The organism is uncultured Pedobacter sp., assembly GCF_913776295.1.
Taxonomy (GTDB): domain Bacteria; phylum Bacteroidota; class Bacteroidia; order Sphingobacteriales; family Sphingobacteriaceae; genus Pedobacter.
Window position 1 is genome coordinate 1 of the sequence record NZ_CAJYOJ010000032.1, and the last position, 57671, is coordinate 57671.

Annotated in this window: 55 protein-coding genes (1 of these 55 running past the window's edge); 26 read left to right on the forward strand and 29 right to left on the reverse strand. The window is 38.7% G+C overall.

What is annotated here, in order from left to right:
- Positions 1–425: 425 nt before the first annotated feature.
- The 10 genes from QZ738_RS05535 to QZ738_RS05580 all read left to right on the forward strand — a co-directional run bounded on the left by QZ738_RS05535 (position 426) and on the right by QZ738_RS05580 (position 8070).
- Positions 426–1823 (forward strand): anthranilate synthase component I family protein, encoded by a 1398-nt coding sequence (locus QZ738_RS05535; protein WP_293785488.1) that lies wholly within the window; start codon positions 426–428, stop codon positions 1821–1823.
- A gap of 10 nt (positions 1824–1833) precedes the next feature.
- Entirely contained in the window at positions 1834–2145 is a 312-nt protein-coding gene (locus tag QZ738_RS05540; RefSeq protein WP_293785490.1) for an isochorismate lyase, read from the forward strand.
- Positions 2129–2713 (forward strand): aminodeoxychorismate/anthranilate synthase component II, encoded by a 585-nt coding sequence (locus tag QZ738_RS05545; RefSeq protein WP_293785492.1) that lies wholly within the window; start codon positions 2129–2131, stop codon positions 2711–2713. The genes QZ738_RS05540 and QZ738_RS05545 overlap by 17 nt, the downstream gene beginning before the upstream one ends.
- A 116-nt stretch (positions 2714–2829) precedes the next feature.
- A complete protein-coding gene (gene trpC, locus QZ738_RS05550) occupies positions 2830–3612 on the forward strand; it encodes an indole-3-glycerol phosphate synthase TrpC (RefSeq protein ID WP_293785494.1) in 783 nt (260 codons plus the stop codon).
- Positions 3613–3701: 89 nt separating this feature from the next.
- Positions 3702–4892, forward strand: coding sequence for a GTPase HflX (hflX, locus tag QZ738_RS05555; RefSeq protein ID WP_293785496.1), 1191 nt, complete (start codon positions 3702–3704; stop codon positions 4890–4892).
- An 88-nt stretch (positions 4893–4980) separates the two neighbouring features.
- Positions 4981–5358, forward strand: a complete 378-nt coding sequence (gene rbfA / locus QZ738_RS05560; protein WP_090984644.1) for a 30S ribosome-binding factor RbfA — start codon at positions 4981–4983, stop codon at positions 5356–5358.
- Positions 5359–5363: 5 nt separating this feature from the next.
- The gene (locus QZ738_RS05565) at positions 5364–5993 is read left to right on the forward strand and encodes a hemolysin III family protein (protein WP_293785498.1); all 630 of its coding nucleotides are present in this window, start codon (positions 5364–5366) and stop codon (positions 5991–5993) included.
- Between the two features lie 11 nt (positions 5994–6004).
- Entirely contained in the window at positions 6005–6691 is a 687-nt protein-coding gene (locus QZ738_RS05570; protein WP_293785500.1) for a peptidoglycan DD-metalloendopeptidase family protein, read from the forward strand.
- Positions 6692–7026: 335 nt separating this feature from the next.
- Entirely contained in the window at positions 7027–7680 is a 654-nt protein-coding gene (locus tag QZ738_RS05575; protein ID WP_293785502.1) for a TonB family protein, read from the forward strand.
- The gene (locus tag QZ738_RS05580; protein ID WP_293785504.1) at positions 7681–8070 is read left to right on the forward strand and encodes a hypothetical protein; all 390 of its coding nucleotides are present in this window, start codon (positions 7681–7683) and stop codon (positions 8068–8070) included. It begins immediately after the preceding gene.
- On the opposite strand, the gene QZ738_RS05585 is transcribed toward QZ738_RS05580, so the two are convergent.
- Positions 8059–8931 carry a diacylglycerol kinase family protein gene (locus tag QZ738_RS05585; RefSeq protein ID WP_293785505.1) on the reverse strand — a complete coding sequence of 291 codons (873 nt, stop codon included), beginning with the start codon at positions 8929–8931 and terminating at the stop codon, positions 8059–8061. The genes QZ738_RS05580 and QZ738_RS05585 overlap by 12 nt on opposite strands.
- 56 nt (positions 8932–8987) lie before the next feature.
- On the opposite strand from QZ738_RS05585, the gene QZ738_RS05590 reads away from it, so the two are divergent.
- Positions 8988–9962, forward strand: a complete 975-nt coding sequence (locus QZ738_RS05590) for an App1 family protein (protein WP_293785506.1) — start codon at positions 8988–8990, stop codon at positions 9960–9962.
- Between the two features lie 414 nt (positions 9963–10376).
- Here QZ738_RS05590 and QZ738_RS05595 read toward each other — a convergent pair whose 3' ends face one another.
- Positions 10377–10745: a YccF domain-containing protein gene (locus QZ738_RS05595; RefSeq protein WP_293785508.1), complete on the reverse strand. Its 369-nt coding sequence runs from the start codon at positions 10743–10745 to the stop codon at positions 10377–10379.
- A gap of 104 nt (positions 10746–10849) precedes the next feature.
- Here QZ738_RS05595 and QZ738_RS05600 point away from each other — a divergent pair, with 104 nt between their 5' ends.
- Positions 10850–11203 carry a hypothetical protein gene (locus tag QZ738_RS05600; protein ID WP_293785510.1) on the forward strand — a complete coding sequence of 118 codons (354 nt, stop codon included), beginning with the start codon at positions 10850–10852 and terminating at the stop codon, positions 11201–11203.
- A 60-nt stretch (positions 11204–11263) separates the two neighbouring features.
- Here the strand turns inward: QZ738_RS05600 and QZ738_RS05605 are convergent, their stop codons facing one another.
- Together QZ738_RS05605 and QZ738_RS05610 are read right to left on the reverse strand one after the other, a co-directional pair.
- A complete protein-coding gene (locus tag QZ738_RS05605) occupies positions 11264–12463 on the reverse strand; it encodes a DUF1501 domain-containing protein (RefSeq protein WP_293785512.1) in 1200 nt (399 codons plus the stop codon).
- 114 nt (positions 12464–12577) lie between these two features.
- Positions 12578–14020: a DUF1800 domain-containing protein gene (locus QZ738_RS05610; RefSeq protein WP_293785514.1), complete on the reverse strand. Its 1443-nt coding sequence runs from the start codon at positions 14018–14020 to the stop codon at positions 12578–12580.
- Positions 14021–14093: 73 nt separating this feature from the next.
- Between QZ738_RS05610 and aat the strand changes: the two genes are divergently transcribed.
- A complete protein-coding gene (aat, locus tag QZ738_RS05615; RefSeq protein ID WP_293785516.1) occupies positions 14094–14726 on the forward strand; it encodes a leucyl/phenylalanyl-tRNA--protein transferase in 633 nt (210 codons plus the stop codon).
- Positions 14727–14894: 168 nt separating this feature from the next.
- Here the strand turns inward: aat and QZ738_RS05620 are convergent, their stop codons facing one another.
- The 7 genes from QZ738_RS05620 to dapF all read right to left on the reverse strand — a co-directional run bounded on the left by QZ738_RS05620 (position 14895) and on the right by dapF (position 26784).
- The gene (locus QZ738_RS05620; RefSeq protein WP_293785518.1) at positions 14895–15677 is read right to left on the reverse strand and encodes a DUF1080 domain-containing protein; all 783 of its coding nucleotides are present in this window, start codon (positions 15675–15677) and stop codon (positions 14895–14897) included.
- 65 nt (positions 15678–15742) lie between these two features.
- Complete coding sequence (locus QZ738_RS05625) at positions 15743–16060, reverse strand: DUF2892 domain-containing protein (RefSeq protein ID WP_293785520.1); 318 nt, start codon at positions 16058–16060, stop codon at positions 15743–15745.
- 358 nt (positions 16061–16418) lie between these two features.
- A complete protein-coding gene (locus QZ738_RS05630; RefSeq protein WP_293785522.1) occupies positions 16419–19310 on the reverse strand; it encodes a DEAD/DEAH box helicase in 2892 nt (963 codons plus the stop codon).
- A gap of 466 nt (positions 19311–19776) precedes the next feature.
- Positions 19777–21177 carry an efflux transporter outer membrane subunit gene (locus QZ738_RS05635; protein WP_293785524.1) on the reverse strand — a complete coding sequence of 467 codons (1401 nt, stop codon included), beginning with the start codon at positions 21175–21177 and terminating at the stop codon, positions 19777–19779.
- Positions 21178–21187: 10 nt separating this feature from the next.
- Complete coding sequence (locus QZ738_RS05640; RefSeq protein ID WP_293785526.1) at positions 21188–24370, reverse strand: efflux RND transporter permease subunit; 3183 nt, start codon at positions 24368–24370, stop codon at positions 21188–21190.
- 48 nt (positions 24371–24418) lie between these two features.
- Positions 24419–25588 (reverse strand): efflux RND transporter periplasmic adaptor subunit, encoded by a 1170-nt coding sequence (locus tag QZ738_RS05645; RefSeq protein WP_293785528.1) that lies wholly within the window; start codon positions 25586–25588, stop codon positions 24419–24421.
- Between the two features lie 413 nt (positions 25589–26001).
- Positions 26002–26784 carry a diaminopimelate epimerase gene (gene dapF / locus QZ738_RS05650; protein ID WP_293785530.1) on the reverse strand — a complete coding sequence of 261 codons (783 nt, stop codon included), beginning with the start codon at positions 26782–26784 and terminating at the stop codon, positions 26002–26004.
- A 310-nt stretch (positions 26785–27094) separates the two neighbouring features.
- On the opposite strand from dapF, the gene QZ738_RS05655 reads away from it, so the two are divergent.
- Positions 27095–28645, forward strand: coding sequence for a trypsin-like peptidase domain-containing protein (locus tag QZ738_RS05655; protein ID WP_293785532.1), 1551 nt, complete (start codon positions 27095–27097; stop codon positions 28643–28645).
- A gap of 58 nt (positions 28646–28703) precedes the next feature.
- Here QZ738_RS05655 and QZ738_RS05660 read toward each other — a convergent pair whose 3' ends face one another.
- The gene (locus tag QZ738_RS05660; protein WP_293785534.1) at positions 28704–29048 is read right to left on the reverse strand and encodes a four-helix bundle copper-binding protein; all 345 of its coding nucleotides are present in this window, start codon (positions 29046–29048) and stop codon (positions 28704–28706) included.
- 342 nt (positions 29049–29390) lie between these two features.
- Here QZ738_RS05660 and QZ738_RS05665 point away from each other — a divergent pair, with 342 nt between their 5' ends.
- Complete coding sequence (locus QZ738_RS05665; RefSeq protein ID WP_293785536.1) at positions 29391–29894, forward strand: hypothetical protein; 504 nt, start codon at positions 29391–29393, stop codon at positions 29892–29894.
- A 265-nt stretch (positions 29895–30159) separates the two neighbouring features.
- Entirely contained in the window at positions 30160–30351 is a 192-nt protein-coding gene (locus QZ738_RS05670) for a cold-shock protein (protein WP_293785538.1), read from the forward strand.
- A gap of 73 nt (positions 30352–30424) precedes the next feature.
- Here the strand turns inward: QZ738_RS05670 and QZ738_RS05675 are convergent, their stop codons facing one another.
- Entirely contained in the window at positions 30425–31549 is a 1125-nt protein-coding gene (locus QZ738_RS05675) for a thioredoxin family protein (protein WP_293785540.1), read from the reverse strand.
- A 446-nt stretch (positions 31550–31995) separates the two neighbouring features.
- Here QZ738_RS05675 and QZ738_RS05680 point away from each other — a divergent pair, with 446 nt between their 5' ends.
- The 3 genes from QZ738_RS05680 (at position 31996) to QZ738_RS05690 (ending at position 35522) form a co-directional block, all read left to right on the forward strand.
- A complete protein-coding gene (locus tag QZ738_RS05680) occupies positions 31996–32676 on the forward strand; it encodes a succinate dehydrogenase cytochrome b subunit (RefSeq protein ID WP_293785542.1) in 681 nt (226 codons plus the stop codon).
- Between the two features lie 17 nt (positions 32677–32693).
- Entirely contained in the window at positions 32694–34673 is a 1980-nt protein-coding gene (locus tag QZ738_RS05685; RefSeq protein ID WP_293785544.1) for a fumarate reductase/succinate dehydrogenase flavoprotein subunit, read from the forward strand.
- Between the two features lie 78 nt (positions 34674–34751).
- On the forward strand, positions 34752–35522 hold the full coding sequence (locus QZ738_RS05690; protein ID WP_293785546.1) for a succinate dehydrogenase/fumarate reductase iron-sulfur subunit: 771 nt from the start codon (positions 34752–34754) through the stop codon (positions 35520–35522).
- Between the two features lie 423 nt (positions 35523–35945).
- Here QZ738_RS05690 and QZ738_RS05695 read toward each other — a convergent pair whose 3' ends face one another.
- The 7 genes from QZ738_RS05695 to QZ738_RS05725 form a co-directional block, all read right to left on the reverse strand.
- The gene (locus QZ738_RS05695; RefSeq protein WP_293785547.1) at positions 35946–36338 is read right to left on the reverse strand and encodes an energy transducer TonB; all 393 of its coding nucleotides are present in this window, start codon (positions 36336–36338) and stop codon (positions 35946–35948) included.
- Positions 36339–36362: 24 nt separating this feature from the next.
- Positions 36363–36980, reverse strand: coding sequence for a TonB-dependent receptor (locus QZ738_RS05700; protein WP_293785549.1), 618 nt, complete (start codon positions 36978–36980; stop codon positions 36363–36365).
- Positions 36981–36997: 17 nt separating this feature from the next.
- Positions 36998–38977, reverse strand: coding sequence for a M56 family metallopeptidase (locus tag QZ738_RS05705; protein WP_293785551.1), 1980 nt, complete (start codon positions 38975–38977; stop codon positions 36998–37000).
- Positions 38974–39351 carry a BlaI/MecI/CopY family transcriptional regulator gene (locus QZ738_RS05710; protein WP_293785553.1) on the reverse strand — a complete coding sequence of 126 codons (378 nt, stop codon included), beginning with the start codon at positions 39349–39351 and terminating at the stop codon, positions 38974–38976. Before QZ738_RS05710 ends, QZ738_RS05705 begins: the two co-directional genes overlap by 4 nt.
- Positions 39352–39556: 205 nt before the next feature.
- Entirely contained in the window at positions 39557–40198 is a 642-nt protein-coding gene (locus tag QZ738_RS05715; protein ID WP_293785555.1) for a response regulator transcription factor, read from the reverse strand.
- 2 nt (positions 40199–40200) lie between these two features.
- Entirely contained in the window at positions 40201–40992 is a 792-nt protein-coding gene (locus QZ738_RS05720; protein ID WP_293785557.1) for an ATP-binding protein, read from the reverse strand.
- Between the two features lie 616 nt (positions 40993–41608).
- Positions 41609–41986: a hypothetical protein gene (locus QZ738_RS05725; RefSeq protein WP_293785559.1), complete on the reverse strand. Its 378-nt coding sequence runs from the start codon at positions 41984–41986 to the stop codon at positions 41609–41611.
- A gap of 289 nt (positions 41987–42275) precedes the next feature.
- Here QZ738_RS05725 and QZ738_RS05730 point away from each other — a divergent pair, with 289 nt between their 5' ends.
- Entirely contained in the window at positions 42276–42506 is a 231-nt protein-coding gene (locus QZ738_RS05730) for a response regulator transcription factor (protein ID WP_293785561.1), read from the forward strand.
- 129 nt (positions 42507–42635) lie between these two features.
- On the opposite strand, the gene QZ738_RS05735 is transcribed toward QZ738_RS05730, so the two are convergent.
- From QZ738_RS05735 to QZ738_RS05745, 3 genes are read right to left on the reverse strand one after another with little or no spacing between them, the layout of a single operon-like run.
- Positions 42636–43433, reverse strand: a complete 798-nt coding sequence (locus QZ738_RS05735) for an ABC transporter permease (RefSeq protein WP_293785563.1) — start codon at positions 43431–43433, stop codon at positions 42636–42638.
- Between the two features lies 1 nt (position 43434).
- On the reverse strand, positions 43435–44343 hold the full coding sequence (locus tag QZ738_RS05740) for an ABC transporter ATP-binding protein (protein WP_293785565.1): 909 nt from the start codon (positions 44341–44343) through the stop codon (positions 43435–43437).
- 5 nt (positions 44344–44348) lie between these two features.
- Positions 44349–44606 (reverse strand): hypothetical protein, encoded by a 258-nt coding sequence (locus QZ738_RS05745; RefSeq protein WP_293785567.1) that lies wholly within the window; start codon positions 44604–44606, stop codon positions 44349–44351.
- Positions 44607–44869: 263 nt separating this feature from the next.
- Between QZ738_RS05745 and QZ738_RS05750 the strand changes: the two genes are divergently transcribed.
- Together QZ738_RS05750 and QZ738_RS05755 are read left to right on the forward strand one after the other, a co-directional pair.
- Complete coding sequence (locus tag QZ738_RS05750) at positions 44870–45895, forward strand: sensor histidine kinase (RefSeq protein WP_293785569.1); 1026 nt, start codon at positions 44870–44872, stop codon at positions 45893–45895.
- Between the two features lie 55 nt (positions 45896–45950).
- Entirely contained in the window at positions 45951–46700 is a 750-nt protein-coding gene (locus QZ738_RS05755; RefSeq protein WP_293785571.1) for a LytTR family DNA-binding domain-containing protein, read from the forward strand.
- Positions 46701–46766: 66 nt separating this feature from the next.
- Here the strand turns inward: QZ738_RS05755 and QZ738_RS05760 are convergent, their stop codons facing one another.
- From QZ738_RS05760 to QZ738_RS05775, 4 genes are all read right to left on the reverse strand, one after another.
- Positions 46767–47525, reverse strand: coding sequence for a 1-acyl-sn-glycerol-3-phosphate acyltransferase (locus QZ738_RS05760; RefSeq protein ID WP_293785573.1), 759 nt, complete (start codon positions 47523–47525; stop codon positions 46767–46769).
- A gap of 213 nt (positions 47526–47738) precedes the next feature.
- The gene (gene tnpA / locus QZ738_RS05765; protein WP_293785575.1) at positions 47739–48023 is read right to left on the reverse strand and encodes an IS200/IS605 family transposase; all 285 of its coding nucleotides are present in this window, start codon (positions 48021–48023) and stop codon (positions 47739–47741) included.
- A gap of 740 nt (positions 48024–48763) precedes the next feature.
- Positions 48764–49318: an NUDIX hydrolase gene (locus QZ738_RS05770; RefSeq protein WP_293785601.1), complete on the reverse strand. Its 555-nt coding sequence runs from the start codon at positions 49316–49318 to the stop codon at positions 48764–48766.
- Between the two features lie 93 nt (positions 49319–49411).
- On the reverse strand, positions 49412–51898 hold the full coding sequence (locus QZ738_RS05775; RefSeq protein WP_293785577.1) for an outer membrane beta-barrel family protein: 2487 nt from the start codon (positions 51896–51898) through the stop codon (positions 49412–49414).
- Between the two features lie 238 nt (positions 51899–52136).
- Between QZ738_RS05775 and QZ738_RS05780 the strand changes: the two genes are divergently transcribed.
- Both QZ738_RS05780 and QZ738_RS05785 read left to right on the forward strand, forming a co-directional pair.
- On the forward strand, positions 52137–53063 hold the full coding sequence (locus tag QZ738_RS05780; RefSeq protein WP_293785579.1) for an NAD(P)-dependent oxidoreductase: 927 nt from the start codon (positions 52137–52139) through the stop codon (positions 53061–53063).
- 281 nt (positions 53064–53344) lie between these two features.
- Positions 53345–53812: an OsmC family protein gene (locus tag QZ738_RS05785; RefSeq protein WP_293785581.1), complete on the forward strand. Its 468-nt coding sequence runs from the start codon at positions 53345–53347 to the stop codon at positions 53810–53812.
- Between the two features lie 58 nt (positions 53813–53870).
- Here the strand turns inward: QZ738_RS05785 and QZ738_RS05790 are convergent, their stop codons facing one another.
- Positions 53871–55751, reverse strand: a complete 1881-nt coding sequence (locus tag QZ738_RS05790) for a M1 family metallopeptidase (RefSeq protein ID WP_293785583.1) — start codon at positions 55749–55751, stop codon at positions 53871–53873.
- A gap of 275 nt (positions 55752–56026) precedes the next feature.
- Here QZ738_RS05790 and greA point away from each other — a divergent pair, with 275 nt between their 5' ends.
- Positions 56027–56500, forward strand: coding sequence for a transcription elongation factor GreA (gene greA / locus QZ738_RS05795; RefSeq protein ID WP_090984552.1), 474 nt, complete (start codon positions 56027–56029; stop codon positions 56498–56500).
- A gap of 83 nt (positions 56501–56583) precedes the next feature.
- On the forward strand, positions 56584–56982 hold the full coding sequence (locus QZ738_RS05800; protein ID WP_293742810.1) for an HIT family protein: 399 nt from the start codon (positions 56584–56586) through the stop codon (positions 56980–56982).
- A 55-nt stretch (positions 56983–57037) separates the two neighbouring features.
- On the opposite strand, the gene QZ738_RS05805 is transcribed toward QZ738_RS05800, so the two are convergent.
- On the reverse strand, positions 57038–57671 hold the 3' portion of the coding sequence (locus tag QZ738_RS05805) for a hypothetical protein (protein ID WP_293785585.1). Its footprint extends 236 nt past the window's final position; 634 of the gene's 870 nt are visible here — the last part of the coding sequence; its start codon lies off the right edge, out of view — the gene reads right to left on this strand; its stop codon occupies positions 57038–57040.

A 57671-nucleotide genomic window follows, 5' to 3' on the forward strand; every position in this document is an offset into this window, starting at 1 on the left:
TTTTGATGCCAAAAAGTAAGAGCCATTCGGCGGCGGTAAGCCGAGGCAAGACTGGGCTGTATGGCATAAGTAATTAGTTACGTCATCTATATTGATTTTTATAAAATAAATTATCCCTCAGGATGACAAGTGGATTAAGACTTATGACTTCTGAGTCTGGGCTAAACTTATTTTCATAAATATTTTGCTTTTTCAAAATTCTTTATATTTTTGTGGCTCATGATCAACAATATACATATCTGGCTTTGGCAAAGTAATTCGAAAACGGATTGCGCTGGCTGCGTATGAAAGAAATATAGTTTATCAACCTAAACCTTATTAAAGAACCATTAAAGCCCGGCGTAGAACCACACGCCGGGCTTTTTATTGTTAAGATAATTTAAAAGTTATTGCGATGCACGAAGCAATAGCAACATAATAAAATCATGTATAAAATAAATACAACTTACAAAAAACTACTTGCCGATACCACCACGCCGGTAAGCATTTACCTGCGCTTGCGCGATGTTTATCCAAACAGCATTCTGCTGGAAAGTTCCGATTACCACAGTCGTGAAAACTCCATGAGTTTTGTTTGCGCCGATCCCGTTGCAGGAATTATTTTAAAAGGTTCCAGACTGGAGACATATTTTCCCGATGGGACGGTCGAAATAACCGAGAGCAAAAACCTGATTGATGAAATTGCCGGTTTTAAGGATAAGTTCAAGGAAACTGAACTACCTGAAATTAAATTTATATCAAGTGGCCTTTTTGGCTATTTCACCTGGAATGCCGTGCAGCATTTTGAAGATATCAGGTTTACCTCCGAAACGCCCGAAGGTGAAGAAATCCCGGAGATGCAGTATCATTTGTATCGCTACATCATTGCCATCGATCACTTTAAAAACGAGATAACACTATTCAAAAATACTTTCGAAGGAGAAGAAGAGGGTGGATTGGAAAAAATGGAATACCTGATCCAGAATAAAAATTATCCTGAATATAAGTTCCAGCTTCGTGGCAAGGAAAGTTCAAACCTGACCGATCAGGGTTTTATGGATCTGGTAGAGAAACTGCAAAAGCATATTTATCGTGGTGATGTTTTTCAGATTGTACCTTCAAGAGCATTTAAACAAGCATTTACCGGAGATGAATTTAATGTATACCGTTGTCTGCGTTCGATAAACCCATCGCCTTATCTGTTTTATTTTGACTACGGGAATTTTAAACTGTTCGGTTCGTCGCCAGAGGCGCAGATTACGATCAAAAATAATTCAGCCAATATTTTTCCAATTGCCGGGACATTTAAGCGAAGTGGAAACGACATTGAAGATGCAGAACAGGCGAGAAAGTTAGAACAAGACCCTAAAGAAAGTGCCGAACATGTTATGCTGGTTGATCTGGCCAGAAATGACTTAAGCAGGCATTGTAACCGCGTTGAAGTAAAGTCTTTTAAAGAAGTACAGTATTATTCGCACCTCATCCACCTGGTGAGTAAAGTGAGTGGCCATTTGCAGGAAAATGTAAGTGCCTTTAAGGTGGTTGCCGATACCTATCCGGCCGGAACTTTGAGTGGTGCACCAAAATATAAAGCCATGCAGCTGATTGATGAAAATGAAAAACTGGGCAGAAATTTTTATGCGGGTGCCATCGGCTTTATGGGTTTCAATGAAGATTTTAATCATGCCATCATGATCAGGACTTTTATGAGCAAGAATAATGAATTGCATTACCGTGCAGGAGCGGGTATTGTAGCTGATTCGGTACCTGAAACCGAAATGCAGGAAGTAAATAATAAAATTGCCGCATTGCGTAAAGCGGTGCAAATGGCAGAAAACATTTAATCATGGTAAAATGATAGGTTCACCGGAAAGCTGCAAAAATATTGATGAGATCCGCTTAGCTATTGATACTATCGACCAGCAAGTTGTTCAATTAATTGGGGAAAGATTCAAATATGTAAAGGTAGCCTCCAGGTTTAAGGTAAATGAAGAGGCGGTTAAAGCACCCGAAAGGTTTAAAAATATGCTTTTACAAAGGCGGGTTTGGGCGGAAGTTGCCGGTTTAAACCCCGACATTATTGAAAAAGTATACAGAGATCTGGTAAACCATTTTATCAGTGAGGAAATAAAAAATTGGAATATTGAAAATGGAAACAAACAATAAAGTTCTGGTAATCGATAATTACGACAGTTTTACGTATAACCTGGTTCACTTAATTAATGAAGTTGGTTATGAAGCCGAAGTTTGGAGAAATGATAAATTCGATTTGGCTGATGTAGAGAAATACGATAAAATCTTGCTTTCACCAGGTCCTGGTATTCCGGAGGAAGCAGGTTTATTACTGGATGTAATTAAAACTTATGCACCAACAAAGAGCATTTTTGGGGTATGTTTAGGTCAGCAGGCCATTGCAGAAGCCTTTGGTGGTACACTATACAACCTGGGTAGGCCCATGCATGGAATTGCTACACCCGTTACGGTTGTAGATGGCGATGAACCTTTATTTTGGGAATGCCCGCAAACCATTAATGTTGGCCGTTATCATAGCTGGGTAGTGAGTAAAGATAATTTTCCTACCTGTTTAAAAATTACCGCCAGAGATCATAAGAATGAAATTATGGCGTTAAGACATGAAACATTAGATGTGCGCGGTGTGCAATTTCATCCTGAGAGCGTGCTTACTGAGCATGGCAAACAGATGATGGAGAACTGGTTAACGTCGACTCCTTAGCCCTTTATTCATCCGGTCGTCATCCTGAACCCGATTCAGGATCTTACTGGGATTAGTTAACTTTTAGATGCTAAACAAATCCGATAACTATCGGATCAGCATGACGAATTAGTAAAATGAACATTTTAGATAAAATCGTACTACGTAAGAAAGAAGAAATTGCTGATGCGAAAGCTTTGGTTTCCGTAACTGATTTAGAAAATTCGCTACACTTTAAGCGTACACCTTATTCTTTTAAAGAGTTTTTATTGGCTCATGATCGCACAGGGATTATTGCAGAATTTAAACGCCGGTCGCCATCGAAAGGTCTAATCAACGGCATTGCCGATGTTGCTGACGTGACGCAGGCCTACAATGCTGCGGGAGCATCTGCACTTTCGGTATTAACAGATATAGACTTTTTTGGGGGTAAAACCGATGATATTCTGGCTGCCCGGGCAGCAAACGATATTCCGGTTCTAAGAAAGGATTTTATGATCGATGAATACCAGATTTTGGAAGCAAAAGCCTGGGGTGCTGATATTATCCTGCTAATTGCCTCAATATTAACCCCGAAACAGATCAATGATTTCGGAAAGTTTGCGCATAATCTTGGTTTAAATGTGCTTTTAGAGGTGCATAACCTGGAAGAGCTGGAAAGAAGTATTTCACCGCATTTAGATGCGATTGGGGTAAACAACCGGAACCTGGCCGATTTTACGGTCGACATCCAGACTTCATTCGATTTGGTGAATAAAATTCCGGATGAATTTTTAAAGATTTCGGAAAGTGCCATTAGTGATCCGCAGACTATTAAAAACTTGAAAGCTGCAGGATTTAACGGATTTTTGATCGGTGAGAATTTTATGAAAACCGATAATCCCGGAGCTTCTATCAAGGAATTTGTAGCACAGATTTAGCCTTTATAAACCTCGGGGGGTTTTAAAATCTGTGAGGTTTAAACAAACAAAATACACGTTCGCAAATTTCGTATCTTTGTATTAATTACATGGGAAAACAAAAATTTTATGATACTGCCGTAGTGCAGGAAAGGGCAATTTTGGTCGGCGTGGTTACGCCCGGCGAAAAAGAAGCCCAAACAAAAGAATATTTAGACGAGCTGGCCTTTTTGGTAGATACAGCAGGAGGGAAGGTGGAGAAGGTTTTTACGCAAAAAATGCTCAAGCCAGAACGTGCAACCTTTGTGGGTACCGGTAAGCTGGAAGAAATTAAAGCTTATGTAAAATCGGAAGAAATTGATACCGTAGTATTTGATGATGAATTATCACCATCGCAACTGCGCAACATAGACCGTGAACTAGGGGTTAAGGTATTAGACCGGAGTAATTTGATTCTGGATATTTTTGCGAACAGGGCACAAACTGCACAGGCTAAAACACAGGTAGAACTGGCGCAATTGCAATATGTTCTGCCACGGCTAACCGGTATGTGGACTCACCTCGAACGCCAGAAAGGTGGTATCGGGATGCGCGGACCGGGTGAAACGCAGATTGAAAGTGATAGACGGATTATTTTAAATAAAATCTCTTTGTTAAAAGAGCGTTTAAGAAATATCGACAGACAGAACGAAACACAGCGTAAAAACCGTGGTCAGCTGATTCGTGTAGCATTGGTGGGTTATACCAACGTAGGTAAATCAACCATCATGAACATGTTGTCGAAATCGGAAGTATTCGCAGAAAATAAACTTTTTGCTACTTTAGATACCACTGTCCGTAAAGTAGTAATCGAGAATTTGCCATTTCTGCTTTCTGACACCGTTGGGTTTATCCGCAAACTGCCTCACCATTTGGTTGAGTGCTTTAAATCTACTCTGGATGAAGTTAGGGAGGCCGATTTGCTGATTCACGTAGTAGATGTTTCACATCCAAACTTTGAAGACCAGATCAATACCGTTAACGAAACCCTGAAAGATATCGGTGCAATTGATAAAGACATGATTTTGGTTTTCAATAAAATTGATGCCTATGTTTCGCCGGAGGCAGAGGGAGATGATGAGGACGGTAAATTAACATTGGAAGAATTTAAAAATAGCTGGATGAGTCATGGCAAAGTACCAGTCTTGTTTATTTCAGCCACTCAGAAAGAGAATATAGAAGAATTTAAAACGTTATTGTACGATAAAATCAGGGCTGCGCATGTAGCAAGGTATCCGTATGATAGCAATTTGCTTTATTAGATTAATTCCGTTATTGCGATGCGAAAAGTAACCTCGCAGGTTTTTAAAACCTACGAGGTCGATTGCAATTACGATAGATAGATACATTATGGAAAGTAAACGTCAGCAGAAATTTGCAGGAGTATTACAAGAGGAGTTGGCACAGGTTTTTCAGCGTGAAGGTGCTGCATTTTTGCCTAATACATTGGTAACCATTACCCGCGTAAGGGTTTCGCCTGATTTGGCAGTGGCTAAAGTTTATCTCAGCTTTTTAAATACCAATAATACTACACTTTCAATCAATACGGTGAATTCGCATGCCGGAGAGATCAGATATAAACTGGGCAGCAGAATCCGCCACCAGGTGAGGGTAGTTCCAGAACTTACTTTCTTTGTAGATGATACCAATGAGTATGTAGAACGTATGGATCATCTTTTTGATAAGATTGCCAAAGAGCCAAGGCAAAAAGACGAGGACAGCGAATAATTTTTGTGAGGAAGCTAAGGGAACCCGTTAATTTCTTCACACACTTTATACCGGCTTTGGTAGCAATCCCGGCCGGATACTTTTTGCTCCAAAAGTGCAATACACCAATTGAATATACCGCTGCATGGATTTATAGCGTAGCTACTTTTATTCTTTTTTCCGTAAGTGCCATGTATCATGGTTATCCGGCAACTGAATATGGCATACGTTTTTGGCAAAAGTTTGACCATTGCTGCATTTACCTCATGATTGCCGGCTCTTATAGTCCTACTGCTTTAATGGTTTTCGATGGTTGGCTACGCTGGAGTCTCTTTGCCGTTGTATGGATAATAGCCATTACAGGCTGTCTGCTCAAAATCTTCAATCGCTTAAAGAGTACAGCCATGTCGTTATCCATCTATATTTTAATGGGCTGCTTAATTGTGCCATTGCTCCAAAAAATGTTAGGCACCTTACCCGTCGGCGCCATATTCTGGCTATTGTTAGGAGGCATTTTTTATATCGGCGGCACTTATTATTATGCAAAAGACAAACAATTGTCCAGGTGGATGCATAGTCATGAACTCTGGCATTTATTTGTAATTGGCGGTGCATTATCGCACTATATTTATAATTATGTTTATATTTTTAAATAAACCTTCACTTAATGCATATTCTTGAGCAGGTAATTGAAAAGAACTATAGCTTAATCCATCATGTTGTGGATTTTAATCCAAAATATGACCGGCTTGTAGGCCTTGATTTTACCGCTACAAACACTGAGCTTACCAATGAAATTTTAGATAATATTGATCGATTTTCGACTTGGATTGATGAAAAGCTTAGCTCAAACCATGCTCTTTACGGCATTGGAGGCTATAATGAATACCGCACCATATATTCGCGCAGTACACATTTTGACACTGGTGAAGAACCGCGCAGGCTGCATTTAGGCGTCGATATATGGGGAGCAACCGGTACATCAATTTACAATTTTTACGATGCAACCGTTCATAGCTTCGCCAATAACAACAACTTTGGCGATTACGGCGCAACGATTATTCTGGCCTATGATATTGCCGGGTATAAATTCCATGCCCTTTACGGTCACCTGAATTTAGCTTCTTTAAGTAATCTAAGCGAAGGAATGCCAATAAAAGCGGGTGCAAAATTTGCAGAACTGGGTAATAAAGATGAAAACGGTTGCTGGCCACCACATCTTCACTTTCAGCTAATAGAAGATATGCAGGGATTAAAAGGCGATTACCCCGGCGTATGTAAGTTTAGCGAGCGGGAAAAATATCTAGCCAATTGCCCTGATCCGGATTTGATTTTGAAGTCTACTTTTTCTTAACCGCAAAGAAAAGAAGGAATGCGCAACGGGTGTTAAGTTTTTTCCGTGTCTTTCTTGCTTCTGTGGCTGAACGTAATTTTAAATTTAACCACAGAGAAAACCGAGGGAAGCCACAGAGATCAAAAAGTGGTTTGTTGCGATCATCATTGTGCAAAAACTTTTCTAGCTGATGAAACAAATCTTGCAGCTATTAGCGTGCGCTTTAAGATTGACTTTGATTAAGTTGTAGTTTCCACCTGCGTGTGAATGATTGAATTAATCTCTCATCTTCTCTGTGAAAAAACTCCGTGCCTCTCTGTGGTAATTACTTCGGCTTTTTTTAGTAAATTAGTACAATGAAAAAACTGTTCACTATCTGTTTAATTTTCTGCTGCTCGCTGGCCATGGCGCAGGTTCAGTTTAAATCTGGTAAAAATGGTTTTACTAACTTCTTAACGCAAAATACCATCTATCCACAGTTTTCTAAAGACAATTGTATCCAGGGTACGGTAAACATCAGTTTTAAGCTTAATGCACAAGGGAAGGTTTATTTCTCGAAAGTGAGTAAAGGTATATTGTCTGACCTGGACGAAGAAGCACTGCGTTTAATCAGAATGAGCAGCGGTAAATGGCAGGTTCCTGCAGGTTATGATACCACTGTTTCAATCGTTGCTCCGGTTAATTTCAAGCTTTCAGGTTATAATTGTGAAGGAAAATCGAGTGAAGCCATGCAGGAAGCCATTCGCAACTATCAGGCTGAAGAAGCACTCACTAATTCGGTGATTAATTTCTATAAAAACATTGATCAGGCCAAACCCGGACAGGAAGTTCAGATTATAGCAATCAAAAATCAGCTGGGTATAGATGATGATTACCTCGATGATCGCATTCAAATGGGTTTGAAAAAAATAAAACAAGGCGATAAGCAAGGCGCTTGCGAAGACTTTCTTTTTGTTAAGTATATGGGAAGCAATAAAGCAGATGATTATTTAGCCAGGTATTGTAAATAAATGAAGATTACAAGTCGATTTTTTGCCTTACTGGATCTTATTAGTATCGTTTTGTTAACCAAACAGTTTTGGCAGATTTTAACACATTTAAATGAAATTCCCGACCAGATCCTTTCACAGGCTAAAGTAGTTTTACTTTTACCCTTATTTGTTTCATTATTTGTTTCTGCAATCGGGTTAAGCTTATTTAAGAAGTTTGGTTTTATCGCCTATTATATCCAATTTCCATTTAGGTTGGTGGTATGGGTATTTTCCATCGGTTTTATCACTTTTTTACCTGAAATGTTAGACTTGAGCCAACAGTGGTTTGATATCTTATTCCGGATCTGTTTTATTGCTGAATTTTTCAGGTTGTATTTTACCATTAAAATTCATCGCTCAGTTTTCTAATACCTCAGGTAAAACCACTGTTATGGCAGCTGGAAGGATTTTTGCCTCAACCGTATTTACCTTTCCAATGTATTCTCCATCTACCTGGAAGTGCGCTTTGTGTTTGGAAGAAATCTTGACTTCAGCGGTTTGAAATACCTCTATCTTTTTCGGGTTGAAGGGTAATTTGGTGATCCATATCTTTATAATTTCCAGATAGGAGTAATCCTTTACCAAAACCACTTCAAAAAGATCATCATTTAATTTTCCGTCAGGATTAATCTTTAATCCGGTTCCATACATCGTAGCATTGGCAATGGCTACCATTGATGCTTTAGAAGTAACGGTTTTATCTTTAAGCTTCAATTCTACATCCATTCGCTTGTGGTTCCACAAGGCATGCCAGGTAGCTTTTGCATAACCCCACATCCCTCGCTGGGGCAGGGTATCAAATTTCTTTACCAGATAGGCATTAAAGCCTAAATCAGATAAATGAATGCTAATCTCGTCGTTAAGTTTAACTACATGAATTTTTTGCAGATGGCCTTCATCCAGAATGTCTAAAGCTTGTTCAATATCAGTGGGTATGCCCAATTCTTTTGCCATCCCATTAGCGGAACCGGCAGGAACTATGCCGATGGGCGTTTCAGTATGTAATAAACATTCTGCAACCAGTTTCAACGTTCCATCGCCACCAACCGCTACCACACGATCTGCTTTTGCACTTTTGATTTTCTCCTTAATTTTTTCCAAAGAGCAGTCTTCCGGTAATTCATAAAGATCAATTTCAGTAGTTTTTGAATTGAAATGGGTAGAAATTACTTCCTTTAGGTTAGTATCGTTGCTGCCTGAGCCCGGATTGATGACGAATAATAATTTCATGTATTACCTGATGGTTTAATCAACAAACAACTTTAAATAAACTCTGTTTTAACTAGATGAATAAATCTGTTAGTGTCAAAGTATATCACGGTTATGGGCATGCACACAATCTGGTTGTTTATGGTCATGTTTTTAAACGCAAGGCCAAAACAAGGCAGGTTTACAGTAACAATTTGTTTGTTAATATTATCCATCTATTAAAGCTCTTTATCCTAAAACCTTACGCTTTTGTTGAGGTACGTTTAAAATTCTTTGATCAGACCATTTATAATAAGACCGAAAGAGATGGTTTCTTTAAGTTTGAATGGAAGGCCGAACACGATGTTCCGGCAGGCTGGCATGAAGTGAAAGTGGAAGCTGTTGATCAGCACGGGTCTGTTTTGAATATTGGAGAGGGCAGGGTATTTGTACCACACATTACCCAATATGCCTTTATTTCTGATGTGGATGATACGGTGATGGTTTCTCATTCGGCAACTATTGGCAGAAGGTTGAGGGAGTTGTTTATTAAAAATCCGCATACGCGTAAAACCTTTTCAGATACTCCGAGCCACTATCAGCAGTTGGCATTTTCGCATACGGATGCAACTCAACCCAACCCTTTTTTTTATGTAAGCAGTAGTGAATGGAACCTTTATGATTACCTTGTTGAAACTTTTAGGTTTAATAAACTGCCTGAAGGTGCTTTTCTCCTAAACACAATTAAAAGATGGAAAGATCTGATTAAAACAGGTAAGACCGGACATGAAGGCAAATTACTGCGGGTGATGCGTATTCTAGATACCTTTCCCAATCAAAAATTTGTATTTTTTGGAGATAATTCACAGCAGGATCCCGAAATTTACAGTGCGATAGTTGAAAAATACCCACAGAATATTGAAGCTGTTTACATCCGTAATATCCGTCCTGAAAAGGAGTCAGAAGCAAAAGAATTACTTAGAAAAGTAAAAGCTAAAGGGGTAGAAGCCTGTTTATTTAAAGATAGTGCGGAAGCGATTGAACATTCTAAATCCATAGGGCTTATTCAGTAGTTTTTGGAGCGCAATTGTTGTGCTCTTCGGTTGCGGTAGTCCCGCTTTCCTTCCTGCCCCGATGAAATATCGTGGGCATCCATTCAATCGGGGCTAGGTACAAATTTTTTTGCAAATGGGGACAGGCCAAAATTCAATAAACCTGACAGGAGCGGGCACCGAGCGCAGCGAGGTAAAGCGGATGGCAGGACTTTCGGATCCGATAAACACAGAACCCTGCTTTTCAAAAATACAGGAGATATACGACGAAATGTCGTGATTGTAAGCCAGGGATTGGATGAGCCGAAGCAATCTGATACATTAACTGGCGATTGAGATTGCCAGCCTGTTGCCGACAGGCTTCGTCGGCTGAAAAGCCTTCTTGCAACGACGAATAAGTCATGGGAATGAAGGAGCTATATAGATTTATTCAAATCAGGAAATCGATTTTCCGAAAGGCGTAAAGGCCAGATTCATCAGTTTAAAATGCTGGCGGCCGAACGGAATGCCTATGATCGTAATGCAAAGCAATATTCCGAAAAATAAATGTGTTAAGGCAATCCAGAACCCTCCACAGAAAACCCAGATTAAATTCATAATGGTTGACAGGCAGCCGGTATTTGAGGAAGTATCAGTTATTTTAACACCAAAAGGTGCAAGGCCTACGATGGCAAATTTAAAACACTGTATGCCAAAGGGAATTCCCACGATGGTTAGGCAAAGAATTAATCCTCCGATTACATATTCAAGGAAAATAAAGATCCCTCCAAATATAATCCAGATAATATTGCCTATTAAGTTCATGTTGCTTTTAATGTTAAGACTTAATATCGGATATTTTGTTACAGTCTGATCATATATTCATTGATTTCTTTGTAATTTAGAATTACACACAAAAGAAACACAATATGAAAAAATTAACCCTGGCAGCGGCAATGACCACTTGCTTTTGGCTGTCTCATGCCAAAGCACAAAATGTAAACGGCAAGAAATTGGCCAATATCCATGTAGATTACATTCAAATTCGCGCGATAAGAAGCTTTTTAGCTGATAAACAATGGATTGCGCTCGAGTACGGACAAAAAATAGGTGATTATAGCGAACTATATATCAGAGATGATAATGATAAAAAAATTGAATTTAATTCAGCAATTGATGCGGTGAATAAAATGAAGTCCTACGGTTATGAATTATTTAGTGTCTACACAGAGCAGATAGACCAATCTTCAAACAGGCCGGTTTATGTTTTAAAAAAGAAGTAGATCATAAAGAAGTCAAGTTTCATAACACCCTTGCCATTAAACTTGACTTCTTTGTAAACCTTATATAAAATCCAGCGTATTAAACTTTTTATTCAGGATATCGGCATTATTTACATCCAGCCATTTATCTAAAATGGTACCGTAAACCTGCCTGAAATCCAGCTGGTATTTTAAATCTCCGGTGTCTAAATCGCTTAGGTTAGGCGCCGCATTGAAGATGCCCTGTTTCTTCAATCTCCCACCAAAAACGAACATGTTATTTGCCGTTCCGTGATCGGTTCCATTGCTGGCATTTTGCTCTACCCTGCGGCCAAATTCAGAGAAGGTAATCACTAAAGTATCTTCAAGCTTATTGTTCGATTTTAGGTCTTTCAGGAAGGCTGCCATGCCTTCGCTGTACTGTTTAAGCAGGTTGCCTTGCTGACCAGTCTGATTCACGTGGGTATCAAAACCGCTTAACGACACATAATAAACCCTCGTTTTTAATCCTGAAGAAATAAATTTTGAAACTGTTTTTAATTGATTGGCAAAACCCGAATTGGGGTAGGTGAATTTAGACTGATAAACTTTGGAAGTATTTTGTATATAATTTGCTGATGACGAGGTTTCGATCATGGTTTTATATAAATAACCTAAATTATCTTCATCTAAATGTTCCTTGTCATTCTGCAACATGGCTTTAAAAAACGGATCATTGGTATTGCGGAACAAAGCTGCAGGATCTTTTAATGCAATTCCTTTTTTGGTCTGACCTTTCATGGCCAACGAGAGTGAGTCGTCAACTTCTATCGCAGTATAGGGGAATTTGCAGGTTTGGCAGTTACTGTCTAAATAACGGCCAATCCATCCGGTTGATAAAAATTGGTTACTATCACTACCAGTTTGCCAGATATCCATCGATCGGAAGTGTGAACGGTCGGGATTTGGATAGCCCACGTCGTTGATAATGGTCATCCAGCCTTGGTCATAAATCTCTTGCAGGGCGGCCATATTCGGGTTTAACCCCTGCATATCATTCAGTTTAATTACTTCTTCGGGTTTAATGGCAATACTGTTTCGTTTTTGATAGTAAATATCGTTTCCAAAAGGAACCACCGTATTAAGGCCGTCATTTCCGCCAGATAGCTGTACAACAACCAGATTTTTATAGAGGCTTAATTCGTCGAGTGCCATGGCCTCAAGTGGTTTCATAAAGGCAGGAACAAATAGCGAACCTGCTGCAACAAACCCTGTATTTCTTAAAAAATTTCTTCTGTTCATCTTGTTAGTGTTTTCTGTTCACTTGTCAATGGTTCATATTTTATCACTGATAGCCTGAGTGTTTAGTGAAATGGTTATCAACCATGAGCCATCAAACGATCAACCAATATGCACCTAGCACAACTGATACTCAGGCATGCTGGTAATTTCTACTGCTGTACTCCTTAAACCTTTATTATCGCTCACCATTGTAGTTATTTTAGAATTTAATTTCGGTTGCAATAAATATTCGGTAAGTTCCAATGGCGTTAATCCTTTTGGTAAAGTGCTTAAAAATTTTGGCCAGTTCGCATTCGCATTGACGTACGATTTTGGTTTGGTATTGGCATTTGCATTACTCGTAGCCGTTCTGCTTAAAGCGATTACAGCTTCATCTTCAGGATCGGCTTTGCCACTAAAATCAATTTCCCCATCATTTAAAACGAGCGAAGGTATCCGCATTCTTAACATTAACGATGAGCTGTCAATCCAGCTTTGTCCGCCAGGCCAGCCTGCAACATTGGGGGGATTAAATAAATATTGCCCCAAACTGCTCTGTAACTGTATTAAAACCTGTGGCTTGTTATAGGTAACATAAAACTCCCGACTCAAACCGACTAAAAACTCGGCTGGCGATTTAATTTTGGTGCCTACATTTTCCGGGCTATAAAACCAATCGGACGTAAACATTTTTTTCATCATGGAAGCGATATCGTATTTCGAATTATAAAAATGTGTGGCCAGTTCTTTAACATGTGCCTCATTTGGATTATCGTTAACGAAGAATTTATAGACTTTCCAGGCTATAAATTGTGCGGTTTCAGGCTTTTCGAGAATAATATCAATAATATTCTCGCCTTCAAAATTCCCTATTTTACCGAAAAAGGTTTTTGTTCCGCTATCGTGCTGGTTTTTCCTGAAAATAAACGAACCGTCTTTGTCGTACATCCAGCCCGTAAACGAGCGGGCAGATTCTTTAATGTCCTGCTCGGTATAATTTCCCCTTCCTAAAGTGAAGAGCTCCATGAGTTCCCGGGCGAAGTTTTCATTTGGTTTACCTTTTTTATTCTGCTGGTTATTCAGGTATTGTAGCATTGCAGGCGATTTAGATACCTCGACCAATAAGGTTTTAAAGCTGCCTAAGGCATTTGCCCTTTGGATATTGTTTAGTTGTTGCGCAAAAAAAGGATTGTTGCTGCGACAGGCAAAATGACCATGCCAAAAGAGGGTCATCTTCTCCCTCAACGGTGCATCAGTATTGATCATTTTGGTAACGAAAGCAATATTTAGGTCGCGGCTCACCTCATTCTGCTCACGGATAATCTGCTGCCGCATTTTTTTTTCATCATCAGTCAGATCTTTTTTCGCATATAAGCCGGCCTGCACCAGAAGATGCCGTTTTGATTCAAAATCGTTTACCAAGTTAATTGGATCTTCTTTCTGTGAATCTTTAAGCAAATTATCTACTACTTTATCTAATTTTTTCCTGCTTAATTTTTGTAAGTCGGCATAAGAAATTCCGAAGCCCGCCCGGTTGTAAAGATGTTTTATTTTTAGAAAATTATCTTTCGTGTTCATAATGGACTGTTTTACAATATGACTTGTTTGAAACCCGAGGGTTTAATCTTTGTTTTCTTTCTTATTTTTGGTCATGTTTTTTCAGCTACTAGATGATCATCCTGGCTTTCCTGATCCGGCTTTGGCAGAGGAGGATGGTTTGTTAGCCGTTGGGGGCGATTTAAGTACGGAGCGATTACTGATTGCCTATTCAAATGGTATATTTCCATGGTTTAGCGAGGGTGAACCAATTCTATGGTATTCGCCACACGACCGCTGTGTGATTTACCCAGATAAAATCAAGGTCAGTAAAAGCATGAGGAAAATTTTAAAGCAGGAGGTTTTCAAGATTACTTTTAACCAGGCTTTTGCTGAGGTAATCCAAAATTGCGCTAATACAGTAAGAAAAGGGCAGGATGGAACCTGGATTACCCATGAAATGCAAGATGCTTATACCAAGCTCCATCACCAGGGCTATGCACATAGTGTAGAGGTTTGGCAGGAAGGGAAATTAGTTGGGGGCTTGTATGGTTTAGAGGTTAACCGTGTTTTTTGCGGCGAAAGTATGTTTAGCCATGTGAGTAATGCTTCAAAGGCAGCATTGATTTTTTTAAGCAAGATGAATATCGATTTGATCGATTGTCAATTGCCAAATGATCATTTGATGAGTTTGGGTGCCGTAATGATCAGCAGGGAATTGTACATGGAAATGCTTCAAACTTCTTAAAGCTACTACACTTAACTTTGCTGTTTCAAATGAATAATGATGAGCCAAACTATCTATAAAACAAAACCTGCAAACTTTTGGCCTGCAGGTCCTTTATTATTTTTTTGTTGAAATTATAAATCGCAATTCTTGTCGATCTTCATTATAAACGAGGACCATATAATATGATTATAATTCTCTTACCCAGATGTTTCTGAAACTGATCGCTGGACTAGGGTCACCATGATCTTGCAATTTTATAGAAGCCGGGCCATGTTTTTTATACTCGGGGGCGCCGATATACCTTGTTGGACCTTTTAATACAAATCCATTCTGTAAGAGTACACCATTTAGAAATAAAGTAACACTGGCTGGTTTTTGTACTGTTCCATCTTCATTAAAACGTGGTGCATTCCAAATGATATCGTAATATTGCCATTCACCAGGTTTTTTGTTAGCATTAGCTAAAGGAATTGCTTGCTTGTAAACGCTTCCTGTTTGTCCGTTCACATAGGTTTTATTGTTATAAACGTCTAAAATCTGGATTTCATAACCATCATCACCACCTCCTGTTGAAGCTAAAAATACCCCACTGTTCCCACGTGCCTGACCTTCACCAGAAATGTTTTCTGGTATCTTCCATTCCATATGTAGTTGGTAATCAGTAAACTTTTTATTGGTTTCGATGTTCCCTGTCCCTTTTTTTACAGTGAAAAAGCCATCATCAATCGTCCATTCAGCAGGCTTAGATGGATCTTTAACAGAATGCCATGCATCTAAATTTCTTCCGCCAAAAAGAATAATAGCATCAGATGGTGCATCCTGAGGCAATTTACCCGGTGTAACAATTTTAGGGACAGGTTGCCAAACTTCAGTTGTTTTAGGGTCATTGGCAGGATCCGGTTTCTTATCTTGCGCCATAGCTTTCCCGGCAAAAAGTGCGGGGATAAATAATAGTGTGTACTTGTTCATGATTGTGGTTTAACTTTTTAAAGTTAACCAGTTTATTAAGAAATGGAAATTTAGTATTTAAAATTTTACCCTAAATCGTCAACAACATAGGTTTCAGTAATCACTACTTCATCAGGAGCTACGTCTTCTTTGCGTTGCTCTGCCAGATCGCGCATTGGGCAATAGCCCGTAATACCGCGGTAAAGTAGCCCCGCACCAATTGCAGCACCAGTTAAGCCAATTACAGGATGCGAAAAAATGCTGGTGATACCCTTAAGAAATAAATAAGTACCTGCGGCACCAGATAACCAACGTTCTGATTTTGAGACATTTTCGAATAATTCCGGATATTTCCATGCCTCTTTAACATTGTTAACAGCAGTATTAAAATCTTGATTTGTCATAATAATAGAATTTATGTTCCATTATATAACAACCAGGGAGAGAATGAGTTTTGAAAAGAAATTTAAATTGTTTCCTCTATGAAATTTATCGTTATTTTGAATGTAGCTCAACGGAATGTCAAAATCTATAAAGTAATCTGTCATTCTGAACGTAGTGAAGAATCTTTAAAAGATGAAAACTTAAGCCCTCTGATGAAGATCCTTCATTGCATTCAGGATGACAACCAGACCTTAATTGATATCTCTGATATCATCTTTACTCGGCGATTTAAAGAAACTTCTTCGATAGTGATCAATGAATACGAAAATTGAAGCCCACTGATAAAGATCCTTCATTGCATTCAGGATGACATAGATATTAATTCAAGATATCCCTGATATCCTCTTTGCTCAGTGATTTGAAGAAGCTTTCTTCAGTAGTGATCAATGAACTGGCTAACGATTTTTTGCGGTTCTGCAGAGCCAGGATCTTTTCTTCAACAGTATCTTTTGCAATAAATTTATAGATAAAAACCTTTTTATCCTGGCCGATACGATGCGTTCTGTCAATAGCCTGTTGTTCTACCGCAGGGTTCCACCATGGATCGAGAATAAAAACATAATCGGCCTGGGTTAAATTTAACCCAACACCACCAGCTTTGATAGAGATTAAAAAAACTTTCAGCCCGGTATTCTGTTGAAATTCAGAAACGATCTCCCCACGGTTACGGGTTGAGCCGTCCAAATAAGCAAATGGTATCTGCTCTGCTTCGAAATGTTTTCTGAAGATATCCAGGTGTTTTACGAATTGTGAAAAAACCAAAACTTTATGTCCGCCCTTTAGCACGTTATCTAACGTATGGATTACATTTTCGAATTTACCTGAATCGGACATGTATTCACCATCAATCATTACAGGGTGGTTAGCCAGCTGACGTAAAGCCGTTAATCCCTGTAAAAGCTGAACCTGTTTCTGTGCAAAGGTTCCGTCATCCATACTTTGCAATAGATCGTTGCGGTAAGCTGATTTGGTTTTTTCGTAATAGGCCGCCTGGTCTTCGCTCATATCGCAATAAATGACCTGCTCAGTTTTAGGCGGTAATTCTGCCGCTACCTGTTCTTTTGTTCTCCGGAGTACAAAAGGTTTAATAATAGATTGTAGCTTACGCGCTTTTTCTTCGTCTTTTTTCTTTTCTATTGCCTGCACATACTCTTCATAAAAAAAAGCCTGCGTACCCAGTAAACCAGGATTTAAGAAAGTCAATTGAGACCATAAATCACTTACCGAATTTTCTACCGGTGTACCGCTCAAAATCAGTTTGTGTTTAGATTTTAGGCTTCTAACAGCTTTGAACGATTTTGATGTGGGGTTTTTAATGTTCTGACTTTCATCCAGAATGATATAATTGAAATAGAAGTTTTTCAATTCGTCTATATCTACCCGGGTTACACCATAGGTGGTAATGATAATATCATAATTGGCAAAATTGGCTACGTCTTTATTTCGGTTAGTGCCCGTATGTGCCAGTATTTTAAGCTTTGGTGTGAATTTTTTAGCCTCTGTTAACCAGTTATAAATCAAAGAAGTAGGCATGATGATGAGGGAGGTGATTTGCGTTTCACGCAATTGATCATCTTCCTTCACTTTTTGCAGCATGGCCAGTGTTTGGATGGTTTTACCCAAACCCATGTCGTCAGCTAAACAACCACCAAAATTATATTCGCGTAAAAAACTGAACCAGTTATAGCCGGCTTTCTGGTAATCGCGTAAACTGCCTTTAAAATGCACCGGCATTTGTGTATCGGCAATATTTTCAAAGTCTGATAGCCGTTGAAGCTTACGTTCAAGGGTAACGTTTGCCAAACTATCTTCAGCCAGATCGTTGATTAAACCGATATGGTGTTTTTTTAATTTGAGTGTTTGGCCGGCTTCTGCAAGACTAAACAGACTGCCATATTGGCTAAACCACTTGTCAGGAATAATGGCTACTTCTCCGTCAGGCAATAAAAATTCGCGCTTTTTATGTAAGATATGCTGTTTTAAAGATAGAAAAGGGATTTGATATTTACCAAACCAAACCACGGCGTGGATATCGAACCAATCATTTCCTTCTTTAACCTCCAGATCAATTTTACTCGCCCCGAACAGGAATTTTTTCTGCCCGGTAGCCTGTTCAAGTTCAAAACCAGATGCCTGTAGGATTTCGATATGCTCATTAACCCAATTTATAGCTCCATAACTTGGATTTTCTTCTTCAGAGGCTACTTCCAGGTTACTGAATAAAGAACTTGTTTTTTTTAGGCCTAATGAGAGAAGGAGATTGAATTGTTTTTTTTCCCAGTCTGCAGAACGTTTAATGCGGTGGAAAATATAGTTATCTGCTGTTTTTTCTAAACGTACGGTAACTTTATGTGCATTTTCTACCGGAAATGTATATTCTCCATATTTAAAATAGAGCTGAATCTGAGATAGACCGCCGTCAACATATAAAACTTTAATAACCGGTATAGCTTCAAACTGCTCGGTCCTGATCTCGAAGCCTTCAGCATACACGTGGTGTTTTTCTATTAAGGGTGCAACAAATTTTTCAAAATAAGTGGCTTCTGTTGTTTTAGGTATGGCAATAAAGCGTTTATTTAAAAAAGGTTGTAATTTTTTTCCCTCAATGTCCTGATCAAAAAAGTATAACACATCATTTAGCAACAACCAGGCAGGTTTGTTGCTAATAATCTGTGCTTCTTTAAACATAAATTCGATGCGCAGGTTTTGGTATTTAATGGTTGGAAAATAACGTGTTTCCGTTTCGTTTCTCCGGAAATGGAAAAGGATAGATGCAGCCTCATGAGCAAGTTCTATTTTTCGCTCTACAGGCCAGCCGTCTTTGTCCATTACATAAAGCTCATTTTTAACCTTTAAGATTTCTAAAGCTTCGGCAAGTTTCTTTTCAATTTTAGGACGAACATTTTCATAAAACTTATCGTCAAAAATTTTGGTAAAGAATTCAGTAGGCCTGATTAATTTTTTATAATATTTTTTAATCAGCGAATCCTGTTCGATATCATCCAGAATCTTGATCAGCTTATAATCAATATCACTTAAACATGCATTAAATTCTTCAGCGGTATGGGTGAAAATTCGTTGATAGGTAAAGGAGAAATCTCCCTGCGGATTAAGCTGAACGACATGTGGTTCAATTAAATAGCCCAGATACTCATGTTTGCACAATGAGTACACCACTTTACAGGCTTTAGCGCTATCGACACGTAACATTGATTGGTTTAAAATTTTTATAAGCTAAGCGCTTAAAAAACTCTAAACTTACAATATTTTGTGGTTACATCAAAAAAACTGGCCTTTTTTGGCAAAAAATATGGGTATTTTTCATCTGCATTGAAAAATGGGTTATGATGCCGCAGTTTAATGGGTTGTAAATCAACAAAAGAGTATATCTCATTTTAAAGATGCTTCGCTGCCATTGACACTCTCTGATAGAATGGTCGTCATCTCGACCGGAGCAACGCGAAGTGCCTGTATGGGCAGGCACTACGGTCAAGATGACGATATCGAAGGCGATCATATCGATTTTTATACCATAAATTACCCCTCGGGATAACAAAAAAGTCCTCTGTGCTTCTGTGGCAAAAGCATAACGCGATGGATTGTAGAGACATAGCCCACCAAATAAAAAGGCATCCTGAAAAATCAGAATGCCTTCATTTTGCTTGTTGATTATTAATTACTTCCAGCCACCGCCTAATGCACGGTACAGATTTACCACCGATTGAAGTTTTTGTAACCGATCATTAATTCCGCTTAACTGAGCTGTTAATAAACTTTGTTCTGAGGTTAACACATCAGTGTAGTTTGTTGCCGAACTATAGCGTAATAATTCTTTGGTAAAATCTACTGCTTTGGTTAATGAGGCAATTTGTTTTGCCCTTGTTTCCTCTTTCTCAGCAGCAGTTTGGTAAGCATACAAGGCATTTGATACTTCCTGTCCACCTGTTAAAAGTGTTTGTTGAAAATTGTAAAAAGCAATTTGTTGATTGGCTTCAGCAGTTTTCAGCCGGGCTTTGTTGGCACCTCTTGCAAAAATTGGTTGCGTTAAGCCCCCAACTAAGTTATAGAAGATGGATTTGCTAAAGAAATCCTGTAATTGTAAGCTTGATAATCCACCCGCTGCGGTAATGGTAAAAGCAGGATAAAAATAAGTTTTCGCTACGTTTGTATTTTCGAAAGCCGACCTGAAGCCAAATTCTGCGGCAATTACATCTGGACGGTTTTTTAACAGTTGTGCTGATATCCCTGTTTGTAAATTCGCATAAGGAGTCTGTTGATCTAAAGTGGTACGGTTAATCGCATCAGGTGCTTTTGCTACCAGTACACTTAATGCATTTTCAGCCTCTTTAATGCTTCTTTTTAAATCAGGCAAGGTTACCTGTGCAGCATATAAATTGGCTTCACTTTGCACAACTGCCGCACCATTTACCACAGCACCTTGTTTCAACTCTTTCATAGTTTCTACATCCTGTGCCCTCACCTTAATAGTTTGTTCGGTAATGGCCAGTTGTTTATCAAGAGCCAGTAAAGTGTAATAGTTATTGGCGATGGTAGCGATTAATTGGGTCTGTACGGCTCTTTTTGCAGCATCAGTTTGTAACAAAGCTGCATATGCGCTACGTTTTGCACTTGTTAACTTTCCCCATATATCGGCTTCCCAACTGGTGCTCAGCTGTGCCTTGTAAGTTTGGGTTTCTAAATTAATATTGATCCCGGGAGGAAAGTTTAAAGAAGCCTGCGATTGCTTATTGTCAGTTACATTCACATCAGCCTGTAAGCTCGGTAGTAATGCTCCACGACTCTGTATTAAGGTGGCCTCTGCAATTTTGATTCGTTCAATGGCCTGTTTCAGGTCCAAATTTTCATTTATCCCTTGTTGAATCAGCGACTGTAAAGTAGTATCCGAAAACAGCGTTTTCCACTGTAGATCGGCCATTGTAGTCGTATCTGTTGTATTATTACCCCGGTATAAACCCTGGCTTTTTACCTGAGGGCGTTCGTATTTTTTAGTTACGCAGGCACTCAGGGCAACAATGACTAAACCGATTAAAAGGGAATGTTTATATCTAAAATTCATTTTCTTAATATTAATGTTTGCTGTTCGCAGTAGCCAATTCGTATTCCTCTGGCGTTTGTTCATGGTCAATACCCTCATTAAAAGGCGATTTATTACTGATCCGCTCTTGCAAAGACTGAAATATGATAAACAGGGCAGGAATAACGAAAACTCCAAATATCGTTCCGATCAACATACCACCCACTGCACCTGTACCAATTGAAGTATTACCTGCTGCCCCAACACCTGATGAAAGCATCAACGGCAATAACCCAAGGATAAATGCAAAAGAGGTCATTAAGATCGGGCGTAAACGTGCTGTTGCACCATCAATTGCCGCATTGGCGATACTCATACCTTTTCTTCTCCTGTCTACCGCATATTCTACAATCAAAATTGCATTTTTGGCGAGTAATCCAACCAGCATGATCAGCGTAATCTGCGTATAAATGTTATTATCTACTCCGAAAATTTTATCAAAAACAAAAACACCTGCTAAACCAACTGGTAAAGAGAACAAAACGGCCAGTGGTAAAATATAACTCTCATACTGTGCGGCAAGCAAGAAATAAACAAAGATTACGCAAAGTAAAAAGATGAAAACAGTTTGACTTCCTCCTGCCATCTCCTCACGTGATAAACCCGAAAATTCATAGCCATATCCTGCAGGAAGATTTTTAGCGGCCTCTTCCTGAACAGCTTTTAATGCATCCCCAGAGCTATAACCAGCATTTGGGTTACCCGTTACCGAAATTGATGTAAACAAGTTGAAGCGCGAGATAGCCTGTGGTCCGTATACCTTGGTTAAAGTGATAAACTCTGATACCGGAGCCATCTGCCCTGAAGAGGTTCTCACAAAAATACGGGTTAACGTTTGCTCATTAGCGCGATACTGCGCATCGGCCTGGTACATTACCCTAAACTGTTTCCCAAATTTATTGAAATTAGAAGCATAAACGCCGCCGTAATATCCTTGCATTACACCCAATACATCACTCACATTCAGGCCAGCCTGTTTAACCTTTGCCACATTTACATCAATCTGGTATTGTGGGAAATTGGGGTTAAAAGAGGTGGAAGCATATTGAATTTCAGGACGTTTACTTAACGCTGCTAGGAATCCGTTTCCAATTTCGTTGAATTTTTTGATATCCCCACCGGTTTTATCCTGTAGCTGGAACTCAAAACCACCACTGGTACCAAAACCCTGAATAGTTGGCGGCGCAAAGAAAATAATTTTGGCCCCTTTAATGCCTGCAGTTTTTGCAAACAATTCGCCAATAATTGCCTTTACATCGCGGCCTTTGCGTTCATCCCATGGCGTTAAACGGGAAATTACCATACCATATGAACTGCCTGAACCACTAATCATGCTTCGGCCAACAATCCTTAGCGTATTTTTAATTTCAGGTATCTGGTGCGCAATACTATCAATCTTAGTGATAATCACACTGGTTTCTTCCTGCGATGTGCCTGCCGGTAAGGAGATATCGCTCATGATGGTTCCCAAATCCTCGTTCGGCACGAAACCTTTAGGTGTGGTATTCATTGTCCAGACCAATACCACTGCAAAAAAAGCAATAGCCAAACCTACGATCCATTTTTTTCTGGAAAGAAAGCTTACCGATTTTTTGTATTTTCCGGTTACCGCATCAAATGATGTATTAAAAGCATCGTAAAAACGCTGTAAAAAGTTTTTAGATTTTTGGTGCTCTTCTTTATGTGGTTTTAAAAATAAAGCACATAATGCCGGACTTAATGTTAAGGCATTAATGGCCGATAAAATGATCGAAATGGCCAGCGTTAAACCGAATTGTTTATAAAATACGCCAGATGATCCGGAGATAAAACTTACCGGGATAAATACGGCAGCCATTACTAAAGTGATGGATATAATCGCTCCGCTAATGTCGTCCATGGCATCAATAGTCGCTTTTTTGGCATCGGTATAACCTTCATCCAATTTGGCGTGTACAGCCTCCACTACCACAATGGCATCATCTACCACAATACCAATGGCGAGTACCAGGGCGAACAAGGTGAGCAGGTTGATGGTAAACCCAAATAAGCTCAGGAAGAAAAAAGTTCCGATAATGGCCACCGGTACGCTGATTGCCGGAATCAGGGTTGACCGGAAATCCTGCAAGAAGATAAATACCACCAGGAACACCAGAATAAATGCTTCAATTAAGGTATGGAGCACTTTTTCGATTGATGCATCCAAAAAGTCGTTGACGTTAACCAAAGTGGAATAGTGTACGCCTTTCGGGAAGGATTTTTGCGCTTCATCGAGAGTCTTGATAGAATTTTCGATTACCTCTTTCGCATTTGAACCTGCGGTTTGATTAATGGCGATACCCAAAGCCTGTTTTCCGTTAAATTTAACCGAACTGGCATAACTTTGTGCACCTAATTCTATTCTCGCAATATCTTTTAACCGAAGAATCTGGCCGTTATCCGTAGTGCGGATAATAATATCGCCAAACTGTGCCTCATCTTTTAACCTACCTGTATATTTTAGGGTATATTGAAAGGCCTGATTACCCAACTCTCCAAATTGACCGGGAGCGGCCTCTACGTTCTGATCGGCAAGGGCTACACTAACATCATTTGGCACGAGGCCGTAGGTAGCCATTACATCAGGTTTTAACCAGATCCGCATGGTATAATCCAGTGTTCCGAAGGCACTCGCATCACCAACACCATTGATCCGTTTAATCTGTGGAATAATATTGATGTTGGCATAATTTTGCAAAAACTTCTGATCGTAGGAAGGATCGTCGCTATATAAACCAAAGATCAGTACGTTACTCGCCTGTCTTTTTGCGGTGATTACACCCGATTTGGTTACCTCAGCAGGTAATAAACTGGTTGCACGGGCAACCCTATTCTGTACGTTAACTGCTGCCAGATCAGGATTAGTACCTAATTTAAAGTTTACGGTAATGGTTGCGGTACCATCGTTACTGGCACTTGAAGTCATGTAAGTCATGTCTTCCACACCATTGATCTGCTCTTCCAGCGGAACAACTACGCTGTTCATCACCACATCAGCATTGGCACCCTGGTATGAAGTAGAAACCTGCACCGTTGGCGGGGCAATTTCAGGGTATTGTGAAACCGGTAACGTAGCTAAACCTAAAACACCGAGTATAACGATGATGATGGATATAACCGTTGATAAAACCGGTCTTTCTATAAATTTCTTGAACATAATTGATATTGATTACACTATAAAAGTGTGATAAGCAACATGATATGGTTATTTCTTAATCTCAGCATAAACTGAATCAGCACTTTTTTCTTCAGGTTTGATTTTGGTCCCGTCTTTTAAGGATTGGAAACCCTCTAAAACAACTTTATCTCCACTTTTAAGGCCTTTGGTTACCACATAGAACTTGCCCTTGGCCAGATCCATAATCTCAATTTCAGTGTTGATTACCTTAGCAGAATCGCCTAAAACATAAACGAACTTTTTACCCTGTAAATCGATGGTTGATTTTTGTGGGATTAATATGGCATTATCAATGTGCTGTGGAACCCTAACGGAAGCACTGGCACCATTTTTTAATAAAGAAGTAGGGTTGGGGAAAGTAGCCCTTAAGCTTGCAGAGCCTGTACTGGTGTTAATCTGTCCGTTGATGGATTCAACCTTACCATTTTGTGCATAAACGGTTCCGTCTGCCAGTACCAAACTTACCGCCGGGATGTTTTTCATTTGCTGGGCCAAGGTATTTCCTTTATAGTTTCTGGAAAAATCAAGCAGTTGTTTCTCATTTAAAGAAAAGTAGGCATAAACTTTCGAGATATTAGAAACTGTTGTTAAAGGCTGTGTACTGGTACTGCTCACTAAACTTCCATTTCTGAAAGGAATGCTGCCAACCACACCATCAACTGGGCTTTTAACCGAAGTGTAGCCTAAGTTAACCTGTGCGTTTACCAATTCGGCCTTTGCCTGTGCCAATGCTGCTTTTCTGCTTTGCAGTGTTAACTGAGCGGCATCCAGATCATATTTGCTAATGATGTCTTTTTCAACCAGGGGCCTGGTTTTATTTACGGTTAACTGGGCGGCATTAACGTCTGCTTCTGCACTGCTAATAGCTGCTCTTGCGGTGCGTACCTGTTGTTCATACTGAGGCGCATTAATGGTGAAAAGTAACTGGCCTTTTTTAACCACTGCCCCCTCATCTACAAAAATCTTCTCAATAAACCCGTCAACTTTTGGGCGGATGTCGATATTTTGGATGCCTTCAATTGTTGCCGGATAATCAGAATCTAGAGTGGTATTTTGTGTGTTTACGGTAAAAACCGGATAGGCTTGCGGACCAGCTGCTGCCGCAGCTGCTGCTTTTTTAGCATCGTCATTGTTCCCGCAGGACGCCAGGAGCATACCTATGCTCACGCTAAAAAAGAGAGTTGTAACTTTTCTCATGGACTATTTCTGTGTGTATAAATTTGAATTTCCGGAATTAAGAGCGTCGCTAAAATTTAGGACTTCGATTCCGCTATAATTATCCAAAAATAGAGCCTAACCAAAAATAAATCTGTCCAAATTCTGTCATTTAATCAATCGATTGATTTATTTTAAATGTGGAGTAGTCGTTTTCTTCATTTAAAAGGTTATCATTTAGTGCTTTAAATGAAGTTTTTGCTAAAAAATGAGTGTGTAAATATCTTGAGACAGATGTTAATAGCTGTTAAAATTGCTTGGTATAAAGCACTTTTTTATAATTAATCCTGTTTATTTTAGTAAACAGAAAGTGTTTTTGGTGTATGTTTTACACGAGACATTTTGATTGCGGGCAAGCCCGAAGGTTTTAAAAAACTGTAAGGTTTATAAAAAGATTAGCCTACCTCTCCTTCGAAAACTAATTTGGCTGGTCCACATAAAAATACATTGGTAAATGTAGTACCGTTATAGTCAAATTCTATTTTAATATCCCCGCCCAAAACCTTAATATCGGTTTTAATATGACCCGTCTGATTTTTATGTTTGGCCATAGCCATGGCAACCGCGGTTACGCCGGTACCACAAGCATAGGTTTCGTCTTCAACACCGCGCTCGTAAGTGCGTACAAATAAATGATCGCCTTTATCTTCAACAAAATTTACATTTATCCCCTTTTCCGCATAGTTAGAATTGTAGCGGATATTTCTTCCTCCCGTAAAAACGTCAAAATCTTTTAAATTACTTTGTAGGGCAACGTAATGTGGCGAGCCGGTATTCAATATGTAAGCTTCACCATCTTTGGTAATGGTGTCAACATCAATCATTTGCAGATCGATCCATTCTCCGTTTTCTGAAATTCTGGCATAATGTGATCCATCTACTGCCAAAAAGTTTGTTTCCCGGTCAATGATGCCGAGTTGTTTGGCAAAAGCGACAATGCATCTGCCACCGTTTCCGCACATGCTCCCGGGCTGACCATCTGCATTAAAATAATGCATTTCAAAATCATAATCCTCATGTTTGGTTAAAAACATCAATCCATCGGCACCAATACCAAATCTTCTATGACATAATTTTTCAATTAATTGATTGTCAACGTCTTTTAATGTTTTTTTGGTGTGGTCTACTAAAATAAAGTCGTTGCCTGCGCCCTGGTATTTAAAGAAATTAATTTTCATGAAAGCTTCATTTTCTAGTGCAATATTTGGGATGCGGAAAGCTATTTATGGATCTGTGTTTTTTGATTTAACATTTTTTAACACAAAACCAAGTGCTTTGAGCATACAAATATCGTTTATATGGTATTAAATTTGAATAAACTTACTAAAGAAAATTTAAGCAGACGAGAACTGCTGGAGCATCCTGCTTAAACCAAAAATAAACCGCTCCTGCAAACAATAAAATTTAGTAACGATGTTATAGGCTAAACCATTAGCTAGCAAATTAGTTTATAATAATCGGAGCCATTAAAAAACAATATACATACACATGAAAAAAATATTAGGAATTAGCGTGTTGGCTGCTTTTATAGGTGGGGCAGCAGCGATTGGAGGTTATAAGCTATTTGAGCATAACCAAACCGGCAGTACAATTACTGAAAAACAGAATTTGTATTTTGCCAATAATCCACTAAAAGTATCATCAGCAGGTACTGCAGATTTTACCCAGGCAGCCGCCGCAGTGGCACCGGGTGTAGTACATATTAAAACTACTTACGCTGCGCAGAGTGGTGGAAGCAGAAGTTCTTCACCGTTTGATATGATGGAAGATTTCTTTGGTGGCGGTGGCCGTCAGATGCAACGTATGCCAAGAGCCGCGTCCGGTTCTGGGGTAATCATCAGTCAGGATGGGTATATTGTGACCAACAACCACGTGGTAGAAAATGCAGAGAAAGTTGAGGTGGTTTTAACAGACAGACGTAAGGTAGAGGCAAAAGTAATTGGCCGCGACCCGAATACCGATTTAGCATTAATTAAAGTAAATGCGACAGGTTTACCTGTAGTAAAAATGGGTAATTCAGATAATGTACAGGTTGGAGAATGGGTATTGGCTGTTGGTTTTCCGTTAGATTTAAATACAACGGTAACAGCGGGTATTGTAAGTGCAAAAAACCGTAGCATCGGTATCATTGGCCGTGAGCAGCAGGGTAATGAAATTACAGAAGAAGAATATCGTGAATACCAACGTACCGGTAAACGACCAGATCGTCCGGCGAATACCAGTATTGAGTCATTTATTCAAACGGATGCCGCCATTAACCCTGGGAACAGTGGGGGGGCACTGGTAAATGCTAACGGCGAATTGGTAGGTATCAACTCCGCAATCGCATCGCAAAGCGGATACAACCAGGGATATGGATTTGCAATTCCGGTAAACCTGGCCCGCAAAATTGTAGATGATTTTATGAAGTATGGCTCGGTTAAACGTGGTTATATCGGAGTTAACTTTGTACCCTTGAGTGGCGAAGAAAAACCTGAAGGCATTAAAACCAACGAAATTAGTGGTTTGTATGTGAGCGATGTAGTTGCTGGTGGCGGTGCTGCGGCGGCTGGCATCAAAGCAGGCGATGTGATTAAAAAAGTTGATGGTGTAGTGATTAACGATTCGCCTGATCTTCAGGAAAGGGTAGGACGCTTAAATCCTGGCGATAAAGTTAGATTAACCGTGTTGAGAGATGGCGCGCTTAAAGATTATACCGTAACTTTAAAAGGAGAAGCAAGTGTTGGCCTAACAGCTAAAAATGCTGCAGGCAAAAGCATAGAGGTTTCTAAACTAGGTGCAACTTTTGTTCCGGCTACTCAAGCGCAGAAATCGAAATATGGCATTAACAGCGGTGTGGTGGTAACATCAGTTACTACTGGTAAAGCTTTCGATAATATTGGGATAGAAAAAGGTTTAATTATCACCAAAGTAAACGGACAACCCGTAAATTCTGTGGCCGATGTTCAAAAAGCATTGCCTTTAGGCAGAAACAATATGGTGAGTATCTCTGGTGTAAGTGAACAAGGTTCTTATAACTACAGTTTCCCGGCACAGTAATTAATGGTAATAAATAGTTTAAAGGCTTCCCGGTTTAATTTGGGAAGCCTTTTTTATTTTAATCCTGATTAACAGGTTCGTGATTGGCATGACAGGCGTCCGCACATTCTTCGCAGGCCGCTGCACATTGCCTACAGTGTTCATGATCATGTTTGCTACATTCTGCTGCACAAAGCCTGCATATTTCTTCGCAAAGTAATAAATACTGACGACCTATAACTGAGTCTCTTTGCAATAATCTGGCCGCCTGGGTACAGATATCCGCACAATCCCTATCCAGTTTAATACAATCAATCATCATGTTGATGTCTTCTTCTTTCAAGCAAGATGATGCACAATGTTCACAAGCTAACGCACAATCCAGCAAGTTCTGGATTAAAGCATGGTTATTTCTCATTTCCATATCAATTTTATTTTAGTGATACATGTTTTATATAGTAGTAACCTGCCAGCTAACTGAACAGTTTTTTAAAATTGAATTATCATAGTTTGGTCTGCGTTTTACTTTGGTCTGGTTATGCGAAAAGATTCTTCACCGCGTTCAGAATGACAATTGATCGGAATGCAGTTTGTTAAAATACCTTAAACATCAGTTGCTCTGCTTAATTTTTTATACCTAAATCAATATTCATCCGTTTTTCATAATCAAGATTTAGTTTCGCTATTATCGATTGATCATTAGCCTTTAAAGAGATTAACTAATTTTTATAGTTCCATATTTGAATCACCCACAAAAACCGAAATTATGGCTTTAGCTAGTATTAACCTCAGCATAAAACAATATTTCAATTTTATGTGCAGAACGGATTTTGAAAGAAGAATATTTCATGATACTTACAAAGAATTTCAAAAAAGATCAAGAATATACAGCCTGGATCAACAGGTGCATACCTTTTCGCAGATGCAGCTAAGTAACGAAGAGGTGGGTACGCTAAATCAAAAGCTTCAGTATTCGGTAATGAACAGCATTGCTTCCTTGGAAAATAAAATGCCTGTTTTAAATGATCTTAAAAACCGTCCAGTACTTTTCGACTGGGCCGAGTTACATATTTATGCTTCAGACCTATTAAATAAAGCAGCACACGTGGTTTCGATTACCTATACCAGTCCGAAATTAATTTTACACGAAATCGTCGGTAATTTGTTAATCTTAAGCTATAGTGCTAAGGCCAACGAAACATTGGTTATAAAAATTACCGAAAATGTGAAGGTAAATTATGAACAAAGCGAAAGCCTTGTTTATCGCTAATTTGAGATGAATTTGTAAAGTTTGAAATTTTGATTTCTGGATTTGCTTTGTTTACGCGGGAAAGCAACTTAGAAAAGCTTGTTTTTAATACATTTTAGTGATAAAACGAGGTGATGTATCCATAATTTATACAATAAATCTGATCTCAAAAGGGACTTAAAACACAAATAGGGGATGTATTTGGCATTATTTACATAATAAAAAAATAAAAAATTGATTTATAGGTATTTAAACCTATCTTTGGTGCAAATTAAAATACAATATAATGCAACAAGGAACAGTAAAATTTTTTAATGAAACTAAAGGTTTCGGATTTATCACTCCATCTAATGGCGATGCCGAAATTTTTGTTCATGTTTCAGGCTTAATCGATAACATTCGCGAGAATGATACCGTAAACTACGATGTAGAAGAAGGTAGAAAAGGCCTAAACGCGGTAAATGTTAAAGTAGCTTAAGAAAACTCGAATACATAAATCGTAAAAAGTCCCGATGCAAATCGGGACTTTTTTTATTGGTTAGTTTTTTACCTTATTCTGGGCTGACCAGATGTTTGCTTATTTCACTATCCACGAAATCAAGTGTAAGGTCGTTATTGCTGAGCACGATACCATTTTTATCTGCCAGGAAGAAATAGGTTGCATTAAAATTACTGATGTTTTTCGCGTTAGGCGATTTTGCGCCTAAAAGATCTGAATATTGCGGCCAGATCAGCTGATCAGCTTTAATCACTTTTTCCCAGCTATCCCTATTTTTATCAAACGATACGCCAATAAATTCTACGTTCCGGTCCTTATACTTTTCGTAAAGATGAGCCAATATCTGGTTATTTTTTCGGTTTTTTCCGCTGTAAGAAACCCAGCAGATAATCAGGTTGACTTTTTTCAATATACTCCTATCAAACTTCTTCCCATCAGGCGTCTCGCCTTCTATATCCGGCATTTTGTTCCCCGCCATCATTTGGTTGGCCTGCATGATTTCTGATAGCAGTTTTTTGCCACTTTTGCTATCCTGTACCTCCCTATCCAAACTTTTAAAAATTGACAGGTATTTTTTTGCTTCAGAATCTGCTCTTCCAAACCTGTTTAGCAAGAATATAGTGGCACCGGATCTGGGATGTCTTTTGGCGAAAGTTTGAATATTATTCAGTTCTAAATTTATTTTTCTCTCTCTCCATATATCAGCCTTTTTTGCTTTTTCCGCAATGTTTTCAGGAGTAGCCAGGTCGAGTTCATGCTCTGCAAGCGCTAAACTATCCAACAGACTTTTGTTCATCGCCTCCTTTTGTTTGTAAAAGCTGATCATTTCTTCACCTTCTTTAGTCGGCAAGATTTCAAACGGGTAAGTAGCAGTATTTTTTCCATCAAGAAACCCCTTGTAATTACCTTGATCCAGATAAAAGTAATATTCTTCATCATGACCGTTGTCATATGTACTTAATACGGCGTAACCCGTTTTGGGCATGTTGATTTTGAATGTTTGATTGCCATTGGTGATATTTTCGACTTTTAAGATTTCGCCGTTTTCTGAACTTTTGACGGAGATCACCGCGTTAGGGCCAAAATTTTTGGTTTCAAGATTAAAAATAGCAGGAGCGGGATTGCAGCTATTAAAGAAGCAGGCAAACAAAATAAGTAAGTAGCGCTTTTTTTTCATATTGATCAATTGGTGAAGCGATATAACGAAAGAATTAGTTATACATCGAAATTTTAAGTTCAATTATGCTTTGGCATTTGTCTAAGCTATTGGCTTAATTATCAAGGCATTTTTGGTTTCAGATTTAATATTCAAACTCTCTTCATTACGCACCCTTAAAAACTGGTAGCAAATTGGGCAGTTATTTCGATAGCAGTAACGTTTCGGTCGGACAACTTGATATCATTTTGATCTTCCATGTTATTAAACCCCTTGATCAAGGCCACTGCATTTGAACTATTCTTAAAATCGAAACGCTAAATAAGCACATATTCTTTCGATTGATTACGAATATGCTTTAGAATGTTTCTAAATAAATGTTTTATCGCTGTTTTGTCATAATCGTTTATAAATTAAACTCATAATTAGATATTTTTGCAGAAAATTTAGATATAAATCCTAATCAAATGAGTGGTTTCGGAAATGCACTTTCTTCATCAATTGGAAGAAAATACGTGATGGGTATTACAGGGATATTCCTGATACTCTTTTTAATTGTACATGCTGGTATTAATTCGTTAATATTTCTTGACGATAACGGTTTGAAATTTAATATTGGGGCGCATTTTATGGCTACCAATTGGATCATTAGAGCGGGCGAGTACATATTGTTTTTAGGTTTACTGGTGCACATTTACCAGGCAGTTAACCTTACTATTCAAAATAGAAAAGCAAGGCCAGAGGGTTATGCAGTTTATAATGGTAGCGCCAACAGTAAGTGGTACAGCCGCTCCATGGGTTTATTAGGAACTTTACTCCTGATTTTTCTTGTTATCCACTTGAAGGACTTTTGGGTGGTTTCCCGTTTTACAGGAATTCCGACGGTTGATGCCAACGGAAATGAGGATTTATATGCCGTAATGAGAGCGAAGTTTCAAGATCCGGTTAGGGTTATTGCTTATGCTTTGTTGATGATTTCCCTTTGCTACCACTTATTGCATGGTTTTGCTTCGGCATTCCAGACAATGGGATGGAACCACTCAAAATATAACGGTATAATTAAAGGGGCTAGTGTTTGGTATTCAATTATTATTTCGATTCTTTTCGCAGCCATGCCGATAGCAGTTTATTTTGGTCTTATTCAATAATTTTTAGCACAAAAGATATGTCAGATATTAATTCAAATATTCCAGAAGGCGAATTAGCCAGTAAATGGACAAAATATAAGTCTTCAGTGCCTTTGGTTAACCCATCGAACAAAAGAACTATTGAAGTAATCATTGTAGGTTCGGGATTAGCTGGTGCATCGGCGGCGGCTACTTTAGCCGAGATGGGTTACAAAGTAAAATGTTTTTGTTTCCAGGATTCGCCACGTAGAGCACACTCGATCGCTGCTCAGGGTGGTATCAATGCAGCAAAAAACTATCAGAATGATGGTGATAGTGTTTATCGCCTTTTCTATGATACGATTAAAGGAGGCGATTATCGCGCCCGCGAAGCCAATGTGCATCGTTTGGCCGAGGTAAGTGCCAATATTATAGATCAATGTGTGGCACAAGGTGTGCCTTTAGCCCGCGAGTACGGCGGTTTGTTAGATAACCGTTCATTTGGAGGTACACAGGTACAACGTACTTTTTATGCTGCCGGTCAAACAGGTCAACAGCTATTATTAGGTGCATATTCTGCTTTAGAACGCCAAATTGGTATGGGTAAAGTGGAAATGTATACGCGCCATGAAATGCTTGAGGTGGTTAAAATCGATGGCAAAGCACGCGGTATTATTGCCCGTAACTTAATTACAGGAGAAATTGAGCGTCACTTCGGTCATGCGGTAGTATTGGGTACTGGTGGATACGGTAACGTTTTCTATCTTTCTACTAATGCGATGGGGAGTAACGTAACGGCAGCGTGGAAAGCACACAAACAGGGTGCTTATTTTGCAAACCCTTGCTACACACAGATCCACCCAACCTGTATTCCGGTTTCAGGCGATCATCAATCTAAATTAACCCTAATGTCTGAATCGTTGCGTAACGATGGACGCATCTGGGTGCCTAAAAAGAAAGATGACACCCGTAAAGCTTCAGATATTCCGGAAGAGGAAAGAGATTATTATTTAGAGCGTCGTTATCCTGCTTTTGGTAACCTGGTTCCCCGTGATGTGGCTTCGCGTGCAGCAAAAGAGCGTTGCGATGCAGGTTACGGTGTAGGTGCTTCTAAATTAGCGGTTTATTTAGACTTTAAAGCTAATACAGAGCGTTACGGAAGAATCGAAGCGGCTAAAGCAGGTAACCACAATCCGGATAAAGAAACCTGCATGCGCTTAGGTACGGCAGTAATTAAGGAAAAATATGGGAACCTGTTCGATATGTATGCACAGATTACCGGTGAAAATCCTTACGAAACACCAATGCGTATTTATCCGGCAGTTCACTATACGATGGGCGGGTTATGGGTTGATTACAACCTGATGACATCTGTACCTGGTTTATATTGTACCGGTGAGGCTAATTTCTCCGATCATGGTGCCAACCGCTTAGGTGCATCTGCTTTAATGCAAGGTTTAGCAGATGGTTATTTCGTTTTACCTTACACTATAGGTGCTTATTTATCGAAGGAAATTTCTACCAAAGCCATCCCGACTGATCACCCTGCGTTTGCCGAGGCAGAAGCCAGAGCGGTAGGCATATTAAATACCTTGGTCAACATTAAAGGAACGAAATCGGTGGATCATTTCCACAAACGTTTAGGCCACATTATGTGGGAGAAATGTGGTATGGCCCGTAATGAAAAAGGTTTGAATGAAGCTATTCAGGAGATCAGGGCTTTGCGTGAAGAATTCTGGAAAGATGTACGCGTACCTGGTGCTGTCAATGAGCTTAACCCTGAATTGGAGAAAGCAGGCCGTGTGGCTGATTTTATCGAACTTGGTGAGTTGATGTGTATTGATGCCTTAAACCGTAACGAAAGTTGTGGTGGCCACTTCCGTGAGGAGTATCAGACGGAAGAGGGGGAAGCATTACGCGATGATGTAAATTACGCCTACGTAGCCGCCTGGGAGTTTAAAGAAGGTGTAAACTTCGAACTTCACAAAGAAGAACTGAAGTTTGAAAATATTAAAGTTGCACAAAGAAGTTATAAATAGTGACGCGTATGGCGTTCAGCGTAAAGCGGTTAATCGCCAAACGCTAAACGCAACCCGCTAACCTAAAACCTCAATATCATGAGTACAGGAAATATGAACTTAACGCTAAAAGTTTGGCGTCAAAAAAATAACAATACCAAAGGTGCTTTGGTGGATTATAAATTGGCCGATATTTCACCGGATATGTCTTTCCTAGAGATGTTCGATGTATTAAACGAACAATTAATCAATAAAGGTGAAGAGCCGGTTGTATTCGACCACGATTGCCGCGAAGGGATTTGCGGGATGTGTTCCATGTTTATCAATGGCCGTCCGCACGGACCAAAAGATTTAGTTACCACCTGCCAGTTGCATATGCGTTCATTCAAGGATGGTGATACCATAGTTGTTGAGCCTTGGAGAGCCGCTGCTTTTCCTGTAGTAAAAGATTTAACCGTAGATCGTTCTGCATTTGACAGGGTTATTGCTGCCGGAGGTTTTATATCTGTAAATACCGGTAATGCTCAGGATGCCAACAATTTGCCAATTCCTAAAATGCAGGCTGACGCGGCTTTCGAAGCGGCTGCCTGTATTGGTTGTGGTGCTTGTGTGGCAACTTGTAAAAATGCATCGGCGATGTTATTTGTATCAGCTAAAATCTCTCAGTTAGCGCTATTGCCACAAGGCCAGCCCGAACGTTACCGTAGGGTACAGAGCATGGTAGCGCAAATGGACGCTGAGGGTTTTGGTAACTGTACCAATACGGGTGCCTGTGAGGCAGAATGCCCTAAAGGAATCTCTTTAGAAAACATCGCCCGTATGAACCGCGATTTTGCTTCTGCAAAATTTATTTCAGAAGAGACCGTTTAAACAATATACTGTGTTCCTGGTTTTTGATGGCCGGGTGCTAAGCCTCCACACTGTGGGGGCTTTTTAGTTTGCTGCTTAATCGCCACTAAAGTATGATCATATTTCGGTATTATGACTCGATTAAAAATGTGCTGCTATAATTTATAAATAACAGCCTCAGGTCAATATGAAAACCGATGAAACTCTAAGTTTGAAAATCGAAAGTTTATATAATAAATTTTTGCCAAAATAAAAGTTTGCGAAAGTGGTAATAATCTTATGTTTGCATATTAAATTTTTGTGTATTTAGAAATTATATTCTGTAATATTTGCATATCTATTAAAGTTTTTCTAAATTTAATCTTCCGAGACAGGAGAGAAAACACAAAACCCCGGCAATTTCGCTGGGGTTTTGTGTTTGAATAATGCATTAAATAACCGATTTTATACCATTTTGAAATTAATATGGTATCTCACGCGTACAGCTGTTCCATGTAACAAAGCCGGCTCCCATTTAGGTGATGTTTTCAGGAGCCTTAACGCTTCAGCATCTGTTTCTGGAGAAATACTTTTGATTATCCGGATGTCAGTTAAACTACCATTTTTTTCCACTATAAAACTGGCGAATACTTTGCCCTCATATTTGTTTTTATTGTCCGTTTCTCTGTATTTAAATTCCCTTTTTATAAAAGCATAGAATTTTTCTATCCCACCTGGGTATGCGGGTTGCTTTTGAACGGAAACAAAGTCGTATACTTTGTTGTGATTATTTTGTGCCTGTGCGATATTAAAACACATGGCGATGCCCGTTAGCGCTAAAAAGATTAGCTTTCTCATATTGTTATATTAAAGGTTTAAGATTTAATTTTTCTTTGGCGCTGCTGTTTTGGTTGTGATAATTATGACTCCATTTTTACCTTTGTCGCCATATTGTTTTAGTGCGCCGGCATCTTTTAGCACTTCCATTGATTCAATAGCGTCTCCCTTTAACTGAGGATTATCAACTTCTTTCCCGTCTACAATGTAAAGTGGTTTTGCCTGATCATCAAAATCTCTGTTTAGCAGATATCTCCTGATAACAGGAGTTTCACTATCAGGTAATGGTTTTGCCTTAAAGCCTGATACTTTTCCTATTAGATTAAGGCCTGCGGTATCTATAGCTTTGTTTTTGAATAGGTTAGATCCAGTGTTGGTATTTTCGGTTTCAACTTCTATTACCCCTGCAATACCATCTGTTCCATATTTTGCAATAGCTGTACTGTCTTTTAAAATGTTAATAGTTTTAATATGGTCAGGACTGATTTCAGATAGTGAAGCAGTTCCTCTGATATATTGCTTGTTACCATCAATTATAAATAAGGGTTCGGTACTTGTTGCGGCATTCCCTCTGATTATCATTTTAGTGTTACTATTCGTCTTTTGCGCAAAACTGGCTATGCTGAAGCTCATTACTAGGCTAAATAAGATTACTTTTTCCATATCGAATTAGGCTTAGGTTAAAAATTTTTTTTAAGTTCAAAAAAATTAGTGTTTTTATCTATGCTAAGTTCTCTTGGGTTAAGTGGCCTGAAAACATTACCATTTGAACTTTTACTGGTCACTAAAATCACACCGTCACTGGCTCTTGGTCCATATAAGTCTATTGCAGTTTTATCTTTTAACACATCAATTGATTCAATATCATTCGGATTGATCTTATTCAGCAAACTGTTATCTGCTAATTTAACACCATCTAAAATGATTAAAGGATCAGCATTTATGCTCTGTTTTAACCCTGATCGGTCGCCAGGAATACTGCTTTTTAGTGTTTCCTTTGCAGGATCATTAAGTGTGAAGTTAATGTTGATGTTATATTTTACCCTTACGGCTAAGCCATTTTGGATTCCAGGGTTCCATTTCGGTGATTCTTTTAGTACCCTTATGGCCTCCTCATCGGTACCGCTTCCTAAACCCCGTGTAATCTGAATATCGGAAAGAGAACCATCTTTTTCAACCACAAAGCAAAGAAAAACCTTACCCTGAACGTGGTTATCCTGTGCCATCTTAGGGTACTTGATATTATTGCCTACATATTTATAGAAGTTGGTGATGCCACCTGGAAATTCTGGTTGTTTCTCGATCGAAACAAAATCGAATACTTCGCCTGTATTTTCAGGTGTAACATTGCTGTTTTCCAAATCGTTAGCTAGATAGGATGTGATCGTAATTTTGTTCAGATCGACATATCCGGTCGGTTTGGGCAACAGCTTGTTTTTAAACTCTTTTGAAGATTCTGGAATGCTGAAACTTGCTGTTAGGTTATATTTACCATCAGCAAAAGTTTTAAAACCTTTATAAGATAAAATTACTTTTGTCAATTCTTCGTCGCAGCCGCTCCCTAATTTTACATTTGATATTATACGGTTAATCTTACCTTCTTTTACATTAAACCTGACCTGGGCGTTACCCTGAATCTGATTGCTGTTTGCTGTTTTCGGATATTTGATGTTCCTTGCCAAAAATTGATAAAATCCTTTCCAATTCGGATCTGTTTTGCCTTCGACCGAAGTTTCAGGTTCCATAACAGTCTTCTGTTGTGAGGTAACCATGTTTTCCACCATTTCGATAGGCTTATCCATCGGTATTTGATTGGTAATGGACAACAATTTCTCGTTTTTACGTATAGTAGCCGACGAAAGTACAATGAGTAAGGCAAATAGCGGAATAAAAATTCCATACTTCAAGATAGCGATCTTTTTAGAGCGTTCTTTATGAAGCATAAAAATCCTTTTTTTGATCAATGATTTTTCTAAAAAGCCGTTTGTTAAAGTATTTGGTGAAATACCAAACGACTTACTGAGTAATAACATCGCATATTCGGCCTTATCACCTTGAAACGCTGCGGCCTGTTCATCAGCCAAATACTCATGGATATTTTTAATGGCTTTCTTATAAAGATAAATCACGGGATTTAGCCAGGTAATAATTCCTATAATTTCGAAAAATAGAATATCTATGGTATGCCATTGTTTGATGTGTGCTTCCTCATGAATATCAATTACATCCATTTGAGGTAATTCCTGATCTATCACTTTTTTTCCGAAAAAAGAGAAAGCGGAGCCGGCTTTGCTTACTGTGATGAGTTTTTTAACGGCTAACAGGTTAAATATGAACCTACCAAAAAAGAACAAAATCCCTGTACAGTAGATGTATACAAATGTATTGCCCCAGTTAAATCCGTTGCTACGTTCCGTTACAATTGTTGCCTGTGCCAATACGGCTTCCCAATTAACCGATGTATAAACCTGTTGCGCCGCCCGCTGTTCTGTTAACCATTCTAAACGGATAAACGGTGTGCATAAAGATAAAATACCAGCTGATACTAAATAAATACGATTTAAGGTAAAATAGGTTTCCTTATCTAACAATAGTTTGTAAAAGCCAAAAAAAACAATCAGGTATAAATTTACCTGTAGCAAGTAGTGGGCAAAACTCATTTTGGCTTATGTTTAATCTGATTAATCATTTTTAAAATTTCATCAACATCACTTAAATCCAGTTTTTCTTCTTTAACGAAGAAAGAGAACATACTCTCTACAGAGTTTTCGAAGTAATTGCCCAGGAGTTTTTCTGTTGCATGGCGTTTATATTCTTCTTTGCTGATTAAAGGATAATACTGATGAGCCTTTCCGAAGGCTTCGTGACCAATAAAACCTTTGGTTTCCAAAATTCGAATAATGGTTGATACAGTGTTGTAGGCAGGTTTGGGGAGGGGGAGTTCATGAATCACTTCTTTAACAAATGCTTTTTCCAATTGCCATAAAACCTGCATAATCTGCTCCTCTGCTTTAGTTAAATCTTTAATTTCCATAATAGTTAATAATAAGGATGATGGCAAATCGATTCGCCTTAACTAAATTAAAACTAATTAGTTAGTTGTCCAAATTTTATTTAATAATTATGCGGAAGTAAATAAGATAGCGTTCTTATCCCTGTTTTAGGAGTTTTTCTTCTCAGAAAAGTGCTAAATAAATATTGTAAGTGTCTGTTAATCAGTTTTTTGATCGGTTTTTAAGTTAAATATTGATCAAATTGTTTTTGATGCCATACACTACTAATCCGGTGCGCGACTTAATATTGAGCTTGGCAAAAAGAGATTCCCTATAGTTGTCAACCGTTCTGGGGCTAACATTCATCAGATCAGCAATTTCTTTATAGGTAAGTTCAGTACTGCAGTATTGAAGAAATGTAAGCTCTCTATCAGAAAATGTGGGTTTAACGTTGCCCTCTTTTAAAGCTACTAAGAGCCTGCCCGATACGAGTTCATTTACATAAAATCCCTTACTTACAATCACTTTAATGGCGGTCAATAAATCAGCAGGTGTAGATTCTTTGAGCATGTAGCCTCCCGCACCTGCTTTAAGCATTCCTATTATTGCTTTTTCGTCCTCAAGCATGCTAAGTGCGAGTATATGAACATCCGGATAGTTCGCTTTAATCCACTTGGTAGTGGCAAAGCCATCCATTACAGGCATGTTAATGTCCATCAAAATAAGCTGAACTCCAGGTTGCTGACTGATTTTAGTTTGAAGATCGATTCCGTTCATGGCTTCGAACATCACTTCTATTTCATCAAATTCTTCCAGTAAACTGGCCAATCCAGAGCGGAAGAGGGTATGGTCATCAACAATTGCAATAGAAATATTTGGATGCTGCATAGTTAAGGGTAAGGGATTTCAATTGAAATGGAGGTGCCTTTGCCTGGTGCCGAATTTAATACTAATTTTCCATTGATCATCTCAATTCTTTTATAAATAGAATTCAGACCCATCCCCGATTTTTTTGTCTTCATTTCATCGGGGTCAAATCCTATACCATTTTCAGCTACCTTTAAATGTAAAACATTTTTGTCGAGGCAAGCATCGATCTGTATATGTTTTGCCTGAGCATGTTTGATGATGTTGTTGATGATTTCCTGCAATAAACGAAGGATAATCAAATCTTTATCCGGCGATGTGACCTGCAGATCTAACAATTGATTATTCACCTGAAGCCCATATGTTCCTGTTTTGTTGAGCCAGTTAATTTCCTGATCTATTGCATGACCAATTCCATTTTCTACCAGTTGTTCCCCGTGTAATAGCTTTGCCAGCTCCCTTAACTCCTTGATGGATTTGTTTACCAGCGCTAATGAATTGTCTATTTTCTTTCTGGCCTTATCCTCGTCATTTAAATTTACAGAGTTTAAGGTAAGGGTGGTAAGGCTGAGCAGCTGGCCAACATTATCATGTAATTCGGTAGCAATACTTTGCATGGTTTGGTCCTGTACTTCCACACGTGTTTGAAGTATTTCTGACGCAAATTTCTGCTGCATATTCTGTTTTTCCAGAAAATGATTCTTTTTATGCCGATTGTAAGATCTGATGTATAAAATCAAAAATACAGGCACCAGCAGGAATATAAGCGTTGCAATGGCGACTAAGAGGGCAATTTTCGTTGTTTCATTCTGCATATGAAGGAATATAGCCAGCAGCTATATAGAATAAGGTTTAGTATAATGTAAATACAATATCTTAAGGTAGCAAAGCCTATAAGTTTAACTGTAAATAGTCCATCAAAAAGATTTGACATCGTACTTCCAAAGTAGTAAAACAGGACGCCTGTAACCCACCAGAATTCGGGGTGTATCTGAATCTCAATGAAATTTTCATCTTTTAACAGCAAATAATAATAATAAAGGCAAAAAAGCGTGAAAATTACAGACATTACAGTGATTGTAACCGTATTTAAATGCGAAAAGGATTGGGTTGCTAAAAAGAAAATATAGGTCAGTATTATAGTGACCAAACCTATAGTGAATATAGGCTTGGGATTAACATACTGTTTTAGGCAATAGTAAAGGCCATATAATATTGCACTGATCTCAAAAATAATATAAATGTTAAATAGCCATAAATTATGTATTCCTCTTATGGCTAAATAAGCTGCAGCCTCTTCGGTAACCAGCGCAATAGCTAAATAGCAGGTAATTACTTTTCCGAAGGCATTTTTATCTTTCCATACGATAGTGAGTGCGGCTATAAAGCATATCACTTCTGCTATAAATATGGGGGATAGATATCTCATGGTTATAAAGCTGTACCATTGCACTGATCTGGACAGCCCTGCCCGCGGTTTCCAATATTGCCTAAATCATCATCATGATCATCGTCATCATTGCCATAACCCAATCCTGGTATAGTTGGTACCAATAGTAAGGTATTTTTACCTTCGTAAGATTGAGGTACACCATCAATTGCTCCTTCCAGATATTGTGCGAAATAAATTCTTAATCCATCGTATTTGCCTTCATCCATTGATTTTGCGATATCCAAAATCTGTTCTGCCGGAAACCATACTGCCTTGGTGTAAGATGCTGAAGAGGTCATTCCGTCTTTGGCATAGGCAACAACCATGGCCTTTGCAACCTTTGGATCAATAGGTTCCATGTTTAATTTTTTGCTCATAAAATTTAAAGTATTTGTTTGTAAAGGCCTAAAAATCGATAATAATTACTGATCTGTCAAGAAATATTTACAAATAAAATACCGTAAAAACACCCTATCATTTAAGGTGTTTTATGCTATTAGCGTATTGCTGGCGCCACTATTTTTGGTATATGTAACAGATTATTAATCTGCTATTTTAAAACAAGCTAAGTTTATTCTTAATGAGAAACTATTTGAAATTATTTTAAAATAGTTCTTAATAAATTGAAGACTAATCAACAATATATACGATCTAATTCTCTCAAAAATGATAAATAACATCCTGCTGAAGGAAAATAATGCTTCGATCAGTGAAAGGGAAGTTGAAATTGTACACCTGTTATCAATGGGTTACAACAGCAAAGAAATAGGCTCAATGCTTTTTATCAGCGAGCATACAGTTAATACGCACCGAAGAAATATGGTAAGAAAGCTCGACCTAAAAAATTCTTATCAATTAATTGTCTGGGCGTTCAAAGAAAGGATATTGTCTCTCTAAGAGTTTAAAAATATATACAACCTCTCAGTCTAAACAAAAAAGCCTGCTATTTGATACTAAAGTCAGATCAGCGGGCTTTTATTTGTGGATATGTTTATCAGGGCAATTACCTTTAATCTTTTGGCACGATTACTTTATGCTCTTTTTGGTTACAATAAAATAACCAATGATGAAAAGGGCTGAAGCATAAATCAAACTCGTCCATATCTCCTGTGTAAAAACAGGGAACGCTAACGGATCGGCACCTTTTTTTACGTTGGTTATTCTTAAAGCAAGCGTTGGCAAAGAATAGGGATTCAGATAAGCATATTTCCAGCCTACGTTAGCAGTAATAATGCCCATAATGGTGCAAATAAAGCCAATCCCCATTGGCTTTAGAAAATCGCTCCATAACAGGCTCAATATAAATTGCATAGACAAAATGCCCAGGGAAGCTAGAAATAATTTGGTATAGGCGTTAATCAGTATATTTAATGGATTGTATTGATCAAAGTTAAACTCAGGAACCATCAGCTGTAATAGATGTCCAAATGCATAGGTGAGTGTGCCAAATAAGAATAAGCAGATAAATATCAAGAGTATAGCATACAGGTATTTTGCACTATAAATTGAAAATTTATTGAGAGGCTGGGCAAATAACATTTTCCAGGTATCATTTTTATGTTCAATATTATTGACGGAAAAGGCCATAAATATGACGTAGAAAGGCATTATCAAGAATCCCATTACGTTTAGTGCTGCGCCACTATAGCGTGCCCACAACAACATGGGGGGATAGTGGCTAGCAATTATTTTTTCAGCGTCGTAATAAAAACCAGAACTGATCAGGCCACAAATAATGAGTGGTAACAATATGGCGGCCCAAAAGGCCAGGGTTTTCCTGGATTTATAGAATTCGGATATTATGGAAATATAAAGAGCGCGCATGTTAGTTGGCTTTAGTGATGTCAAGGAATAAATTTTCGAGGTCTTTCCGTTGCTGATACAAACCGCTCACCATGAAGCCATTCTGGATTAATAATTTATTCAGCACTCCGCTGTTTTGAGAGGAAACAAATGGTAAAGTAAGCACGTGTTCTGATTTGTCTGTAACTTCGTATCCCTCCTTAATTAACAACTGGTATGCACTTTCAATATTGTTTACTTCGATTTTCAAGGTGGGCTTGCTCAATAAATGAAGTTCGTTAATCGTACCCTGAAATAATAAGCTACCTTTGTTTATGATACCAACGTGAGTGGCTGTTCTTTCTATTTCTGCCAATAAATGACTTGATACCAATATTGTTTTTTGATGTTTTGTGGCTAAATCGGCCATGAGGTTGCGGACTTCAATAATGCCATTCGGGTCCAATCCATTGGTAGGTTCATCTAGAAGGAGTAATTCAGGATCTGAAATCAGTGCCTGTGCAATGCCAAGGCGTTGTTTCATGCCCAGCGAATATTTGTTGGCCTTTTTGTTTGCGGCATCCGCTAAGCCTACTAATGAAAGCATTTCATCAGCCTTTACTTTTTTAATGCCCAATAATATACAACGGTTAACCAGGTTTTCTTTTCCTGTTAAATGGCCATAAATAGCCGGTTGTTCTACCAAAGCACCTATACGTTTGAGAACGGATATACGGTTACTGTTTATTTCCTTTCCAAATATAAAAACCTGATCGGACGGCGACTTCAACAGGTTTAGCAGGATTTTGATGGTAGTTGTCTTGCCGGCGCCATTTGGCCCTAAAAAACCGTAAATGCTCCCTTTCGGTACCTGTAGAGACAAATCTTTTACTATGGCCTGGTTGCCGAAGTTAAAGTTCAGACCTACGGTTTCGATAGCGTAATTGCCCATTGTTACTATTTGAAAATGGCAGTTGCCTGTTTTACCAGAGAGCCTGATGTTTTTGTAGGTTTTGCCACTATTTCTGCATCATTCTGACTAGTGTTAACAGTAAGCGTTAAAATAATCATCATAAATACTGGTAATAACAAAAGTAAAAATGGTGAGGTGTTTGCTAACTTTTTCATGATCGATGGTTTTATTTGAGAGATTGTGAAAACACCATCAGTAACAACTGTTTGATTTTTGAATTCGATTGCTGGTGATGTTTTCATTTTGTTTTTGTTTTGATGATTCAAAGAAACTGAAGAAAAATAACCTGCTAAAATCTATTATACCAAGTGTCCAGGATTCTAGATCAACAGACATTTTTGGCGTTCGTCGATAAAATTTGCCTATTGGGCCGTTGGTAGAAAAAAAATGCCTGTTGGTAGATTGTATAGGTAAATCGATAAAACTTTAGTTATTTTGGATGCATGAAAAAGTGGTATAGCTATACTTATAGGGCTCGCTGCTGTTTCTGGTAAATAATCTGTAAATGAAAGAAGGTAAAGGCGCTTTAATATTGCACAGTATTTTTTGGGCAACTATATTAATAGGTGCAGTGGTGATTGTAATCACAACTGGCTCCGGAATAACGCTGAAGCGGGAGTTTATTTCATTTGGTGTATTTGGAATCCTGAATGTTTCACTTTTCTACATCAACTACATTTTTTTGATCCCGGAACTTATTAAGAGAAGAAAGAAGTACTGGCTTTATGTTTTTGCGTTTTTTCTGATGATTGCAGTCTTTGCCTTAATCAAGACAATCATTGCCGTCTTATACCCTGCCGATATGATGATGGTAAGAGGAAAAGCCGCTGAATACAATGTGAACGAATATTATGCAGGGAAAGCTTTTGTTGGTGGTTTTTTCATGATCAGTAGCTGTATCATCAAATTTACCATCGATTGGTTTGCCAGCGAAAGGATCCAGCGAAACTTAGAGAGTGAACGCCGCGAGATGGAACTTCAGTTTTTAAAATCGCAGTTAAACCCACACTTTCTCTTCAACTCACTTAACAATATCTACTCGTTGGCTTATCAAAAATCAGATAAAACAGCCGATGCGATTATGAAGCTTTCTGAAATTATGCGTTACATGATTTACGAAAGCAATACACCAACGGTAGCGTTAAGTAAAGAGGTAGATTACTTAACCAGTTACATTGAGCTGCAAAAGATCCGGTTTAAAGATGGTGCCTATATCGAACTAACATTGAACGGTGAGATCGATAATCAGAAAATTGTGCCTTTGATGCTGATTTCTTTTGTTGAAAATGCGTTTAAACATGGTGTAGTAACCGATCCTACGGAGCCTGTAAAAATCAATATCATTGCCAACCAGAAGATTTTGCACTTTAGTGTAGTGAATAAAAAGAATCAGCAAAATAAAGACGCACAGGGTGGGGTGGGTTTAACCAATGTAGAACGACGGTTACAATTGGTTTATCCTGACAGATATAAATTAAATGTTGTAAATTCGGCTACGCATTATACCTGTGAACTGATGATCGACATATAGCCTGAATAACCAAGCATAAGCCGGATATTGTCATTAATTAAAATAATAACCTAAAATGAACCTAAACTGTATTGTTGTTGATGATGAGCCTTTAGCGCTTGATATTTTACAGGATTATATTTCTAAAGTGCCTTTTTTGACCATGGTTAAAAGGTGCGAAAACCCTATCGAAGCATTGCAGATTGTTCAGGGTGGGGGTATCGATCTGGTGTTTTTGGATATTCAGATGCCTGAGTTAACCGGAATCCAGTTTTTAAAAATTGCTGGCAATAAATGTCACTACATATTAACTACCGCTTACCCACAGTATGCTTTAGAAAGTTACGACCTCAATGTATCTGATTACCTGTTAAAGCCAATTGCATTTGATCGTTTTTATAAAGCGGTAGAAAAAGTTCATAATCAGGTAAAACCGGTTGAAGTACCCGTTAGTGTAGCACAACCCATTGTTACCCCTGCACCATTTTCGGGTTCACCAAACCCGGTTCAGGATTATATTTTCGTAAAAACAGAACATAAGATTCAGAAAATTTACCTTCATGATATTTTGTACATCGAAGGGTTAAAGGATTACATCTCCATTTTCACCAAAGATGAACGTGTAATTACGCTGCAAAGCATGAAAAAAATGGAAGAAGCTTTGCCTCAAAGTCAATTTATCCGCGTACATAAATCATATATTGTAGCGGTTGATAAAATTGAAAGTATTGAGCGTAGCCGCATCACCATTAATCAAAAAACGATTCCTGTTGGCGATACCTACCGCGATGAATTTTTTAGGGTAATCGGAAACAAAAATATTTAAATCGGACGGCGACAGGCATTTCGCGATTGTATCCATTAACCAATTTCAATAATTGAGCACCTAAGCTTATAAAGTAACAGGCTGTGCCAGTGGTTGGCCAAGAACTTTTCTGATCTCGTTCTCTACCTCCAGCGTAATTTCATTCGCTGGTTTTGCAGCAGGTTCTATCGGCTTTAAAACTGTCCACTTTAAAGCATTTCCCGTGGTTAAGGGAAACATGCCAAATCGCACAATTTTCCAAGAATTTTCTATAGCCACCGGAACGATCAGTGCATTGGGTACTACTTTTAAAAGCGTAGCAATACCGCCAAATTGAAAAGATTTGAGTTGTCCGTTTTTCGCCCGCGTACCCTCTGGGAAAATAACCGTGCTCCAGTTATTTTCCTTCATTCTGCGGCCCAGTTTGATGATTTCAGAAATGGCCTGCTTATTGTCTTTCCGGTTGATGTTTGCACCACCCCCTAAACGGAGATTTATAGAAATTGATGGGATACCTTTGGTAAGCTCAATTTTAGAAATGAATTTTGCGCTATATTTTCTCAAGAACCAAATTAACGAGGGGATATCGTACATACTTTGGTGATTTGCGGCAAAAATAATGGGCCTATCGGTTGGCAGATCATATTCGTTTTTAAAACTGATGGAGTTGAAAAGGAAAAGCTGGCAATAGGTTAGGAAAAAATTAAGGATATCAACCGAAACCTTATGTGCTTTGTAGCCAAAAAGTTTATAACAAAGCCATTGTATAGGATGGAAGATACAAAGGCTTAATCCAAATAAAATATAAAATACGGGGCTTAAAAGATATCCGAAAAGCTTGCTCATCTGGTTGATTTAATGGATGGCAAAGATAATAATAAATTATTCTGGTTCTCTGAAGATGTATTTTTCTTCGTATTGGATCTCAAAAATTTTTAGAAAATTGCTGTATTCCTCTAAAAAGGTTTTCTTTTTGTGGTGCTGTTCCTGATTTTGTATATATTGAATAACCTGTTGGATATGGCCACTGGAATAGGAAAATGCTCCATAACCTTCTTGTCAGGCAAATTTTCCTTTACAGAATCCCTGATCATTAATCCATTTTGAGCTTTCTGTTTTTACATTCTGGATTAAGCTTGAAATAGATTGGTGCGGTCGCATGCCAATAAAAATGTGAATATGATCGGGCATACAATTAATCTGGATCATTTTATGATTATTCGCCTGGAATATTCCGGTAATATATTTCAAAAGCCTTTCTTTCCAATCCGCTTTGATCAATGCGGCCCTGAATTTAACGGCGAACACAAATTGAATATGCAATTGGGTGTATGTATTTGGCATATCGCTCTAAATTTAAATCATAATCAAACGTTCCTGCGGAACGAAAATTGCCGTCTGCCATTTCTACCGCGGAAATTTCCATACCGGACGTTAAAAATTTTTGGATGATTTAATTTTAGAGATTACTCTGGCAATTTAAACAAGGCCTATAAAAGCGATGTTCTTAATCTCATATTAAATTATAAATTATTTTTCGATTTTCATAAATCCCAAGCCTTTTTATTTCACGAAACGTTCCTACGGAACGAAAATTCTAATTGTATTATTCCTACCAGGGATCTGTTCCCTATGGAACAGCATATATTAACTTTATTTATATAGGCATTATCCAAAGTTTCGTTAAAAAACTAATTTTGATTGTGCGCTGCTCTGAACTTTCATGCGAGATCCCAGCCATTTTTATGTTTACAGAAATTTCAATTAATCTTTGATCGAAAGCCTTGAATAATGTTCTGCGGGCTGTGCTGATCTGAACTTTGATTGGCTAACGTTGGAGCGATCTATCGGTGTGTATAATTTCAATTAATCTTTGATCGAAAGCATTGAATGATGTTCCATGGGCTATGCTGATCTGATCTTTGATTGACTTAGGTTAAAGCTATCTATCGGTGTGTATGATTTCAATCAATCTTTGATCGGAAGCCTTGAATGATCAATGTCCCTATAGGGACATTTCCTGGGTAGAAAAAAATATGCAATATTTTTGATGTTCCGTTAGGAACATTTGGTGGTTATGCTCATTACAGTTCCCCATTTAACATCATCAGTTTAGCTCTTAGGATTGCGGCTACGCTCATCGAATCGGTAATTTTCCCGTCTAAAACCATTTGATAGGCCTCATTAAAAGGCAGTTTTTTTACAACGAGTAGTTCCGTTTCTTCAGGCATGGCAATACCTTGAATGAGATCGGTGGCAATATAGATAATACTTAATTCATCGCTTACCGAATTGGAGAGGTGCATTCTTTGGATCTCCTTCCAGTTCCCGGCACTCATTCCTGTTTCTTCCAATAATTCTCGTCTTGCACTTTCTAAGGGCGCTTCATGGAATGGCCCCCCGCCTTCGGGAATTTCCCAGCTGTAGGCGTTTAATGGATATCGGTATTGGCCAACCAGCCAGGTATTATAGTTTTCATCTAACGGAAGGATGCCTATGGCCAGGTTCTTAAAATGAACAGTGCCATAAATTCCTTGTCCGCCAGATGGATTTATCACCTGGTGCTCGGTTAAGCGAATCCAGTTGTTGTCGTATTTTACCTCGCTTTCCAGCGTTTTCCAGGGGTTGATCTCTTCCATGGCCGCAAGATAAGAAATCATCTTATTTTTTGTTGTTGGTTTTTCCAATACCAAAAAAAGAGCTTAGAAAATCGTTCCTAAGCTCTTTGGTTATTAAAATGAACCTTCGTCCGGACGGTTGTCCTGCTCTTCTTTTTTCTTTTTATTCGTGCCGGTAAAGGTGGTTTTTCCAAAGCGATAGGAGAAAGTTAAATTTCCCATTGTACCCTGAAACTGACGTTCAAAATCAACAATTGTTGCGCGATCTTCGGTAGTCATACTCCATCTTCTGGTATTAAACACATCTCTGACATTGAAACTTAAAGATGCTTTTTTGTTCGGGAAATCGTATTTGGCACCGCCATCAATTCCATACATGGCATTACGTTTTCCCTGTGCCATCACTTCCGGTGCTCTGTAGTCGCCGCGCACCTGTAATGACAAATTTTTAACTACCGTTAAATTTCCGGTCAGGTTGGCATTCCAGCTAAAGCCACTGCTTGATGGAATGTCAAATCGTGCGTCGCCAGCAAATTTTGCCTGGTACAAGTTTACGTTGGTGGTGAAATTTAAAGCTTTAACCAGATCAAAACGGCCAATTAATTCCAGTCCGCTGTTAATCTGGTTCGATAGGTTTTGAGGCGTTGAGGTGATAATTCCATTAACGGGTGTACTTCTTACGCGTTGGATCACGTCATTGGTTTGACGGAAATACAAGCTCGAAGTTAGGGTTACTTTTTTCCAGTACTTGCTATATCCCAGTTCGAAAGAATGTACATCTTCAGGCAATAAATTAGGGTTACCGCCCCTGTAGTTTAATGGATCAGAAACATCTAAAAATGGATTGGTATCCCAAGGGCGCGGACGGTTTACACGACGGGTATAACTCAGCTGAAGCTGGTTATCGCCTTTTAGTTTCTGTGTTAAGAATATGCTTGGGTATATTCTTTTATAATGTATATTTCCTTCGGCACTAGTCAATACATTATTGGTATAACCTTCCAAATACGTATCTAAGCGGGCATCTTCACCTCTTAAGCCTATCTGGTAGCCAAAATCTTTAATCTGGTTCTGGTAATTGAAATACAGGGCATGCACCTGATCTTTGCTATCGAAACCATTGATCAATTTGTTGTTTGTGATATAAATACTGCTATTGGTAAGGATCGAGTCGGCATATTGATCATTTTCACCTAAGCGGATCTGGCTGCGATAACCCAGTTCGATTTTACCCGCTTTACCCACAGGCAATGCATAGTCTGTTTGGATATTGTAGTTGGTGTTGTTACCGGTATTAAATACGCGCTGTAAACTCAGGGTTTCATCAATGGGCACACCATTACGGTTGGTGGTATTGGTACTGTAATACTGATCGCTATTATTGGTGCCATGAGAATAGCCGAAATTAAAGGTCAGTTCTTCTTTCGGTTTTTTAAACTTCTGTACGTAATCTAAATTTGCATCATAGCTGGATCCAAAACCATCCGTACTATTCGTTCTGTTACTGAGCAGCACCGGCAAACTGTTTTTATTTAATTGTCTGATGTCGAGTTGTTCATTTCGCTCGTTATCCCGGGAGTTAAAGCCACCAGATAAACTGATTACACTTTTGGGTGCGATGTAATAATCTATACCCGCTTTGGCATTATGTCCTTTATCCAATGATCTGGATACAGTATTCTGACTGGCAAACCTGGTATTTAATGAATCTGATTTATAGGTAATATCCTGAAAACCACCTCCAATGCGATTGCCATAGCGGTAGCCATAGTTTCCATATATATTTACCTTGCTGTTCTGGAAACTCAAGTTGGTATTGGCATTATAATTATCCCGGTTACCCGCAGTTAAGGCAACTGAACCATTGAAGCCCAGTTTTGTATTTTTCTTCAGTACAATATTAATAATACCTGACTGGCCTTCGGCGTCATATTTTGCAGAAGGATTGGTGATAACCTCAACGCTCTCAATAGAGCTTGCCGGGATGGATTGCAGAATTTGGGCCACATTACCACCAGCAATTAGAGACGGTTTTCCATCAATTAATACTTTAACACCTGAGGAGCCACGCAAACTCACATTACCATCCATATCGGTCGAAACAGAAGGCACATTTTGTAATAAATCACTTGCAGAGCCACCTTCACTGATTACGCTCTGGTCTACAGCAAAAATCTTTTTATCTATTCCCATTTGCATGCCCGGTTTTTGGCCGGTTACAGTAATTTCGCTTAATACATTACCTTTTGCCGTATTCATTTTAATATCGCCAAAATTTAGGGTACCTGTACTGGCCGTTATCTTTACATTATCCCTCACCATGGTTTGGTAACCTACAAAACTAATTTTAAAGGTAAAGGTTCCGGTAGGAAGATCGGTCATTACAAAAGCGCCATTTAAGTCTGTTTGAGCTATTTTTGCATTTTTGGCCGTAGCTTTGTCAATTAAAACTGCTGTAGCAAAGGGAATGGTTTCCTGGGTTTTGGCATCTTTAAGTACTCCGGTAATTTTAGCCTTTCCGCCTGTCTGTGCGAAAAGATTAAATGATAAGCTTAAAAGTAAAAGGGTAATCTGTATAGTTCTGGATTGAAAAAGTCTCATTAAAAATAAAATTTCGTGTGTTTTTATAAAGGGAGACAAAGTAACGGCAACTTAGTTTAATAAAAGGGCCGTAACTATTTTATTACAGCCATTTTATAGTAATATTTTTGTGGGCAATTTGTTGTTGGCAGTTAATAATTTACAGTTTTCAGCTTTGCTGGCAGTAATGGAGAATATTATAATGGAACGATATTTAAAAATTCTACTTTTGTTCATCACATTGAGCATAGGTTAAAAAATGAAAAAAATATTAATTGTTGATGACCTGCACCCCGCATTTAAAGAGCAGGCCATTGCTATGGGCTATCAGGTAGATGATGAGCCCCAGATTACCCGACAACAGACACTGGATAAAATAAAAGATTATACGGGTATTGCCGTACGTACAAAATTCAGGATTGATGCCGAGGTTTTTGCTGCTGCCACCAATTTAAAGTTTGTAGCCAGGGCAGGGGCCGGTTTGGATAATATTGATGATAAAATTGCTTTTGAAAAGAATATCGAATTGATTAATGCGCCGGAGGGCAATTGCGATGCCGTTGGGGAACATGCCACAGGTTTGCTCTTATCATTGATGAATAACTTTCGCAGAGCCGATATCGAAATCAGGAACGGTGTCTGGGATCGGGAAGGAAACAGGGGTTACGAGTTGAAAGGGAAAAAAGTAGGTATTATCGGTTATGGTTTTATGGGACAAAGCTTTGCCAAAAAACTGGCTGGTTTTGAGGTTGATGTAATGGCTTATGATAAGTATAAAACAGGTTTTTCTGATGCTTTTGCCCGTGAGGTGAGTATGGAAGAAATTGTAAAATACAGCGATGTGCTAAGTTTACATATTCCTTTAACCGCAGAAACCAGACAAATGGTTGATGATGAATATTTCTTTCATTTTAAAAAGCCCATCTTTTTTATCAATACCGCCAGGGGAGAGATTGTAAATACCAATGCCGTATTGAATGCGATTAAAGATAGAAAAATTTTGGGCGCCGGACTGGATGTGCTGCAAACAGAAAAATTCCCGGCCTTGAGCGAACAGCCCTGGTATGATGAATTAAAATCTAACGATCAGGTTATTTTAACGCCGCATGTTGGTGGCTGGACGTTTGATTCGTACCGTAAAATTTCGGAAGTTTTGGCTGATAAATTAAAAGGACTTAATTTTTAGCTGGCTCTGCAGCTTCCTGAAAGATTAAATATTAACTGACAAGGACATTACGCTCTTCGGTAAGCCTTTGTTAATTAAACCTGATAGAGCGGAAAGCCCGGAGTGCAGCGAGGACTTGTAGAGATAGCAGGACTTTCGGAACCGAAGCACTGCCGGACCCTGCTTTTCAAAAGCAATTATTTACCTTTTTAGCCATTGGTACATCTAAGCGATAAAACCCGATGGTATTCAAAAAAGTAATTTTATTTTCCTAAATTGGCTATAATCTAACCAGTTTTATTATGCCGAAAGATCATCTATATTCGACCACCGTTACCTGGACGGGCAACAAAGGATCAGGTACAATGGATTACCGTTCTTACGACCGCGATTATGTAATTTCAGTAAAAGGTAAAGCCGATATTGCCGGTTCGTCTGATTCTGTTTTTTTGGGCGATAAATCTAAATATAATCCGGAAGATTTGCTGTTGGCCTCCATATCCAGCTGCCACATGCTCTGGTATCTACACTTATGTTCTAAAAATGGAATTGTGGTTATCGATTATAAAGATGAAGCAGTAGGTACGATGGAAGAATTGGCTGATGGAAGTGGGCGTTTTAAAGAAGTTATCCTGCATCCTCAGGTTTTAATTGCCGATCAGGCCCACCACGGACTGGCAGAATCGCTACACCACGAGGCCAATAAAATGTGTTTTATTGCCAACTCTTTAAATTTTCCGGTTAAACACCAGTCAGTCATCAGTTATTAGTTTGCAGTTTTCAATTGGCAGTTATATCAACTGCCAATTGAAAATTGGCAAGTGTTAACTATTTCGCTGACCAAACATTATCTTTCGGTGTGGCATCCATAAAGATCCCATTATCCAATGCAACTGATTTTATTTTTTTAGCCGTATTCAGTGCTATGTTAAGCTCTTTTTGGTTGGCTTTCCAAACTGAAGGGTTTTTGTGGATAGTCTCCGTTTTCCCATCGGAATAGGTTATCACCATATCAAACGGAATGGCAAATCCGCCTACATTTTTAATGCTTACCGTTGATTTTCCTTTTGCAGTTGTTACTTTGCTAATGGCTAAATCGAGGTAGTTGTTGGTAAAGAACCAATTCTGGAAAAACCAGTTTAGATTCTGTCCTGAACCTGCATTCATGGAGTTAAAGTAATCCCATGGAATAGGATGTTTGCCATTCCAGTTGCTCATATAGGTGTGCAGTGCTTTTTTAAACAAATCATCTCCGAGCATATCTTTGAGCGCCAGATAAGATAATGAAGCTTTACCGTAAGAGTTGTTCCCATAACCTGCGCCCGAAACCTGATCAGACATTGAAATGATAGGCTGGTCTTCTTCTGCAGATTTATCATTAATATAATTGTTTACTCTAAATTTTCTGTAAAAATCGTCGGCAGCCTGTTTGCCATGCTCAGCAATACCAATTAAATATTCGAATGTGGTAGCCCATCCTTCGTCCATATAGGCATAACGGGTTTCATTAATACCCATATAAAAAGGAAAGTAAGTGTGTGCAACCTCATGATCCTGAACCAATTGTGCAAATACCGGATCGCCAAACTGCGAATCATTCACCATCATCGGATACTCCATATCTGCAAAACCCTGAAAAGCAATGGTTTTTGCATAAGGGTAGGGGATGCCCGGCCAATTGTTTGAGAACCAATCTAAAGCATTAAGATTGTACTTCACCGAGTTGATAAAATCTGTTCCTGTAGTTGGGTTGTAAGCAGCCTGGGCACTTGCACGGCGATTTGTTTTCTTGTCTACAATTACGCTGGCTCCATCCCAAACATAGTGGTTACTTAAAGCAAAGGTAACATCGGTAATGTGGTTCACGGCAAATTTCCAGGTATTCCAGTCTTTTTGCTGAGTCACTTTACCATCTTTCATTTCCTGCCCGGTGGCAATATGGATCACTTCATCTCCATTATATGATTTTTTTAAACGTGCAGAAATCTCCGGCTGCAATACCTCATCAGGGTTCAGAAAATCGCCGGTTGCATAAACCACATAGTTTTTAGGGGCTTTAATCGTGAATTCGTAATCGTTAAAGTCGTTGTAAAATTCGGCCCTATCGGTGTGTGGGATTCGATCCCAGCCGTTATAATCATCATATACCGATATGCGCGGGTAACTGTAAGCTACAAAGAAAGAGTTTGGATCAATCTGCCCCTCGCGGCCGCTTTCCTTCGAAAGTGGATAATCCCACTCAATTTTAACGGTGATTTTAGATTTTGGTAACAAAGGTTTTTTTAACGTAACATTACCAACCGTTCCCCAGTTTTTGCTATCTACCTGATATTTTTGACCATCTACCCAAAAAGCCTTAATATTTAAACCTGTACTCAAAAAATCTTCGCTTACTGCGCCACTTCTTGGTGAAGTGGGTTTGTGGAGGTTGTTTACAAAGCGGATGGTCAGGTTTTTTAAAGTATCAGAACTATTGTTGCTATACAAAATTTCTTCTTTGCCGCTCACCACTTTGGTTTCGGCATCTACCTGGATATCCATATTATATTTACCATGGTTTTGCCAATAATTCGGGCCAGGTTTCCCATTCATGGCACGCGTACCTTTAGTGTATGCTGCTTTAATATTCCGGGGCATGTAAAGTTCCTGTGCAGAAAGCGTATAACCACTCAGGCAAACGAGCAGGGCAATAGAAAATAGTTTTTTCATTTTTTAAGAATAATTTAAGCTAAATTAAAATTAATGATTGAATTTTGGATGTCTGTACGACTGAATGTTGCGGATCTGTTCCATTTTGTTTTTGAAGGCAACAGCCTGATGTAAAAAAGGGCTGCGAAAGCTAAAATTCCGTTAAATCTTAATCTTTTATTTGCTTTTGTAATTTCCACATTTTATCTTCGTTATAATTGAAGCAAGACTATGTAGCAAACCAACTATATAGTCTTGTTTGTTTTTTATAGCGTTTGAACAAAATTAATAGAGCAATGACAGAGGTAACATATTATACCCAAGAAGGGTTAGATAAATTAAAAGAGGAAGTTCATTATTTAACTACCACCGGTCGTCAGCTAATATCTAAAGCAATTGCAGAAGCAAGGGATAAAGGTGATTTATCGGAGAATGCAGAATACGATGCAGCAAAAGAAGCACAGGGGCTGCATGAAGCTAAAATAGCTAAATTACAGAATACGTTGGCAAATGCACGTTTGATTGATGAATCGCGTTTGGATTTATCAAAAGTGCTGGCATTATCCATCGTAAAAATAAAAAATGTTAAAAACGGTGCAACCATGACCTATCAACTGGTGGCAGAAAGTGAAGCAGATTTAAAAACCGGGAAAATTTCTGTCAAATCACCAATTGCACAGGGATTGTTGGGTAAATCTGTAGGAGAACTTGCCGAAATCGAAGTGCCTGCCGGCAAAATGCAGTTTGAAGTTTTAGAAATATCAAGATAAGGTAGAAGGCGGAGGGTTTAAGGCTTAAGGTCTACACTCCGCTCTAAAAACCTTACACCTTCCACCTTTTAACCTTCCACCCTATGACTATCTTCTCTAAAATCGTTGCAGGCGAAATTCCTGCTCATGTTGTTGCTGAAACTGTAGAATATCTGGCATTTTTAGACGTTTCGCCATTAACGGCTGGCCATGTGCTGGTTATCCCAAAAATTGAAGTAGATTATCTCTTCGATATGGATGAAGACTTATACGTTGGTTTGTGGATGTTTGCTAAAATTGTGGCAAAAGGCGTTAAAATAGCCTTTCCGTGCAAAAAAGTAGGCGTTTCAGTAATTGGATTGGAAGTGCCGCATGCACATATTCATTTAATTCCAATGAATAATGTTAGCGATATGAATTTCAGCAAGGAAAAGTTAAAGCCAAGTAATGAAGAATTGGCTGAAGCAGCTGAAAAAATTAAACAAGCCTTGTTAGAAGTATAAAAAAAGGCCTGCTGTAAAGGCACAGCTGGCCATTCTATTTGTCCACCCCCAAATTTTATTGTGCAGGAGCAACTGTTGTTGTGGTTGAAACATAAGGCCAAACTGAGCCTGGAGCTGCCGAGCCTGGGACAGTGATTCCCTTGTTATCGCCTCTTTTTGTATCTGATACAAAATAATACAAGGGCCACCCTTTATAGGTAAGCTGTTTTTTATTCACGCTGGCCACAGTAATTACACCCAGATCCGTTTTTGCCATTACTGATGGAACATTCATTATTTCAGAAGTATAAACCGGCCATATTCCTTCTTGTGTTGTGCCTTTTGTATAGGTATTTACACCATTCTTATCAGGAGCAAAAGCATAAAGTGTTCTGCCAAATGCATCGGTAAAGTATTTGGTAAAGCCGCTGCCTTCTATATACGCACTGGTATAACTTTTGGTATCAGCACCTACCAGCTGCGCGTTGGCCAGCATCAAAGAATAATCAGGTTTTGCCACAAACCAGATGCCACCAACTCCATCGCCCTTAATATCACCTTTAGCGGCATCGCCAGCGAAATAATAAAGCGGATACCCACGGTAAGTGCTTTGTTTACGTCCATCAGCACGGGTAACCTCGCCCACTTCTGCTTTGTTCAGTTTCAAATCTGTACTGGCATCGGCACTGTAGTAAAGCGGCCAATTGGTT

What these genes read in the sequence shown, in the direction of transcription:
- QZ738_RS05535 (WP_293785488.1), top strand. Translation starts at nt 426, where the DNA reads ATGTATAAAATAAATACAACTTACAAAAAACTACTTGCCGATACCACC.
- QZ738_RS05540 (WP_293785490.1), top strand. Translation starts at nt 1,834, where the DNA reads ATGATAGGTTCACCGGAAAGCTGCAAAAATATTGATGAGATCCGCTTA.
- QZ738_RS05545 (WP_293785492.1), top strand. Translation starts at nt 2,129, where the DNA reads ATGGAAACAAACAATAAAGTTCTGGTAATCGATAATTACGACAGTTTT.
- trpC (WP_293785494.1), top strand. Translation starts at nt 2,830, where the DNA reads ATGAACATTTTAGATAAAATCGTACTACGTAAGAAAGAAGAAATTGCT.
- hflX (WP_293785496.1), top strand. Translation starts at nt 3,702, where the DNA reads ATGGGAAAACAAAAATTTTATGATACTGCCGTAGTGCAGGAAAGGGCA.
- rbfA (WP_090984644.1), top strand. Translation starts at nt 4,981, where the DNA reads ATGGAAAGTAAACGTCAGCAGAAATTTGCAGGAGTATTACAAGAGGAG.
- QZ738_RS05570 (WP_293785500.1), top strand. Translation starts at nt 6,005, where the DNA reads ATGCATATTCTTGAGCAGGTAATTGAAAAGAACTATAGCTTAATCCAT.
- QZ738_RS05575 (WP_293785502.1), top strand. Translation starts at nt 7,027, where the DNA reads ATGAAAAAACTGTTCACTATCTGTTTAATTTTCTGCTGCTCGCTGGCC.
- QZ738_RS05580 (WP_293785504.1), top strand. Translation starts at nt 7,681, where the DNA reads ATGAAGATTACAAGTCGATTTTTTGCCTTACTGGATCTTATTAGTATC.
- QZ738_RS05585 (WP_293785505.1), bottom strand. Translation starts at nt 8,931, where the DNA reads ATGAAATTATTATTCGTCATCAATCCGGGCTCAGGCAGCAACGATACT.
- QZ738_RS05590 (WP_293785506.1), top strand. Translation starts at nt 8,988, where the DNA reads ATGAATAAATCTGTTAGTGTCAAAGTATATCACGGTTATGGGCATGCA.
- QZ738_RS05595 (WP_293785508.1), bottom strand. Translation starts at nt 10,745, where the DNA reads ATGAACTTAATAGGCAATATTATCTGGATTATATTTGGAGGGATCTTT.
- QZ738_RS05600 (WP_293785510.1), top strand. Translation starts at nt 10,850, where the DNA reads ATGAAAAAATTAACCCTGGCAGCGGCAATGACCACTTGCTTTTGGCTG.
- QZ738_RS05605 (WP_293785512.1), bottom strand. Translation starts at nt 12,463, where the DNA reads ATGAACAGAAGAAATTTTTTAAGAAATACAGGGTTTGTTGCAGCAGGT.
- QZ738_RS05610 (WP_293785514.1), bottom strand. Translation starts at nt 14,020, where the DNA reads ATGAACACGAAAGATAATTTTCTAAAAATAAAACATCTTTACAACCGG.
- aat (WP_293785516.1), top strand. Translation starts at nt 14,094, where the DNA reads ATGTTTTTTCAGCTACTAGATGATCATCCTGGCTTTCCTGATCCGGCT.
- QZ738_RS05620 (WP_293785518.1), bottom strand. Translation starts at nt 15,677, where the DNA reads ATGAACAAGTACACACTATTATTTATCCCCGCACTTTTTGCCGGGAAA.
- QZ738_RS05625 (WP_293785520.1), bottom strand. Translation starts at nt 16,060, where the DNA reads ATGACAAATCAAGATTTTAATACTGCTGTTAACAATGTTAAAGAGGCA.
- QZ738_RS05630 (WP_293785522.1), bottom strand. Translation starts at nt 19,310, where the DNA reads ATGTTACGTGTCGATAGCGCTAAAGCCTGTAAAGTGGTGTACTCATTG.
- QZ738_RS05635 (WP_293785524.1), bottom strand. Translation starts at nt 21,177, where the DNA reads ATGAATTTTAGATATAAACATTCCCTTTTAATCGGTTTAGTCATTGTT.
- QZ738_RS05640 (WP_293785526.1), bottom strand. Translation starts at nt 24,370, where the DNA reads ATGTTCAAGAAATTTATAGAAAGACCGGTTTTATCAACGGTTATATCC.
- QZ738_RS05645 (WP_293785528.1), bottom strand. Translation starts at nt 25,588, where the DNA reads ATGAGAAAAGTTACAACTCTCTTTTTTAGCGTGAGCATAGGTATGCTC.
- dapF (WP_293785530.1), bottom strand. Translation starts at nt 26,784, where the DNA reads ATGAAAATTAATTTCTTTAAATACCAGGGCGCAGGCAACGACTTTATT.
- QZ738_RS05655 (WP_293785532.1), top strand. Translation starts at nt 27,095, where the DNA reads ATGAAAAAAATATTAGGAATTAGCGTGTTGGCTGCTTTTATAGGTGGG.
- QZ738_RS05660 (WP_293785534.1), bottom strand. Translation starts at nt 29,048, where the DNA reads ATGGAAATGAGAAATAACCATGCTTTAATCCAGAACTTGCTGGATTGT.
- QZ738_RS05665 (WP_293785536.1), top strand. Translation starts at nt 29,391, where the DNA reads ATGGCTTTAGCTAGTATTAACCTCAGCATAAAACAATATTTCAATTTT.
- QZ738_RS05670 (WP_293785538.1), top strand. Translation starts at nt 30,160, where the DNA reads ATGCAACAAGGAACAGTAAAATTTTTTAATGAAACTAAAGGTTTCGGA.
- QZ738_RS05675 (WP_293785540.1), bottom strand. Translation starts at nt 31,549, where the DNA reads ATGAAAAAAAAGCGCTACTTACTTATTTTGTTTGCCTGCTTCTTTAAT.
- QZ738_RS05680 (WP_293785542.1), top strand. Translation starts at nt 31,996, where the DNA reads ATGAGTGGTTTCGGAAATGCACTTTCTTCATCAATTGGAAGAAAATAC.
- QZ738_RS05685 (WP_293785544.1), top strand. Translation starts at nt 32,694, where the DNA reads ATGTCAGATATTAATTCAAATATTCCAGAAGGCGAATTAGCCAGTAAA.
- QZ738_RS05690 (WP_293785546.1), top strand. Translation starts at nt 34,752, where the DNA reads ATGAGTACAGGAAATATGAACTTAACGCTAAAAGTTTGGCGTCAAAAA.
- QZ738_RS05695 (WP_293785547.1), bottom strand. Translation starts at nt 36,338, where the DNA reads ATGAGAAAGCTAATCTTTTTAGCGCTAACGGGCATCGCCATGTGTTTT.
- QZ738_RS05700 (WP_293785549.1), bottom strand. Translation starts at nt 36,980, where the DNA reads ATGGAAAAAGTAATCTTATTTAGCCTAGTAATGAGCTTCAGCATAGCC.
- QZ738_RS05705 (WP_293785551.1), bottom strand. Translation starts at nt 38,977, where the DNA reads ATGAGTTTTGCCCACTACTTGCTACAGGTAAATTTATACCTGATTGTT.
- QZ738_RS05710 (WP_293785553.1), bottom strand. Translation starts at nt 39,351, where the DNA reads ATGGAAATTAAAGATTTAACTAAAGCAGAGGAGCAGATTATGCAGGTT.
- QZ738_RS05715 (WP_293785555.1), bottom strand. Translation starts at nt 40,198, where the DNA reads ATGCAGCATCCAAATATTTCTATTGCAATTGTTGATGACCATACCCTC.
- QZ738_RS05720 (WP_293785557.1), bottom strand. Translation starts at nt 40,992, where the DNA reads ATGCAGAATGAAACAACGAAAATTGCCCTCTTAGTCGCCATTGCAACG.
- QZ738_RS05725 (WP_293785559.1), bottom strand. Translation starts at nt 41,986, where the DNA reads ATGAGCAAAAAATTAAACATGGAACCTATTGATCCAAAGGTTGCAAAG.
- QZ738_RS05730 (WP_293785561.1), top strand. Translation starts at nt 42,276, where the DNA reads ATGATAAATAACATCCTGCTGAAGGAAAATAATGCTTCGATCAGTGAA.
- QZ738_RS05735 (WP_293785563.1), bottom strand. Translation starts at nt 43,433, where the DNA reads ATGCGCGCTCTTTATATTTCCATAATATCCGAATTCTATAAATCCAGG.
- QZ738_RS05740 (WP_293785565.1), bottom strand. Translation starts at nt 44,343, where the DNA reads ATGGGCAATTACGCTATCGAAACCGTAGGTCTGAACTTTAACTTCGGC.
- QZ738_RS05745 (WP_293785567.1), bottom strand. Translation starts at nt 44,606, where the DNA reads ATGAAAACATCACCAGCAATCGAATTCAAAAATCAAACAGTTGTTACT.
- QZ738_RS05750 (WP_293785569.1), top strand. Translation starts at nt 44,870, where the DNA reads ATGAAAGAAGGTAAAGGCGCTTTAATATTGCACAGTATTTTTTGGGCA.
- QZ738_RS05755 (WP_293785571.1), top strand. Translation starts at nt 45,951, where the DNA reads ATGAACCTAAACTGTATTGTTGTTGATGATGAGCCTTTAGCGCTTGAT.
- QZ738_RS05760 (WP_293785573.1), bottom strand. Translation starts at nt 47,525, where the DNA reads ATGAGCAAGCTTTTCGGATATCTTTTAAGCCCCGTATTTTATATTTTA.
- tnpA (WP_293785575.1), bottom strand. Translation starts at nt 48,023, where the DNA reads ATGCCAAATACATACACCCAATTGCATATTCAATTTGTGTTCGCCGTT.
- QZ738_RS05770 (WP_293785601.1), bottom strand. Translation starts at nt 49,318, where the DNA reads ATGGAAGAGATCAACCCCTGGAAAACGCTGGAAAGCGAGGTAAAATAC.
- QZ738_RS05775 (WP_293785577.1), bottom strand. Translation starts at nt 51,898, where the DNA reads ATGAGACTTTTTCAATCCAGAACTATACAGATTACCCTTTTACTTTTA.
- QZ738_RS05780 (WP_293785579.1), top strand. Translation starts at nt 52,137, where the DNA reads ATGAAAAAAATATTAATTGTTGATGACCTGCACCCCGCATTTAAAGAG.
- QZ738_RS05785 (WP_293785581.1), top strand. Translation starts at nt 53,345, where the DNA reads ATGCCGAAAGATCATCTATATTCGACCACCGTTACCTGGACGGGCAAC.
- QZ738_RS05790 (WP_293785583.1), bottom strand. Translation starts at nt 55,751, where the DNA reads ATGAAAAAACTATTTTCTATTGCCCTGCTCGTTTGCCTGAGTGGTTAT.
- greA (WP_090984552.1), top strand. Translation starts at nt 56,027, where the DNA reads ATGACAGAGGTAACATATTATACCCAAGAAGGGTTAGATAAATTAAAA.
- QZ738_RS05800 (WP_293742810.1), top strand. Translation starts at nt 56,584, where the DNA reads ATGACTATCTTCTCTAAAATCGTTGCAGGCGAAATTCCTGCTCATGTT.